This window comes from Natronorubrum halophilum (genome assembly GCF_003670115.1).
In the GTDB taxonomy this organism is placed as follows: domain Archaea; phylum Halobacteriota; class Halobacteria; order Halobacteriales; family Natrialbaceae; genus Natronorubrum; species Natronorubrum halophilum.
In genome coordinates this window covers 734,357-789,059 of record NZ_QQTY01000001.1, presented here as the reverse complement: position 1 = coordinate 789,059, position 54,703 = coordinate 734,357, and the positions used below count along the sequence as shown (strand labels likewise).

The following is a 54,703-nucleotide window of genomic DNA, read 5'->3' as shown; positions in this document are numbered from 1 at the left end:
GCCCCGACACCGCCGCTTCGCCGGTCGCGCCCGAGGGCCGTCCACCGGACGCGGACGACACCGCTGTCCGCCGTCCATCGATCAATCGGCATTCGTTCGGTGTCTTCGGTCCGGCGAACTTAACGCTTGTCGACCTCGTCGAAGGTTTCGGCAAGCTACCTGCCACAGCGAGAGCCGCGCCGTTTACGCCGGGGAGGATGTCATGCGGCTATCCTCGGTAAACATCGGCCGCTTCGCCCGTCCGCGACGGGATCGCAACACCTCGAGAGGATCGCTTCGAACCCCTCGCGTCCCGCCGCCGGCAGGCCGGAGACCTACCCGGACCGACGTTGGACCGCCGGTATGGAAGGCGAGCCCGAGCGCGACCACGACGCCGAGGATCGAGTACGTCGAAGAACGACGAGACCGAGTGAACGCGGGATTCGGCGCTCGTCGAGTGAGGAATACGCGAACGCGGGTCACCGATCGACGCTACCGAGCACGAGATCGAGGCTCCCGAGCGAGGCGATCAGATCGGCGACGTACTCGCCTTCGGCCATCTCCGGGAGCGCGGAGAGGTTGTGGAAACACGGGCTGCGGATCTTGAACCGGGCCGGCGAGTTCGAGCCGTCGGCGCGGATGTAGACGCCGAGTTCTCCCTTCGCGGACTCGACGGTGCGGTAGGTCTCGGTGCCAGCGTCCGGTTTCAGTGTCCGCGGCACGTTGCTCTGGACGGTTCGGTCGTCCTCGGGCCACTCCTCGAGCAAGTCGAGACACTGCTCGACGATCTTGGCCGACTCCTCGACCTCGCGCATCCGGACGAGCACCCGCGCGTGGTTGTCACAGCTCTCTTCGGTGACGACGTCCCACTCGAGGTGCTCGTAGTAGCCGTAGGGGTCGTCGTGTCGGATATCGTACTCGATTCCGGAGCCGCGCGCGACGGGGCCGGTGCAGCCGTACTCCTTGGCGACTTCGGGCTCGAGAACGCCCGTATCCACCGTCCGAATCTGGAAGATTTCGTTGCCGGTGAGCAGCGAGTGGTACTCGTCGACCTTCGCCGGCAGTTCGTCGAGGAAGTCCCGCGTCTTCTCGAAGAACTCCGCGCGCGGTTCGGGCAGATCCCAGGCGACGCCGCCGAGCCGGAAGTAGTAGAACATCATCCGCTGACCGGTGAGGTCCTCGAGAATATCCTGGACGACCTCCCGGTCGCGGAAGGCGTACTGAAAGATGGCGGTGAAGTCGCCGTAGACGTCGAGCGCGAACGTGCCCACCGCGAGGAAGTGGCCGAGCATCCGGCCGAGTTCGGTCGACATCGTGCGCAGGACCTGGGCGTACTCGGGGACCTCGATGTCGGCGAGGTCCTCGATGGCGCGGGCGACCGCCCACTCGTTGGGGAGGTTCGCCGTGTAGTCCCACCGGTTCGAGTAGGGGATGATCTGGTGGCGATACGTGCCGTTCTGGCACATCTGTTCCTCACACCGGTGGAGGTAGCCGACGTCGGGATCGACGTCGACGACCGACTCGCCGTCGAGCGTCGTCTTGAGGTGGAGCACCCCGTGGGTCGCGGGATGGTGCGGACCGATGTTCAACAGCATCGTATCGCTTTCGGAGTCGCGGTGGTCGGGCTGGATCGGGTTGGCGTGTTCGGCGAATTTGACGACCTGCGGTTTGTCCTGGTCGTAGTCCAGCGCGAGCGGGTGACCCTGCCACGTCTCGGGGAGCAAAATTCGTCGCGGGTCGGGGTGGCCCTCGTAATCGATGCCGACGAGATCGAACGCCTCGCGCTCGTGCCACTCCGCCGTCCGAAACACGGGTTCCGCGGTCTGGCAGACGGGGTCGTCCGGTTGAAGCTGGACGACCAGCGTCACTTCGTGGGTCCGCCGATCGTACTTCGTCAGGTGAAGGATCGACTCGTACCGATCCTCGTACTCCTGCGGCGTGAGACACGAGAGGTGGTCGAATCCGGCCTCATCGCGCAGGAGTGCAAGCACCTCCTGAACGTCGTCCGGCCGAATCAGGAACGCCGGCGCGTTCTCGTGGTCGTCCCGGCCCAGCGCGTAGTCGGAGAGCAGCGCCTCGAGTCGCTCCTCGTCGACGCCGTCTGCTCGGAGGTGATCGTACTCGGGATCGATACCCGCCGGCTCGTGGTGTTGGGGCTCGCTCATCGGTGCTCCGTTCGCGCCGCGGCTAAAACGGCGCGTCCGTCGTGAACGTACACCGGAGGCGAAAATGAGGGTTTTCCCGGCTCGCGGAGACTCTCATCGGCGACGGAACGACGCAACGGATTTTCGAGGCTCGGGCGGCGTGCTCGAGCGAGGCGCGATCCCGGCAGCCGCGACGGTTCTCGAGAGAGTCCAGAGCCGTTATCGGGGTTTTGAACGGAGTGCCGGCCGATATGGACGATATCCGGACGATCGCGACGGCTCGAGTCCAGACGTAGCGCATGGCTGTACGGGACGGCCAGAGCCTCCCCGTATTGCGGTTTCCGCGTGTGGTCCGGCAAACCGATCGTACAACCGAACCCCTATCAACTCCGCGGATAATACGTCGAAGTATGACAAAGCGGTTCGTCTCGCTCCCTGATGAGGCAGAGGCGGGAATGCGCGAGTTCATCGACGACGTCGATCAGCGATTGGCGAGCGACGAGGACACCTGTTCAGTCGTCGAGGACGTCCTGATCGACCTTTCGGGCGATCGCGAGGCTTACGAGCGCTGGCGGGCCGGCGAGTCGATGACTCCGGCCGAACGCGTCCGCTTACAGAGTTACGATCCCTGTAACACCACCCTCGAGAGCGAGTACTACGCCGAAAAGGACGAGCAGCTGTTCCGCCGGTCGAAACACCTCCAGTGGCTCTGGCGACAGTTCGATAGCCTGCCGATCGCGGACAACGTCGAGTTCGCCCTGCGATTTCGGCGGATGCTCGCCGATCACCTCTTCGAGGACTGTGGCGACAACTGCCGGTTTTTCAAGGGGATCTCGTTCACCTACGGTCACAATATCACGATCGGCGACAACGCCGTCGTCCACGACGACGTCCATTTAGACGACCGCGGGAAACTGACCATCGGCGACCGCGTCTCCGTCTCGGACGGCGTCCACGTCTACAGCCACGATCACGACGTTGTCGACCAGACCGAGGTTCGTAACTATCACACGATCGTCGAGGACGACGTGCGCCTCACCTACGACGCGATGGTCCGTGCCGGCTGCAAGGTCGGCGAGAACGCCATCGTCGGCGCGCGCGCCATCGTCCAGCACGACGTTCCCGCTCACCACATCGCGATCGGCATGCCGGCCAAGAGCGTCAAAATCAAACCCGGATGGGAGGACGCCGCCACGCCGATCGACGAAGCCGGCGTCAACCGTCAGGAGGAGCGACGCCTCGAGTACGATCTTCCTGACAACTTCGAGGTCTTCGACGAGTTCGGTCGCGACCTCTCGTAGCCATCGAACGCCACGATACGCCGGATCGAACGACGCCCGTTCGGTGGATGTGTGATATGTTTCGACGAGCCGGAGAGCGTACTCCGCATTCAGTTCTGGTTGACTCTCCGCGAGCCATAACTCAGGGAATATCCAAGTGTCTTGAGAACCAATGACACGATATGGAGCTCTGGGGCTGGCTCGTCGGGTACGTGGTGTTGTTCGCCCTGTTACATCTGCTACTGTACTACGTCTACGTCCGGGACAGTGACAGCGATAGCGGAAGCCCGCCGTCGTTCGCCGACCCCAATCGCGCGAGTTCGCACAGTTCGCCGGGTCCCGACCGCTATCCGAGGTCGGCCGACGATTTCGACGACCCCGAGGAACGCGAGGACGACCGCGAACTCGAGTTCGACGGGGAGACGATTCAGTGCCCACACTGCGGGGTGCGAAACGAGGCTGATCAGACGTTTACGTACTGCTGGAACTGTGTCCTGTCGCTTCGTCAGTGACTCCCGGATCGCGGTCGCTACCGCCACTATCAATCTTGTACCGATAATTCACACTTTCCGGACGTTCTTGGAATAGTGTCGGAAACGGGCCCCGACTCGACAGTTTCGCCCAGTAATGAACGATTACGCTTTTATCCTTCAAACACAGAGAGGGGAGAGACGACGAATAGTCATGTACGGACAACGCCCCTATCCTCCCGCTTCGCAGTTTCGCCCCCCGTCGGTGTACCGCGCGACACACGACCCGAACGGTCCGGCGACGCTCAGCACGACCGTGATCCACGCGCTGGCCGACTGTCTGGGTGTCGACGTTACCGACGGTCGTCTCTCGCTGTACGATACCGTCGACCCCGACGCACTCGACACCCTCTTTCGACCGCGCTACGACGGACGGTCCCGAACCGGCGGCTCGCTCTCGTTCGTCGTCCACGACCACCGCGTAACGGTCAGTAGCACCGGTGAAATCCTGATCGAACCGCCCGCTCGGCGGTAACACACTCGTTTCTCGTCGGTTCGTTCCGCTTGCGCTCACGGCGCGATTCCACGCGCGAGCGGTCCCAGCAGTTACGAGGAAAGCGACTCCGCGAGCGTCTCGAGGTGGTCGACGCCGACGACGGCGACCACGTCACCGTCGGTGGTCGACCGAAGCTCCTCGAGCCGGTCGGCCATACAGCGTTCGCGGGTCTCGTCGCGGTAGGCGAGCGCGCTGTCGTCGGTTCGGACGCTGGCGAGCAGCGCCTGGACGCCGGCGACGTGGGAGCGCTCGTGGGCGGCCTGTTCCGCCGGCGGATCGGCGTGATCACACTCGTATTCGATCGGTTCGTCGCAGGTGACGGTCATCGACGTCGCGTGGGTCAGCGTCGCGGCGACGCGACAGGTCAGGGCCTCCCGCGTCGCCCCGCCGAGGCTCGAGATAACGCGCCGAGCCGTCGTCGTCGAGACGCGGTCGGCGATCAGGCGGGTGACGAGTTGGTGGAGAAACGACCAGTTCGGGGCGTCGATGCCGACGACTGAAGCGTCCGGCGCGGCGCGAATCGCCGCACTCATCTCGCCGCCGAACCGCGGTGGGGCGTCGGATTCGCCGTCGCGAGCGTAGGCGCGGTACAGGGGGAGGGCTGCCGTCGGTAACTCCAGGGCGAGCGTTTCGGGTTCGACCGACTCGAGGACGCGTTCGACGCGGGCGACGCTCGCGGGGTGGTCGTGGACCACGCCGAGAAGCAGACAATCGCCTGCCGACCCGGTCACCCGACGACAGAACTGCGCGGTGATCCGCGGGTCGTCGAACGATGCGGCAAAGGACGGGGATTCGGCCATTGATCGAGTGGTAATACGTGACTACCGGCATAACCCTTCTGTTGTGTGTGGCTACCTTCCGGGCGAGCGAGCGGGGTCGCGGAGTAGGGACAGCGTACTCGACGGCCCTCGGTCGCTCGGGGCGTAATGGTCCTGTGATCGACGGAACGGTTTTACCGCTTTATTAGTCGCGTATCCGTGCCACCACTACCTCTGTCCGTTCGCCGTCGTTCCAAGCCGCTCTGGCAGATCAATCGTGGTGACCGACCGATCGGTACGCGGTTCGAACGGATCGTTTCACAACCAATGACTGAGGATGCGATCACCAAAGACGACGAAGGAAAGCGGGTCCTGAACGCCGACGGTACCGCAGTCGGCCGGATCATCGAAGTTCGCGACGGCTACGGCTACGTCGAACTCGATCCGAGTACGACGGAGACAATAAAGGCGAAACTCGGCTGGGCCACGAAGAGCGAAGAGGCACACCCGCTCGATGAAGGCAGTATCGAGGAGATCACCGACGAGGAAGTTCGTCTTCGGGGAACGCTCTAACCGACGGTCAATCGTCAACCGGCGGCGACAGGGGCTGTGCGTCGGCCCGAAACCCGCGGTACACCCCGGTAGCCCACTCGAGTGCGGCGGCCGTCTCGTTCGTGATGACGCCGCGGACCTCCCCCGTCTCGTTCAGAACGAACACGATGACCCGCGACTCGGATCCCGTCTCGATGATCATGAGTTCGTAGGGTGCCGAGTCGGTGACGTATATGTCGAACCCGCCATCGACCATCACGTCACGAACCTGTCCCGGGTGCGTCTCGGACAGGAACGTCGCGAGTTCCTCGGTGAAGACGGCCTCGATGTCGAGAGTACCGTCGACGGTTCGGTTGTAGAGTTGGACACGGGTCATGGGGGTTCGTTCGGCGGTAATAACGGCGCGTATCCGATCCGCCACGGCGATGCTCTCGACGAGCTGCTGGAGCGGTTCGTACGGGGCGTGCGGTGATGGTTCCGAAACGTCTGCCCCCTCGAGTAACGCGGTCGACATCGGCGCGTCGCTCGGAACGTACTCGAGCACCCTGCTGCTCTCGTCGATCGCTGCCACGGTTTCGACGCGTCGACGACAGCTCGAAAGAACCACTCTCCCGAGAAGCGTCAGCTGACACCGCCCGTCCGAACCACCCCTGCGTCGGACGAGTTCCAGTTGCTCGAGTTCGCGCATTCCCCGGTCGATCGTCGATCGTGAGCACTCGAGCGCCTCGACGAGATCCCGCTTGTGTCGCGGGCCGCCGTCGAGACACTCGAGGATCGCCCGCCGCTGGATGCTCGTTCGAAGGACGTCGCGGGATGGACACGACGAACACATCGGTCAGGTCAGCCACCGATACGGTCGCCGCCGGTAAAACGACCTCGGTAGAGAGGATCAACGGAGAAGCGGGTGGGGCAACGAAACATCGGATGCCGCCGGAACGCCGGTGTCGATCTAGACGCCGGTACTGTAGCGCAGGATACCCGCGAAGCCGCCGAAGGCGTTGTAGAGCTGTTCGCCCTTCTCGAAGTCGGTCGAGATGAATTTCGTTTCCGAGCCCCGCTGTTCGGCGATCTCGATGAGGTGGTCGATCGCGTCCTCGCGGTCCTCCTCGGTTGCCTCGACTTCGGAGCCGCAGTCAGTACACGTGTGGACGGGCGTGGCCTTTCGCCGGTCGACGACTTCGCGCTCGGTACTGCCACACTCGCCGCAGTCGTAGGTGATGACGTCCTTGCGAAGGTCTTCGCTGATCAGGAGTCGGTCGACCGCCCCCATCATGAGGTTCCGCCTGGTCTGCTCGAAGCCGTAGGTCGCGAGGTCGCCCGCGTTGAGTTCCTCGAAGAACTCCTCCATCTGCTTTTTGTCCTTCATCACCTCGGCGTCGGCCAGCGCCTCTTCGGCGTTGTCGACGAGGTCCTTCAGGCCGGACTCGTCGGTGTAGGCGACGTCGAACTTTCCGATGACGTTGTCCTGTATCTCGTGGTGGAGGTAGTCGCCGTCGAGGAACTCGTCTTTGGTGGGCGAGGGACCGCCGACGAGGATCCCGTCGAGTTCGTGGCGTTTCGCGACGAACAGGTCGTTGGCCATCCCGGCGACCTCCTGATAGAAGTTGTCGATCGCCTCGAGCCGCAGCCGGGCGAACCGCTGGGCGGACTGGCCACCCTTTCGTTGCTTCCCGGGGACGAGCGACGACGCGGACTTGACCGGCTCGATGCGTTTCCCTTTCAACCAGCCGACGTTCGCTTCGCGCCGATCGAGGACGATCAGGCCGTAGAGGCCCTTGTCCGCGAGCATGTGCTCGAGCGGCTCGGTGAGGAAATCCGAGTCGCAGTGATAGCGGAAGGACTCGACGGGTTGGGGCGGACTCTCGAGCACTCGGGTTACCATCTCGGTCCGCCCGCCGCTGGAGTCGACCGCACCGGAGAACAACACGAGTCCGTTCTCCGGCGGATAAGTGTCGTAGTATCGGAGTCGGTCCTTGATACTCGTCAGTGCGTCCTGAACGGCCGTCCGGGTCTGTTTGGACTTGATGTTGGCCGCTTCACTGTGTTCTTGGGTAACGTGTTGAACGACGTCACTGATCTGACGGTCGTCCGGAACGTAGATCGTTACGAGCTGCGTCCCGGAGCCGTCGAAATCCTTGAGATCCTCGATTACCTTCCGGAACTCGTATTTTTTCCGGTCGGATTGCTCCTGCCCGCCCTCCTGGCTCATTGTCCGTACAAAGCGGTGCTGTGGGTAAGAATCCTTTGACACACTTGCCAACGTGTCAACGACTGTCGGAGACGCAGTATAGGAACGACTGAACCGATTTACACACCCATCGCACAGCTATCGTGCGATCAGGTGTGCAGTGACTGTCAGTGGCTACTCTAGCACGCGATTCCGATCCGTCTCGCAGACGTGTCGGTTTCACATCACGTAGCGTGCACCGAGGTGACGATTTAAGACCCTGCCGTTCCACAGTCCGGACAGTACTCCAGTATGTCTCACGAGACGGTCTATGCTATCGCGAGTGGGAAAGGCGGCGTGGGAAAGACGACGACGACGGTAAACCTCGGCACGGCCCTCGCACAGGCCGGCCAGCGCGTCGCCATCGTCGACGCCGACCTCGGAATGGCGAACCTCGCCGGATTCGTCAGCCTGACTCCCGACTCGACGACGCTGCACGACGTGCTGTCCGGTGACGCATCGGTCAACGATGCTACCTATCGAATCGCAGATAACATCGTCGCGGTCCCGAGTGGCACCAGCCTCGACGAGTACGCGGACACCGCTCCGGAAGGGCTCCGCGAGGTCGTTTCCGACCTCCGGGACCGCTTCGACTACGTCTTTCTCGACGTCGGGGCCGGCGTCAGTCACGAAACCGTACTGCCCCTGGGGCTGGCCGACGCCGTCGTCCTCGTTTCGACGCCCGAACCCGCGGCCGTCCACGACTCGAAGAAGACCCTCGAGTTGACCGAGCGCGCTGGCGGCGAAATCGCGGGACTCCTCGTCACCCGCACGCGGCCGGACAGCGACATCTCCTACGACGAGATCGCGACACGCCTCGAGACGTCCCTGCTGGGAACGATCCCCGAGGACTTTGCGGCTCGAGAAAGCGTCTACGCCGGAACGCCGCTGGTCGTCTACGAACCCGACGGCCCCGCGGCCGCCGCCTACCGGCAACTCGCGGCGGACCTATCCGGGATCGACGTGTCCGACGTGGCGGGCCAAACCGACGCCGACGGTGAGGCGTCCGAACCGCCGGCGGACGATGCCGGCGACTCCCACCGCGACCACGATTCCACCGTCGATCACTCCGACGAGACCGACGACGCCGGTGACGGCGACGAGGAGGCCGACGAACGAGAGGCAGCGCACGACGACGTCTCGAATGCGATCACGGAAGCCGAGTCGGATCTCTGATTCGTCGCTCCGGATGAGTGTCACCGTGGTAATCGGTTCCTGAACCGGCATCGAGCGGGTAACGACCGCCGAAACTCTCGAACTCGATTCCGTGGTGCAGCGGGATGACGCGGATAGTAGCGTCTTTCACAACCGCCGTAATGAACACCATTTCGACCGCGAGATACTCGCTCGAGGCCGAACGGCGCGGGGTAGCGCCGATCGCGGCTGACGGCCGAGTAGCGCCTCACAGTCTCCGGCTGGGGACAGTAACGAACTGATTACTAATCACCTCCGTTATCGATGGCCCGAATATGGAGCGACGAAAAGTACTCCTCGGCAGTGGCGCTGCGCTCGCAACCGCACTGGCTGGTTGTTCCGATAGCGAAACAAGCAACGACGATCCCGACGACGATTCCCCCGGATCGGACGACGGGGGCAACGATAACGGAGATAACGGCGACAACGGCGATAACGGCGAAAAAGATATCGACGATGTCCCCGGGTTCGACGGCACGAAACTCGACCTCGATAGCGACGTGATCTCGGTGAAGAAAATCGAGCACAAAGACGACATGGTCCACGTCGTCGCGACGACCGAGGTCACCGATCTCGATGTGCTGTACGGCGAGCTCGAGACGATCGTCGACAATCACGAGAAGGCCGCGGTCGATTACGAGACGTTCGTTTCCAAGATCAAAACCATCGAGTGGACGATCAAGCACAAAGGCGAGCAGATAGCACTGTTCTCCGTTAACGTGCAGTGGATCGTCGACTACTACAAGAACAACATCTCGCGAGACGAGTTCGTCGACAAGGTCAAGAAAACGGCCGAGTAACGCCAACAGTCGTGCGAACGATCGAGCGGTAGTCGGTCCACCGGCGACTGATTTTTCGAGACAGCAAACTGGGTAGTTATACGTGGGTCGTCGCCGCGTCTCCTGTGAGAACGGGTCCCCGTCTACATCGAACGCGGCGGTTCGACGCCGAGGACCGACAGCGCGTTCGCGACCGTGTGTTTCGATGCGGCCACGAGCGCGAGTCGGGCCTCGCGAACGTCGGGATCGACGCCGTCGGCCAACACCGGACACTCGCGGTAGAAGCCGTTGAACCGGTCGGCGAACTCGCGGGTGTAGGTCGCGATCTGGTGGGGCTCGAGATCGTCCGCGGCCTCGTCGACCACCGCCGGGAACCGGGCGATCGTCTCGAGGAGGTCGCGTTCCGCGTCCGTCTCGAGCAGGTCGGTGCGGAGCGAGTCGAGCTCGACGTCCTGATCCGCGAGGTCGGCGTCGGGATCGAGTCCGGCTTCTTCCAGAATGCCACAACAGCGCGCGTGGACGTACTGGACGTACGGCGCGGACTGGGCCTCGAAGTCCAGCGCCTGATCCCACTCGAAGGTGATCGCCTTCGTCGGCTGCTTGGAGACGATATCGTACCGGACCGCGCCGATCCCGACCTGGTGGGCGATGCGCTCGATATCGCCTTCGTCCAGATCGTCGTCCCGGATGCGGTCGTCGAGTCGGTCCTCGACCTCTTGGCGCGCGCGCGAAATCGCCTCGTCGAGCAGATCGTCCAAGTCGACGCCGGTGCCGCGACGGGTCGACATCTTCCCCTCGGGCAGGTTGACGTAGGAGTACAGCACCTGCTGGAGGACGTCGGTATCGTTACCGAGCAACTCGAGCGTCGTCCGAACCTGCTTGGCCTGGAGTTTGTGATCCTCGCCGAGCACCGTCACCGCGCGGTCGTACTCGTCGAACTTCCACTCGTGGTGGGCCAGATCGCGGGTGGCGTACAGCGAGGTGCCGTCCGAGCGCAGGAAGACGAGGTTCTTGTCGATGCCGTACTCGTCCAGTTCGAGTTGCCAGGCGTCCTCGTCGTAGATCGCCTCGTCGAGTTCCTCGAGCCGAGCCACGAGGTCGTCGGTGTCGCCGTTGCGCATGAACCGCGTCTCCTTGACGAACTCGTCGAACTCCGCGGGGAGTCGCGCGAGGCAGCCTTTCATACCCGAGAGCACCTGATCGACGACCTCGCTGACCCGTTCGTAGGTCCCTTCGTCGCCCGCCTCGAGCCCCTGCATGATCGACTCGATCTCGGCTTCGGCCTCCTCGCGGTCGGCCTCCGAGGCGTTCTCGAGGAAGGCGTTCCCCTTCCGGTAGTAGCGGACGAGGTCGTACTCGATGCGGTCGCGTTCGGGGTCGTCCTCCAGGTCGTCCTCGTCGAAGGTCTCGTAGGCCCACGTGAAGACGGCCATCTGCCGGCCGGCGTCGTTGACGTAGTAGTGGCGGTCGACGTCGTAGCCGGCGAGATCCAGCAGGTTCGCGACGGCGTCGCCGATGATCGGATTCCGCGCCCGGCCGACGTGAACCGGCCCCGTCGGGTTCGCGCTCGTGTGCTCGACGACGACGGACTCCCCGCGGTCCTCGAGCGCGCCGTAGCTGTCGTCGGTCGCGGACGCCAGCGTCTCGGCGAAGTAGGCGTCGCTCGGCAGGAAGTTGAGGTACGGACCCTGCGTACGGATCTCCGAAACGTAGGTCAGTTCGTCGGCGTCGAGTTCGTCGGCGAGTCTGCCGGCGACCTGCGGCGGCGACGCGCCCGCCTCGCCGGCCAGCCGGAAGGCCGCACTCGAGGCGAGGACGCTCGCGACGTCTTCCGGCGGTTCTTCGATCCCCAGATCGTCCGTCGGGAAGTCGAGTTCGGCGAGGGCCCCTTCGAGGGCGGCCTCGACCTCTGCGCGTAGAGAGAGGAACATACCCGCCCGTATTCAGGGCTCGAGTAAAGGAATGTCGGGTTCGTCCACGGCGGGCCGTTCAGTTCGCCGTGGGTTCGTTGAACGACAGTTCGTAGTCGGGGTCGGCGTCTCGGTCGGGTCCCTCGGTCGCGAGTTCGGCCTCGATCTTCTCGGTCAGGAGGTCGACGGCCATTCGGTTCGCACCCTCGGGAATGATCACGTCCGCGTTCTTCTTCGTCGGTTCGACGAACTGCTCGTGCATCGGCTTGACCGTTCCGAGGTACTGGTCGATCACGCCCTCGAGACCGCGACCCCGGTCGATGACGTCGCGTTCGATCCGCCGCAGGATCCGCACGTCCGCGTCGGTCATGACGTAAACCCGCAGATCGAGCATCTCGAGGACCGCCTCGTCGTACAGCGAGAGGATTCCCTCGAGCACGATGACGTCCGTGGGTTCGACCGTCACCCGCTCGTCCGTGCGGTTGTGCACCTCGAAATCGTACTGGGGCATCTCGACCGACTGTCCCATCAACAGCGCGTTCAACTGCTCTCGAAGCAACTCCCACTCGAACGCGTCCGGGTGGTCGTAGTTGACCGCCGCTCGGTCCTCGAACTCGAGGTGCGAGAGGTCTTCGTAGTAGTTGTCGATCGGAATTCGGGTGACGGCTTCGCCGACGGTCTCGGCGACGGTGCGTGCGACCGTCGTCTTGCCGGCACCCGTCCCACCGGCGATCCCAATAACGAACGATGGAATACTCATCGTCCAACCGATGGGGAGGACACTACTGAATCTGTTGATACTCGGTCGCTCGAGGGGGTACTCCGGCACTCACTCGAACCGACCGGCAGCGGCTCGAAACCACGCGTCGTGAATCGGACGAAACGCCTCGTCGGTGGCGTCGAACGCCGCCGGCGTAAAGAACCGGGCCGCGCTCGCGTCGCTGCCGGCTGTCGGCGTACCCGCGGCGTCGCTCCACGCTACGACGTAGTGGACCGTCACCACGTGTTTGCCGTCCCGAGGCGGGACGGTGGCCGCGTCGCAAATCTCGAGGGCGTCGGGATCGACGACGACGCCGGTTTCCTCCTCGAGTTCGCGGACGGCGGCCGCCGCGGGCTCCTCCCCGACCTCCATGTGTCCGCCGGGGATCGTCCACTCGCCGACGCCCGGCGGGACGGCCCGTTCAACGCAGAGTACCGCCGGTTCGGGACCCGACCGATCGACGACCGCGACGCTTGTACAGGGGACCGGATTGTGCCAGACCACGTCCTTGCAGGCCGGACAGCGCTTGCGCTCGCGGTTATCGACGGTACCCGTCTCGAGACGAGCGCCACAGTCGGGACAAAACGTCGGCGGTCGGCTGACCATCTACCGTGGCATCAGGACCGGGGGTTCAAAGCGTTTTCAATCCGCTCCCGGTCAGGGGAACGACGACGGTCGCGTCGTCCGCGAGGATGTCGGCCTCGCGGTAGTCTTCCAGCGCCGCGGGGGCGACCGCACAGGTCGGCTCGACGTAAAACCCGCCGCGGTGGAGTCGGTCGAGCGCGCTCTCGATCGAATCCGAACCGACTGCGATGGCGTCGCCGCCGGTTTCCTCGATCGCGGTAAGGATCTCGCTCTTGCGGGCGGGTTCGGTGATCTTAATTCCGTCGGCCATGTCGGTTCCGTTCCCGTCCTCGTCGGTCGTCGTCCCACCTCGTTCCTCGACGATGGGGGCGTATCCCGCCGCCTGCGCGCCGAGTAATCGGGGCATTCCGTCGACGATGTCGGCTTCGTTGAGCAGCGAGAAGCCGCGGTAGGCACCGAGGAAGAGGGTGCCGTGACCGACCGGGAGCACGACGGCGTCGGGCACGGTCCAGCCCTGTTGGGCGGCGATTTCGAACGCGAACGTCATCGTGCCCGCGTAGAAGGCCGGATTCCAGGCGTGGCTGGCGTACCAGCCCTCGCCCGTCTGTTGCGGGGAACCCACGCTCCGGCGTTCCGAGGTGCGTCGTGCCCCGCCCTCCACGGCGTCGATACAGGCGTCGGTTACGTCCTGTCGGTCGCCCTCGATTCGGACGGGACGGGCGTCCGCCCGCTGGATCGCCATCAGCTTCGACTGTTTGACGTCCGCTGGCACGTAGATGTCCGCCTCGAGGCCCGCCCGCGCCGCGTACGTCGCGATTGCGGCCCCGGCGTTGCCCGAGGAGTCCTCGATGACCTTCTCGACGCCGAGTTCGACGGCTCGAGAGAGCGTCGTCGTCGCACCGCGGTCCTTGAACGAACCCGTCGGGAAGACGTACTCGAGTTTGAACTGGGCGTCCCACTCGGGCGCGTCGACGAGGGGCGTAAACCCCTCGTGGAAGGTCACGTGTTTCTCGATCGGGAGGAACTCGAAGAACGTCCATAGGCCGTCGCTGGTGTCGAGGCTGTGGAGCGGAAGCGGATCGCCCTCGGGATGCGGTCGGTCGGTGAACTCGAGGGCGCGTCCGCACGTACAGCGCCACGGTTCGTTCGGCCCGGCCTCGTAGACCGTTTCGCAGATCGGACAGATGAGATCGGATGGCATGTTAGTACTCGTCGATGTCGGTGGCGACGGAACAGACGTACTCGCCCGTCGCAACCTGGGGCAGGCGGCGGGTCCGCCAGAGGATACCGTCGCTGTCGGCTGCCACTTCGGCTTTCGGCTCGCCGAAGGGTGTCGTTACTTCGAACAGCAGATCGCCGCTGCCGACGCGATCGCCGAGTTCTTTCCGGAAGGTGACGAGGCCACCGCCCGGCGCGCCGTACTGGTCGAAGCCGCGGGCGCGAGTCTGGGGCTCGGACGAGACGCTGCCGTCGAGGAAGCCGTAGTGGGTGAGCACGTTGAACACGCCCTCGACGCCCTTCCGGATGCTCGAGTCGTCCCAGCCGACGCAGCCGCCGAGTTCGGGATCGACGGTCGGCACGCCTTCGTTGGGAGCCGCACGAGCCAACTGGCCGTCGGGCCCCTTCTGGTCCAGGACGTAGCCACAGCCGAAGACCTTCGCGAGTTCGAGACACTCGTCGTGGAGCCGGTGGCGTTTCCCACAGCGAACCCGAACCTCGTCGATCATCCGGCTGGTCGAACCCTGGTGGAGATCGAGGATCAGATCCGCCGAGACCGCGGGCGCGAACGTTGCGGCCGCGATCCGCTCGCTCGAGGTTCCGGACTCGTTTCCGGGGTACGTACGGTTCATCTTCGTGTCGTCGATCGGGTTTCGGTGCTGTGCGAGTTGAAAGGCGTGATAGTTGACGATCCCGACGATCAGGATCGTGCCGTCGATTTCGGCGGGATCGATCCGGGGGACGACGCGCTGGATGACGCCGATTCCGTTGAGTTCGTCACCGTCGCTCGCCGCCTGCATGTAGAGGGTCTTTCCCGCCCGTTCGCCGTTGATCACGGCGACGGGCAGACCGACCGAACTTCCGTCCCGGGTTTCGCCCACCTCGAGACGGCCCGTATCGATCTCTCCGGGCCCCGCGCTCGCCGTTCCGAGCGTCGTCGTCATGTCCCTGACGACGGACCGGTTCGTCTTTATTGGTTCGGTGTCCGCCAGCCGGAGCGGGGTTTCGGTGGTCGACCCGCCGTCGGTCCGCCCGTCGCCGAACGCGAAACGCAAAGTCCCCTGGGCGAGCACTGTAGGCGTATGAGTCTCGAGCAGGGTGACTCGAGGAACGAGGAGGCCGATCCGCTCGACGCCTTTCGGCAGTTCTTCGCGCTCGAGCGCGACGTCATCGTCCTCTCTGCGGCGATGTTCGCGTTCAGTCTGGGGTTCCAGATGACGAACCGGTACATGGCGGAGTACATGTCCGCGCTGGGCGCGACGGCGATCGTCATCGGCTTGTTCGGGACCTTCGGGAACGTTATCAGCGCCCTCTACCCCTACCCCGGCGGGGCGGTTTCGGATCGAATCGGCTCGCGGTACGCCCTGACCGCGTTCGGGCTGTGTTCGACGCTCGGTTTCGGTATCTGGCTCGCCGCACCCCTGTTCGCGGACGTTTCGGCCGGGCCGACGTCGCTCGCCATCGTCGCCGTCTTCGTCGGGTTGATCCTCGCACAGGCCTGGAAGTCGTTCGGACTCGGCGCGACCTATGCCATCGTCAAGCAGGCGGTCCCCCCGTCGCAGTTAGCTGCCGGCTTCGCGAGCACCGAAACGTTTCGTCGCACCGCCTTTCTCGTCGGCCCGCTGATCGCTGCCGTCCTCTTCTTCCCCTTCGGTTCGGGCGATGCCGACGTTCGGATCGCGTTCCAGCTGATCCTGATCGTCGCGCTCGTCTTCGGTGTTCTCGGCACCCTCGTCCAGCATTTCCTCTACGAAGCCGCGGAGGACAGTTTCGGCAAGGAGTTCGAGGGCGTCTCACAGGTCCTCACGGACCTGCGAGCCATGCCCGACGAACTCCGTCCGCTGTTGATCGGCGACACCCTCGTTCGGTTCTCCAACGGCATGGTCTACGTCTTCTTCGTCATCGTCGTCACCCGATTTCTCGGGGTCGGACTCTCCCTTTCCATGCCCGCGGTCGGCACCGTCGATCTCAGCCCCCAGTCGTACTTCGGGATGTTGCTCGTCCTCGAGATGCTCGTCGCCTTACTGGTCATGATTCCGGCCTCGAAAGCCGCCGAACGGGTCGGGCTGAAACCGGTGGTCGCACTCGGCTTCGCCGTCTACGCGATCTTTCCGATCCTACTCATCAACGCACCCGAGAGCGCGGCCGCGCTCGCCGTCCTCTTTGCGTTCTCCGGGTTGCGCTTCGCCGGCCTGCCCGCGCACAAAGCGCTGATCGTCGGCCCGGCGAAGCAGGGCGCTGGCGGTCGCGTCACGGGTACCTACTACCTTCTGCGGAACCTGATCGTCATCCCGAGCGCCGCACTGGGCGGCCTGATCTGGGAGGGGTTTTCGAACCCGCTGACCGGCGAGGCGGTGCTCGCCGGCTCCCCGGCCCTCGCGTTCGCCATCGCGACGGTGATCGGTCTGATCGGAACGGCCTACTTCCTGCTGTTCGGCGAGGAGTTCGAAGCGTACCGGTAACCCCGCCTCCGGCGAATCGCTTCGAGATCGTTCCTCGAGTCTCGTTGTTCGGCGACAGGGACCCGCGTTCACGACGAGGAGGAAGTCAGAGGAAGAGCCGGAAGTAGTAGGGGCTGACGAAGCCCTCGATGAACCCCGCGACGGCGAGGAGGATACCGATACCGATGAGCACCCAGAACGCGCGCTCGAGCGCGTCGGCGAGATCCGCCCGCGTCGCACGGCCCTGGTGCGTCCGCCAGCCGGCGAGACCGAGCTGGATCCCGAGCGCCGTCGCGATGAGGATCGCCGGAATCTCGAAGACGCCGTGGGGGAGCACGAACGCGAGGAGTTCGAGCGGCTCGACTTCGGTCCGAGCGAAGACCCCCATGAAGACGCCGTTGAACAGCAACGAGGCGATCGCCGGGAGGACGAGAACGATCCCGGAGAGGGCCGTCGTGATCGCGACCATCCAGTTGTTTCCGAAGAACTCGAGCGCCGCGGCCGGCGGGATGTGGCCCTCGAGACGAGCCGAAATCGAGGTCTCGAGAGGACCCGCGAACGGTCCGGCGACCGCCCAGCCGACCCAGAAACTGGCGAGGGCGAGGGCGACGACGATCGCGTGCGTGCCGAGCGTGGCCCGAACGAACGACGTCATCTCGGACCAGCCGCGTCGAGCGCCGGTCGTGAACTGGTTACGGAGCGAGCGCTCCGGCATCACCGGCGGCGTCAGTCGGTTTCGGTGCTCGGTGTAAAGAGCCGTCTTCAGGAGATCGAGCGCCGGGAAGACGAGCAGCGCGGTCACGAGCGAGGGAAAGGCCATCACGTTGACGAGGACGAGCGCGCCCGAGATGACCGATATCGCGATCATCGTTCCGACGGCGATGGCGTAGTAGAATACCGCACCGACCGGCCGGGAGCGTATGAACCCGCCGGCGTTCGACAGCGACCCGAAAACGGTCTCGTCGTCGACGACGACCGCAACTGGCGCGAACGCGAACAGCGCCCGAACCGCTGCGAGAACGACGACGACGATCAGTGCAGCCACGACTGCAAAACCGGCGGCGAGCAGCGGCGATCCGGTCATCATCACGGCGATACCGGTGACGAGTGCCGTCCCGATTCCGATCGTCAGAAGCACCGCCATCCACAGCAGAAACTCGAGAACGTACAGGCCGAGAAACCGCAGCCAGTAGCGACGAGCGCCGGCGATACCGGCGGTTAACCCTCGATCGTTTCGCAGCCGGGACGCACAGGCCGTTAGCTGTCCGGCAGCGACGGTGGAAGCGAGGAACACGCTCACGAGAACCGTCACGATGATCGTCACGACGATCAGTGCGCTCATTCCCAGCGTAAACACCTGGTCGAAGACGGGTTCGAACCCGCTCACCCACTCGTCGAACGCTTCGGGACTCGCGTTCGGATCCGGCGGCTCGGTGTCCATTCCGGCCAGTTCCTCCCGTATCACCGCGAGGTGACCGGTTACCTCGAGATAGATGAAGCCGACGACGATGGCGAGAAACGGAACGACGCGAACGATAGCGGGGATGGCGGCTCCGAGCAGGTACCACGGCAGGATATCTGCTGGTCGGCGGCGGAGTACAGCGACGGTAGCAGTAACGGAATCGGAGAGGGACATAGGTGGTAGTTAATCCGCTAGTAGGTAACCTAGTTGAATGTTCGGTCGTCGAACGGGTCGGTCGAGTCGTCGTCGAATCCGCTACCGGCGGGTCGCGGGGTAAATCCGCCGGTGGGGATGACGGAGACGGCGACGAGGGCCGCCGAAAGAAAAATCACCCGTCAGCTTGCTCCGGTCCGCCGTTAGCACTTCGCCATCAGGAGTCGAAGGCCGACGATCGCTCACGCATTCAGGTGATGGGCCGGCCTCGAGGGTGGAGGGACCGATTCCCGCTATATGCAGGGAGTCTGTACGCGATGGCGGCCGATCGATATCCGACACCGCTGGGCAGGCGCGGAACCGCGTTTCGTTTCGGTGGCATGTGCGTGGCGAGACTTACGTCGAATGCCGGTGTAGATCCGCTATGGTCACCACACTCTCCGCTGATCGACTCGCGGACCTTCAGGACGAGGGCACCGAGTTCGCCATCGTCGATACGCGGCCCGAAGAGAGCTACGAGTCGTGGCACATTTCCGGCGCGTTACACTTCCCGTTCGGACCGGAGGAGGATCTCGACGGCCGTCTCGAGGAGTTCCGTGACCTCGTCGGTGACGCCGAGCGGGTGATCACCACGTGCGCGAAGGGGATTTCGTCGGGCAACTTAGCGACGCACCTCGAGTCGGCCACCGACGAGTACGACGTCCAAACCGTCGACGGCGGGATGAAAGGCTGGAGCGGCGTCTACGATCACGTCGAACTCGACGTCGACGACCGGTTGACGATCGTTCAGGTACAGCGTCGCGCGAAGGGCTGTCTGGGCTACGTCGTCGGCTGCGACGCGACGGGCGAGGCCGTCGTCGTCGACCCGACCGGCGACGTCGACGAGTTCGAGATCGCCGCCGAGGAGGCCGGGCTTACGATCGCGGGCGTGATCGATACGCACGTCCACGCCGATCACGTTTCCGGTGGTCGGGAACTCGCCGACCGACTCGAGGTCCCCTACTACCTCGGCGAGCGGGCCGGCGACCGTGGCGTCGACCTTGAGTTCGAGTCGCTCGAGCGTAACGCGGTCCTCGACGTCGGCGAGCGCGAACTCAAGACGCTGGCCGCGCCGGGGCACACGACCGAGATGATCAATCTCCTCGTCGACGACGAGGCGCTGTTGACCGCCGACACGCTGCACACCCAGTCGGTGGGGCGGACGGAACTCGAGTTCAGCGAGGACGAGGGCGAGCGAGGGGCGGAACTGCTCTACCGGACGTTGCATGGCACGATCCTGGCCGAGCCGGAGGGACTCACCGTTCTGCCGGGCCACGTCACGGTCACCGCGGACGGCGAGTTCGAACACGGCGCGCCGGGCGAGGCGATCGCGACGACCGTCAGAAACGCGCGCACTGGAATCGATCTGCTCGAACTCGAGGAGGCCGACTTCGTGGATCGAATGGCGGACAGCGGCGAGGAGCCGGCGAACTACGAGGAGATCATCGATCTGAACCGCGGCGTGACGGAGCGACCACCCGAGGAACGAGCGGAACTCGAGTTGGGGCCGAACAACTGCTCGGCATAAGCGCTGGCGGTTGCCGAGTGTGAACGGAGCGGTGGCACGACCGTTCGGCCAGTAGCGGACTTACTATCGTTTTCCTGAATACGTGTTATATACTAGCATGGCGTCTGGACACACGGGAAAAGAAGATGCAGGTAACCGCGATACAACAGGTGAAATGTCCACAGTGTGCAACGCAGACGAGTATTTCGGTGCCCGACGACGTCGAACTGAAACCCAGTCGCTCCGTCGCAGCGTTCGGTGAGCAGACGAAGGTGACGTGTTCGAACGGGCACACGTACTGGGTACACTTCTGTTAGCTACTATGCCCTCTTTTGTGGCGGGACTCAGTTGCGAAGCACCGACCTACCGCGAGTATAGTAACAATTGAAACGATTTACACACCCATTGCACAGCCGCGGTTCTCGCCCACTCCGTTCGCTCCGAACCGTGCTGCTCTCGTGCGATCAGGTGTGCATTGACTGTCAGTGGCTACTATAGGTCTCGAGTCGCTCGATCCGACCGTCCTCGAGGTCGAAGAAGTCCGCGAAGGCGAACAGTTCCGTCTCGCCGTCGAGCACCCGGCCGCGGGCCGCGACTCGGTCGCCGTCGGCGAGGACTCCCTCGAGTTCGTGGCTCGTGTCCGGGTTCGGCCGGTCGTCGCGCATGAAGCGGACGAACGCCTCGCGACTCTCGAGCGTCCGATCGGGTCGGCGTTGGACGAAGTCGGGGGCGAGCAGACCCTCGAGCGTCTCGTAGTCGTGCTCGTCGAGCGCGTCGTAGTATCGCCGAACGAGGGCGGTCGGATCCATACCTCGACCGTTTCGCCGCGAGCGCCAAAAACGTGCCACTCCGAACGATGGGTCTTCGCCGCGAGACCCGCGGCTATCGGAGCCGTTTCGATCAGTCGAAGCGTCATGTCGATTCAAATACAATAGCTCCGTTCAGCGAACGCTTACACGCGTGTGCGTCGACAGCGTTCGTATGGCGACAGCAGATGAATTTCGGGCGGCCGTTGCGCTGGCAGACCTCGAGGAGACGGGACGCGAACTGGTGAGCATCGACGGAACGCCGCTCGCCGTGTTTTACTCCGATGGCGAGGTTCGGGCCGTGAACAACCGCTGCCCGCACATGGGGTTCCCGCTGGTCGAAGGAACCGTCGACGACGGCATCCTCACCTGTCACTGGCACCACGCGCGATTCGAACTCTCCTGTGGCGACACGTTCGATCCGTGGGCCGACGACGTGCAGACGTATCCGACTCGGATTCGGGACGACACCGTCTACGTGAATCCGAATCCGTCGCGTGAGCTACCGCCCGCAGAGCACTGGGCCGAGCGCCTCGAAACCGGCCTCGAGGAGAATCTCCGACTCGTGGTTGCGAAGTCGACGATTGGACTTATCGACGCTGGGGTCGACTACCGGGAGCCGATGGCGACGACCCTCGAGTTCGGTACCCGGTACCGCGAATCGGGATGGGGTCCGGGGCTGACCATTCTCGGCTGCATGGCGAACGTGATCGACGACCTCGAACCCGAGGATCGAAAGCGAGCGCTGTACACCGGCGTTCGCAGCGTGGCGAACGACTGTGCGGGCGAACCGCCGAACTTCGAGCAGCCGTCGTTTTCGACGGACGAGGTCGCGTTCGACCGGCTGAAGTCGTGGTTCCGAGACTGCGTCGAGGTCCGTGATCGAGACGGTGCGGAGCGCTGTCTTCACACCACGATCGCGTCGGGGAGGTCCGAAGCCGAGGTCGCCGAACTGATCCTCGCCGCCGCGACCGACCATCCGTATCTCTCGACCGGACACGTGCTCGATTTCACCAACACGGCCTTCGAGAGCCTCGAGCACGTGGGTTGGGATCACGCTGATGCGGCGTTGTCGAGCCTGATCGAGCCGCTCGTCACCGCCGCGCGGAGCGACGAGCGATCGTCGTGGCGACAGCCGATCGATCTCGTCGCGTTGCTCGAGGACGTCTACGGCGGCAACGTGACGGAGACGAGCGGGCTCGAGGATCTCGCGAGTGCGGGGGCGGGGAACGCCTGGTCTCCGCCGAGCGACTTTCAGGAGACGCTGCTCGGAGATGATCCCGAAGCCATCGTCGATGCGCTCGCGGACGCCGTTCGCGGGGGTGGGACTACCGAGGAACTCGCCGCCGAAGTGGCCGCCGCCGCCGGCACGCGCGTCGCGCAGTTCGGCACCGCAAACGAGTTCAGCGACTGGAACACCGTCCACCACACGTTCACGTACGCGAACGCCGTCCACCGGAGTACGCGACGGACGGACGCGGTGGAGCTCTACCGGGGCGTCTTCGACGCCGCCATCAACGTCTACCTCGATCGGTTCCTCAACACGCCGCCTGCGCCGATTCCCGCTCCCGGCGACAACGACACCGGGCGCGATCCGGACGTGATCCTTGAGGACCTCCTCGAGACGTTCGATACCGAAGGCGAGGTGAACGAAGCCGGACGGCTGGTCGGCGAGTTCTTCGATTGCGGCGGCGATCCGGCGGCGTTGAAACGCACGCTGGGCCACGGACTGCTTCGCGAGGACGCCGGTTTCCACACGCTCCAGAACCTCGAGGCGGCGTTCCGACAGTTCGAGTTACAGGATCGAGCGGGACCGCAATCGGAGTCCGTCACCGGCCCGGAACCACGGCGTCGCGTTCCGCTCGTCGGGACCGCCCGCTACATGGCCGCACACGGTCCGACTCGCCGGGAGGCGGAGCAGACGTTTTCGATCGCCGCGCGACTCAATCGCGGTGAGACGATTCACGAGGACTGATCAGCGGCGAGGCGGTCTGCGAGGACTGATAACCGCCCGCTGTGGCTCGCTTCCGGGGCGTTCCGCACGCCTTCGTTTCGCACGCCTTTTCTCTCGGCTCCCCCTACGGACGACCGTGGAGTGTCACGTCTACTACGAGGGTGACGACGATCCGAAGAAGTGCACCGCGCGCCGCCTCGAGAAGTTCGACGAGGCGACCCTCTACCGGCGGATGGAGCAGGTCCCCTACGGCGTCGTCCTCAATCCCCACGCCGACCGGGCGCTTTCGCCGGCTGACGCCGAGGACGGCCTCGGGACGCTCGTCGCGCTCGATTGCTCGTGGGAGTCCGCCGAATCGGCGTCGTTCCGAATGAACGGCGTCCATCGGGCGCTCCCCTTCCTCGTCGCCGCCAATCCCGTCAACTACGGTCGTCCGTTTCGACTGACGACCGTCGAGGCGCTCGCGAGCGCGTGTTGCATCTTCGACGAGTACGAGCGCGCTGCGGACCTCCTCGAGCCGTTTCGGTGGGGCGAGACCTTCCTCACGCTCAACGAGGAGCCCCTTCGACGATACAGCGAGTGTACGGACTCGAGCGAGGTCGTCGCCGTACAGGCGGACTATCTGGCCGAGGAAGGGGCCGAAGACGCGACGGACGAGTAGCGACCGGCCGTCGGACCCGCCGGCTGGCAATCACAGCGGTTATATGTCCGACCGGGTAACCTGCGGTATGGCCAGTTTCGACGCCGCGGAAAAACGGACGCTCGAGAAGATGATCTGCATGCGCTGTAACGCCCGCAACTCGAAGGGCGCAAACAGTTGCCGCAAGTGCGGCTACAAGAACCTTCGTCCGAAGGCGAAGGAAGCTCGAGCCGCATAACCGTCGACGAGGTCGGCTCGTCTCTCGTTCTGTTCTCGTCTCTCTCGTCAGTTTCGACGCCGGACCGGCGGTCGCGTGTAGTGGTGCTCAGCGGCTGCTGTCGTTCGTGACGCTCAGCGATTATTACAATCGCAGTTCTCGGCGGTTACTATCGTGACGTTCGACGGTGTCGTTCCGCGGACACGGTCTGTTTGCCGCGACGTTCAGCGGTACCGTTCCGGACGCGATATCGTTTGGGAGCCGCCCGCCGTTACTCGTCGGGATACTTCGGTTCCCGCTTTTCGGCTCGTTCGAGCCCCGTCTCGACCACGTCCCGTACGTCGCCGTGGAAGACGCCGCCGTGACCCGAGTACATGTGTTCGACGCCGGGAGACTCGCTTCGCTCGGAACTCGCGCGACCGCCGTTCGGCATGCGCTCGAGCAGTTCTTCGAGGCTCTCGATGAGTCGCTCGCGGGACTGACCGGCCATATCGGTGCGGCCGAAACTCCCGTACTCGAACGCGCCGTCGTCGTGGACGGCCACGTCTCCGGAGAACAGCGAGCTGTCCGAGACGAACGAGACGTGATCGTCGGCGTGTCCCGGCGTGTAGACCACGTCGAACGACTCGTCGCCGATCGTCACCGTATCGCCGTCCTCGAGTTCGTGGGTGCGAGTCGGATGGTCGTCGTAGGCGTATACGTCGGGGTCGAAGGCGTCCACGACGGCCTCGAGCTGGGCGACGTGATCGCCGTGCTGGTGGGTGATAACGACGGCGTCGATCTCGTCCGTGTGCGTTCGAATTTCATCGACGATACCGTCCCACGCGCCGGCGTCGACCAGCGTCGTTTCCTCGCCGATCGCGAGAAAGGCGTTGCAGGTGAACGTCTCCGCGCCCTCGGTGACGTGATGGACTTCCATACGCGAAGCGTCGAGCGCCGGGCTCAAAATGGTGCCGTCCGTACCCGCCCGTTCGCCGGTCGTGAGCTCGGTTCGCAGATCGTAAACCCGACGTAGGAGGCCCACACCGGTGACGAGGGCCTATCGCGACCGACGAGGGACTGCGCGACCGCGAGATTTTTCACCCGTAAGCACGAAGGGAACACCGTATGGGATTCGGAAGCTACGACGAATCCGAGCAACAGGAAGTCGAGGCTGATTTTGACGACACCAACGGGGTACGATCCGACGAAAACGACCACAACGGAGAGATCGAGTTCGAAAACGGCGCGTCGAGCGACGAGTTGCTCGATCGGCTCAAAGAGATCAAAGACGAGACCTGATCCGATGAAACGCGGGGTGCGAGCGGTGGGTATCGCCGAGTCGTTCCACCCTGACAACGACCGGAGCACGCTCGCCGGCGCTGTCGTTCGTGCCGACGGCGTCCTCGACGGACTCGCCTACCGCTCGTGTACCGTCGGCGGGACCGACGCGACCGACGCCGTTCTGGCGCTCGTCGGCGAACTCTGCCGTCCGGACGTCCGGTACGTGCTGCTCGGCGCGATCGCACCCGCGTGGTACAACCTGCTCGAGTGCTCGCGGATTCACGAGGCCGCCGAGCGACCGGTGATCGCCGTCTCCTTCGAGGCGAGCGACGGTCTCGAGGACGGCATCCACGACGCGTTTTCCGGCACCGAGCGCGCCGAGCGCCTCGAGACGTATCGCTCCCTTCCCGACCGTCGACAGCTGTCGGTCAACGACGAAACGGTCTACGTCAGACACATCGGTTGCGATGCCGACGACGCAGCGGCGGTCGTACGGACGTTCACGCCCGCCGGCGGTCGCCCGGAGCCGCTTCGCGTCGCCCGACAGGCCGCTCGAGCGGGCGATTCGTACGTCAGGTCACGCGAGTAAAATCGCGGATTCACGATCACATCCCGAAGCTAGATACTACGGTCACATCCCGCAGACGATACGCATCTGCGACCCGAAAGACGTAGTAGGCGGCCGTTTGAGCCACTACTATGGGAGAGATGGAGGATCTCTGCGTAACCGAGTGTACGCGCTGTCCGGCGCTCGTGGACTCTCGAAGTCGAATCGTCAACGGAACCGGTCCCGAGGACGCCGACATGGTGTTCGTCGGCGAGGGGCCGGGCGCACAGGAGGACGCCGACGGTGAACCCTTCGTCGGACGTAGCGGGACGGTACTCGACGACGGTCTCCGCACCGTCGGACTCGCGCGCGATGATATCCGCATCACCAACTGCGTACGCTGTCGACCGCCGGAGAACCGCGATCCCCACAAAGCGGAACTCGAGAACTGTCGCGGCTACCTCGAGCGGGAACTCGACCGGTTGGATCCGGACGTGATCGTCACCCTTGGGAAGGTCCCCAGCGAGCACCTGCTGGGTCGCTCCGTGGCGGTCACGAAGGAAGCGGGATCGGTCGAGGACGTTCGCATCGAGGGCACGCCGCGGCGGGTACTGATCTGCATCCACCCGGCGGCGACGCTCTACGACCGGAGCCAGGAGGAGACGTTCGAGAACGCGCTGCAACGGGCGGCCGAGCTCGCCGACGTGGAGGGTTCCGAGGGTGGACAGACGCGACTTGATGGGTTTTGAGTCGCGTCACTGCGGGTTGTGGGAGTCCGCTACGGGTTGTGGGGTTCTGCTTCGATTGTAGGGTTCTGCTGCGGGTTGTAGGAGTCCGCCGCGGGTTGTGGGAGTCGATCCCGAGACGATTACACGAAGAGCAATGCACTTGAACGCGGCCCACCGAGTACCGGTATGAGCACTGTTACGTCTTCCAGTGAGCAGTCTCTCGCCTCGGTTGTCATCGTCGATTACGGGCTGGGGAACCTGCGAAGCGTCACTCGCGGCTTAGAGCGCGCGGGTGCCGACGTCGAGATTACCGACGATCCGGAGGCATTCGCCGCGGCCGACGGCGTCGTTCTGCCCGGCGTCGGCGCGTTCCGCGAGGGCGTCGAGAACGCCGACCCGCTCCGCGAGGACCTCCTCGAGGTCGCCGAATCCGGAACCCCACTGTTCGGGATCTGTCTCGGCATGCAGATGCTCCTGACGAGCAGTGAGGAGGGCGAAAACGACGGCGAGTCCGCGGTCCGGGGGCTCGATTTGGTTCCGGGCACTAACGTCCGGTTTACCGAGGGACAGAAGGTTCCGCACATGGGTTGGAACGAGTTGGACGTAGAGCGTGACCATCCGCTCGTGGCCGGTGTCGATGGACAGTACGCCTACTTCGTCCACTCCTACTACGCGGTTCCCGACGACGAGGGTGCGACGGTCGCGACGACCGATTACGAACTCGAGTTCCCGTCGATCGTCGCCAACGAGGAGGGCAACGTCTTTGGAACCCAGTTTCACCCGGAAAAGAGCGGCGAGACCGGGCTCCGGATTCTGCGGAACTTCGTCGAGATCTGCGCTGCGGAGTAACCGCAGTGGAGAGACACCCCTCGGTGCCGCTGTATGGGGCTGAAAGAGCGTCCGTTGCCCGAGAATTCGACCGAACCCGTTTCAAATGAGGATCCAACCTGTTTCAAACGAGGAGTGACGAAAGCGATCGGGACGGGGCAAATCTACACGCTTAAATATCACTTCTGTGTAATCGTCCATTGAGCGTATCGAACGCGATCTCGTTCGGTCGGTATCGAACGTGCCGCCGCTTCTCGAGTCGGCTTCGACCATCGTTCCTGTCCGTTTCCGGCCAATTCGTTCTTCGATCTACTTGTCCCGTCTGTTCGTTCGCTCCTGTGGTTCTGGTTCCTCGTCCGCTCTTGCGCTGTCGCTCACCAGGTTCCATAGCTCGTCCTCGCGAAGCGTTTCCGTACTGTTTGCCGTCGGTCATTTGCCGCCGACCACCGTTTCGGGTGCCCACGCACCCACACATCGTTACAGCGGCAACACGGGGTCTGTGTCCCCACATACAGCGGCACCGAGGGGTGTAAAACGGTCGACTTACCCCCTATAGAAACCCTTTTGAATCCATACAGCGGAACTACGGTATTATCGAGGCGGGAGCACGTCCGGTTCCCTCCCAGGGAACGGGACTATACAGCGGCACTCGGGGGTACTTCGCTCGAGGCGCAACGGAATTCCGCGTCGTTCACCTCGATCGTATTGCCGGGCGAAACCCCGGAGGGGGACTCTTCGGTTCGACCGAAACTGAAAGCCGGTTACGTCCGACCGCAAATCATCGCGTTCGACGGCAAACCGTGCGCCCGTCAGTCCGCAGGCGGTCCGAACGCGACTCTCGCTATACAGCGGCATTCGGGGGTCCGATCCGTCTATACAGCGGAACTCCGGGGTTAAATCGAGACTATACAGCGGCACCGAGGGGTGTAGCTCCCAGTCCTCAGCCACTCTATCTCAAAATTTGTGCATATACAGCGGCAACCAGGCTCCGAACGTTTAAGAACGGGGCGGGTGATATCTCCGATAACTGAATGTCGGATTCCACGGACTACTTCGGGAGCGAAAACGAGATCTTCCAGAACAAAGAGCTCCTGCAAGTCTCACACCTTCCCGACGGCGACCGAATCATCGGTCGCGAAGACGAACTGATGAACCTCGCGAACGCGATCAAACCGGCGACTCGAGGCAATACGCCGAACAACGTGCTCGTCTACGGAAAGACGGGAACGGGCAAGTCGCTCTGTTCGAAGTTCATCACGAATCAGGCCGTCGAGCGGGCCAAGGGAAACGATATTTCGATCGGCGTCGCCTACGTCGACTGCCTGCAGGAATCGACGGAAACGCAGGCCGTTCAGTCGACCGGCCACCAGCTCAACGAGCAGGACGAAACGGAGATTTCGATCCCCCACTCGGGGTTGAGCACGTCCGAGTACTACCGTCGACTGTGGCGCATCGTCGACACTCGCTACGACGTCGCGTTGATCATCCTCGACGAAGTGGACAAGATCGAAGACGACGATATCCTGATGCAGCTCTCGAGGGCGGTCGAGTCCGGCAAACTCACCGAGAGCACGGTCGGCGTCATCGGCATCTCGAACAAGGTTCGGTACAAGGACTCGCTGGACGAGCGCATCAAATCGAGCCTCTGCGAACGCGAGTACGTCTTCTCGCCGTACGACGCGAACCAGATCCGAGAGATCCTGCGCTCGCGCTCGGACGCGTTCCACGAGGGCGTCCTCGAGGACAGCGTCGTGCCGCGCGTGGCCGCCCTCGCGGCCCGCGAACACGGCGACGCGCGGAAGGCGATCGACATTCTCCGCTTTGCCGGCGAGATCGCCGAGGAGAACGATCACGGCTCAGTCACGGAGTCCTGTGTCGATCAAGCCCACGAACGCGAGGAAACCAGCCGCCTCGCCGAACTCATCTCCAAGAGCCCCAGCCACGCGAAACTGGTCCTCGAGGCGATGGCACTGCTCACCCAGCAAAAGGAAGGCGACGACGCCCCCGTACGGACGAACGAGGTGTACGAACTCTACAAACGCCTCTGTGATCGCGACCAGTCCGAACACCTGAAGCTCCGCCGCGTCCGGGACATTCTCTCGGAACTCGAGTTCCTCTCGATCATCGAACAGGAGCGCAAGTGGGCCGGTAAGGGGAAGGGCAACTACATGGAAAACCGGTTGATCGACGACTCGGAGGTCATTATCGCGGCCTGTAACGAGTCCGATTAACGAACACCGGCCGTTTATTTTCGATTCGGTTCGAGGTGACAGTGCGGCGATCTCAGAGCAGTTCCCGGACCTCCGAGTACCACATATCGTGGTAGTCGACGTGTCCCACTCGGCGGGCTATCTCGACGGCGAGGACGTGCCAACAGCGATCGGTCGGATCGTCAGCATCGAGGTTGTACTCGCTGTCCTTGCACGTACAGCCGCCGTCCTCGACGATGTACTCGTCGTCGTAGCCGACGACGATCGTAAAGTCGCGGTAGGTTTTCACCCGGTTCTCGCCGACGGCTTCGATCGCACGGACCCCGCGGTCGCCGTGGACGCGGGAGATCTGCCCGACGAGTTCGGGCGTGAGTTCGCCCGCTTCCTCGAGTTGGGCCTGCCATCGCTCGACGGGGGTCCGTTCGCTCACGTCGGTCACTCCGTACTGGACTGTGAAATCGGTTTGGTTTGCTCGAATACTCGGGTTCGTGACTGATCGGCCGCGCTGAACGGCTACCGACTTCGCGTACCCGACGTCGCTGTATGGTCGCAGGACGGACGACCGTATCGCACGCTGGATTGGGGCGCGACGATTCAGGACGACGTACTCGAGTCGACCGGCGATTCGAGGCGCTCCGTCGCGACGGCGTCGGCACCAGCGCTGACGTCGGGGCCGACGGCGGCACCGGCAGCGTCCGTGGCCTCGAGACGAACGTTTCGTTTCTCCTGGACGAACTCGGTGAAGTTGTCGAACAACCGTTTGGCCTCACAGGCGGCCTCGTAGCTCTCGGCGTCGATTCCCTCGAGGACGGCCCGAATCCGCGCCGCCTCGAGTTCGCCGTCTTTCCCGGCCGTGACTCGCTCCGCCGTCGTCGCGTCGTACTCGGGGTGAAATTGGACGGCGAAGACGCGCTCCCGCTGGAAGCCGTGGATTCCGTACTCGTTTCTGGCGAACACCGTCGCTCCCGGCGGCGCTTCGGCCACGCGGTCCGAGTGCGTCGTGAAGGCGGTGAACCGATCGTCGACGCCCGTCAACAGCCGGTTCGCGCCGTCGTGTTCGACGGTCCGGTAGCCGATCTCGTACTCGCCCATGTCCTCGACGCGACCGCCGAGTACGTCCGCGAGGAGCTGGTGACCGTAACAGACGCCTAGAAACGGCAACCCGGCCTCCACGGCCTCGCCGACCCACGCTTTCAGCGCGCCGATCCACGCTTCGTCCCAGTAGACGGAGGCGCTCGAGCCGGTGACGACGCAGGCGTCGAACTCGAACGTCTCGGGGAGTTCGTTCGACGGGCAGTGAAATTCGACGAATTCGGCCTCGAGCTCTCGTTCGAAGTTTTCCCGGGTGGTGTCGCGTTCGTGCGCCGCGTTCAACAGCGCGATCCGCAACTGATCGGATCCCTCGTCGCTCCCGTCGCGGTCGGTAGTTGACGGTTCGGTCACGGGGCAATCCGCCCCGTCAAATCCGGTGCGTTCCAGCGGCCGAGCGTTCGGAAATCGTCGCGTGTCAAGGGTTCCCAATCCATCGATAGCTACTATACGGGACGGCGACTACATAAGAGTTCCTCACGAACGGGTCGATATAGGCGTGATTTCACATCATTCATCATCGTTCTTCCCAGTACTGCTGGACGAACGTCTCACAAATTCTCGAAATAGGGGGATCATCGCAGAAACAGTGCGGGATCGCGGGAGGAAACGGCTCCTCGAGCCGAGCGGCCGGTGACCGCTACCGCGTTCACCGACTGCTGTTCGACGGCGAGGACACCGCCGCCGTCGTCGGAGACCACGCCGTTTTTCGCGGTCGCCCGCCGACAGCAGGTATGCGCGTCACCGAGGGCGGGGTCGAACTCGAGGTCCCCGGCGAGCAGACGGAAGGTATCGAGGAATCCGTTTTCTACAATCCGCGACAGGAGTTGAATCGGGATCTGACGATCGCAACGCTGCGTGCGTTCCGAAAGTGCGAGGGCCGCGCCGGATCGTACCTCGACGCGATGGCGGCCAGCGGTATCCGCGGCGTCCGCGCGGCCGCCGACGACTGGCGGGTGACCTGCTGTGACGTCAACGAGGAAGCGGTCGACCTCGCGCGCCGGAACCTCGAGCGAAACGGCATCGAGAACGCGTCGGTCGAACACCGGAACGTCAACGCGCTCATGCACGAGAACATGTTCGACGTGATCGACCTCGACCCCTACGGAACGCCGATGCCCTTCGCCGACGCGGCGTTCTCGCGCTGTCGCGACCTGGTCTGCGTGACGGCGACCGACACCGCGCCGCTCTGTGGTGCACACTTCAACAGCGGCGTCCGCTCCTACGGGGCGCATCCCCAGAACACCGAGTATCACACGGAGATGGGCGTGCGAATCCTGCTCTCCGCACTCGCCCGCAGCGCCGCTCGCTTCGACGTCGGCATCGAACCGATCCTCACCCACGCGACGAGTCACTACGTTCGGACCTACCTCGAACTCGACCGCAAAGCCACGGCAGCCGACGCCTCGCTCGAGCAACTCGGCCACCTCTCTCACTGCGAGGACTGTCTCCACCGCGAGACCGAGTTCGGTCTCGTCGCGGATCCCCTCGACGTCTGCCCGAACTGCGGGAGCGAGCGACTCCTCGTCGCCGGGCCGGTGTGGCTCGGCCCGTACCGCGACCGCGAGTTCGTCGCCGCGGTCCGCGAGGAGATTCCGTATACGTTCGGAACGGCCCCGAAGGCGCGAGAACTCCTCGAGACGATCGCGGCCGAACTCGACGAACCGATGTACTACGACCAGCACAAACTGTGTAAGAACTGGGGGCTGCCCGCGAACGCGATGGACGAGTTCCTCGCCGACCTTCGGGCGGCGGGGTACGACGCGTCGGAATCCCACTACGGAGGCACGACGTTCAAATCGGACGCCAGCGTCGGCGAGATTCGCGCGGCGACCGAAGATAACCTCGTCTGATCCCTCTCCAGATCGTCTACTCACCCTCGATATCGTTCGATCGACGTCGATATCATCCGATCGCTCTCGACGCGGGCGGTATCGGTGACTCGGGCGGTTGGTCACTCCTCGTCGCTTGCGTACAACCTCACGAGTCGACACTCGGGACAACAGACGCCCTGCAGGGTGGCCCTGTTTTTCAGGCCGAGTTTCCCGAGGAGTCCGTCACGGCTCCCGGTCGCGATAGAGAGGCGCATGCTCTCGCCGTCACGGACGGGAACCGGTTCCATCGTCACGCCGCAGTCGGGACACCGTCGTTGTTCCATGTAGAGAGGACGGCGTGACAGAAAAAACCGACTTCGGTTTGCGAGCACTCTTCGCGCGCGATACCAGTAAGACAGCAGTCAACGACCACGGCGTTCGACGGCGGAAACGACAAGCTACAGCCAAACGAGGGCGTTCGCACGTGCGACTATCCGTCGAATACTGATAGGGGTACTCGGCTTCCTGTTATGCATGCACCCGTTCCGTTCGCGGTACGCACGGTTCGATCAGCTCCCGTCGCCCGTATCGCCGGCCCCCGAACTGCAGGCCTGTGCCACACGATCACATATTGTGCTGGCCCCCGACACGGACGACACGTGATCGACCAGAGACGGGGCCTCGAGCTCGCGGTCAAGGCCGTCGGACTCGCCCGCAGTGAACAGTTGACGCTCCTGGCGGCCGGGGTCGCCTTCTACGGCTTCATCTCGCTCGTCCCGCTGATGTTGCTCGCGCTGGGAATCACAGCCTCTCTCGGCGGGGAGGCGCTCGCGGATCAGCTGACGGCCGCGGCCAGCGACGTGCTCACGCCGTCGGCCCAGGACGTCCTCGCGGAAACGGTCCTCGACGACACCGGGCGACAGAGCGCGACCGTCGTCGGCGCGCTCGGTCTGCTGTGGGGCTCGAGTCGAGTCCTTCGCGGTCTCGACCGAGCGTTTTCCCAGGTGTACGGCACCGCAGCGTCGAAGTCGCTGCTCGATACGTTCTGGGACGCGATGGTCGTCTCCATCGCGATCTCGATCGGCCTCACGCTCGTCGCCATCCTCGAGTTCCTGATCCAGACCGCGCCGTTCGTCGGCGCGTCCGTCTTCGGCCCGCCGCTGATCGTGTTGGGGTTGATCGCCACGTTCCTGCCGCTATACGTCGTCTTCCCGAACGCGAACGTCGGCTTACAGGAGGCCGTTCCAGGGACGGTCGTGGCCGCCGTCGGCTGGTTCGCGCTGAGTCGAGCGTTCTCGCTGTACACCAGATTTGCGGGAGATTACACCCTCTACGGCGCTCTCGGGGCCGTCTTCCTCGTACTCATCTGGCTGTACATCGGCGCGATCATCCTCGTCTTCGGCGCGGTCCTCAACGCCGTCCTCGCCGACCGTGAAGCGGATCGGCAGCTACAAAGTCCCGGCGCTCGACAGTTTTCGCTAGAAGCGATGACCGACGACGCCACGGGTGCCGACGAGGGGGCGACGGAGGACCAAACAGGGACGGGTACGCAAACGGCGGATACGGGAACGAGCGCCCGCCGGAGCGCCCGGACTCGAGACCGATCCGATGACCCCGAAGCCCTCCGGGAGGAGATCGAACGCCTGCGCGACCGCGTGGAGTCGTTCGAGGACGACGTCGAGAGTCGGACCGTCAGAAAGGAGTCCCTCGAGAGCGAACTCAAACGCTACGTCCGCCGCCGATTTCGGCGCGGCCACGCCCGCGACTGGGGACCGTACCTCGTCTTGCTGTACGGGACGGCGATGTCCGTCGCGGCGTTTTACTTCCTCTCGGGCGGCTGGGCCATCCTGGCGATGTTCGTCGTCTGGACCTCGACGCTCGGCGTCTACGCGCTGATGGTGCTGTTCGGCTTCGGCGTCTCGATACTCGGGATTCCCGGCCGCGTCCGCGATACGATCGGCGAGCGGCGCTCCTGAACCGTCGGTTCGCTCGCGTCCTCGGACCCGTTCCGTCTCCGCCTCCCGGCACCCCTTGCGCGAGGCGAGTTCGCTACTGATTGTGAGCGTCGTCTCTCGAATCGCGCCTCGAGGGCCGCCCCTCGTTCGCGGTCCCCGCTTCCTCCAGATCCGCTCGCGTCACGATAATTCCCTCGCCTCACTGCGGAGCGACGACCCGCTGGTGCATGAAGTTCCGAACGCGGGACGTGTACGCCTCCGGTCGGTGGAGGTTGCAGATGTGGCCGACGTCCGCCAGCACCTCGATACGGCCGTCCTGCGCCGCCGCCGCGTGATCCCGCTCGCCGCGGCGCATGATCCTGTCGCGTTCGCCGTTGAGTACGAGCGTCGGTCCGGGATAGCTCGAGAGTTTCGCCCGGAAATCCTCGCCCGCGATGTCGGGTCCCGCGTCCCCGAACTGTTTCGGATAGATTCCCCCATCGAGAATCGCTCGTTGGACGTCTTCGGGAAGCTCCCGGTTGCGAACCCATCGCTCGCCGAGCCGTTCGACGGCGCGCTCGCCGATATCGGGGTTCGTCGCGGCCCGGGATATCCCGCCGGTGACTCGAGTGAGCGTCTCCATCCCGCCGATCGGGTTCGCACTGCACCCCGACAGTACCAAGCCGTCGATGTCGTCGGGGTGGCGATAGGCGTACTCCGTCGCAACGTAGCCGCCCAGCGAGAGCCCGACCAACACTGCGCTTCCGCCCGTGTAGCGCTCGATCACCGCCTCGAGCAGATCGATCGCGGGATCCATTCGGAACGTCTCGTCCGCCCGAACGCCGTGTCCCGGCAGGTCCGGTGCCACGACCCGGTACTCGTCGGACAGTCCGTGCATCTGCGGGAGCCACATCGCCCGCGTGAACATCGCGCCGTGGAGAAACACGATCGACTGGCCGTCCTCCGGACCAGCGACGTCGATACCTTCGAGTTCGCCGTCACCGCGTCGTCGAGCCATAGCCGTCGTATCACGAGGTGCGACTTAGTTTTCGGGCCGGAACACACAGCGGCGGCGCAACCGCACTTCGAGCGACCGCGTCTCACTGGTCGCCGGCGTCCGACTCCTCGTCTCGAGCGATCCGCCGCGCTTCGGGTCCGTCCTCGAAATTCGATCGCTCCGCACCTTCGGTCGTCGGCCCACCGCCGCTCGGATCCGCGTCGCGAACCGCATCCGGATCCATCTCGGCGTCCGTCCGCCGGGGCTGTTCGCCGGGGTCGACCGTGGCGTCCGTCCGCCGCGGTTCATCGTCGAGGTCGACAGCGGCGTCGGTCGAGCGGTGTTCGTCGTCCGGTTCAACGGCGGTGCCGGTCCGGGAACTGGTGTCGCCGGGATCGAACTCGGCCTCCGGTTCCTGTCGCGTCAGCTCGGTCGGATCGGCCTCGAGACCACGGTCGACCCCGCTTTCGCGGATCGAGTCCGTTTCCTCGAGCGTCTCCTCGCCGGCCGTCGGCAGGTCCCCCTCGAGTCGGACCGCATCGTCGGTGATTTCGCGAACGGAATCGCCGCTTATCGGGCGGGTTTCTTCGGCCACGCTGTCCCACCCGATCGAGGATTTGATCGAGTCGACGGCACCCGATTTCGGCCTGACGTGGGCGAGATCGCCGTCGACCGACGCGACCACGCCGATCTCCTCGTCAGCGTCGTTCACGACGGCTTTGTCGACCTCGTCGTCCGTAAACGTTGCACACATGGTCGATCCTATCCGAGTTCGAGATAAGCCGGTGGTGCCTGCAATCGTCTGGCGGGGCTCGAGAAACGGTACTGATTCCGCGGCGTCGGTGTTCGGGACCGATGCGGCCCGCTCGTACTCGCGGGTCGCAGAAGATCGTATTCGAAAAACGTGATCGATCTCGCGTTCGAGTCGCGTTCTCAGTCGTCGAAACCGGGTTTCATGTAGGTCGCGGCGACGAGCAAAATGACGCCGAGGAACGCGAACATCATGAGTCCGGCTGCCCCGGAGACGATGCTCAGTTCCGGACCGACGGTGAACAGTGCCGATCCCTGATACCCCGTCCATCCGAACATCACTGCGACGAGAAAACTGAGCGCCGAGACGACCGCGGCACCGATCTGAAATCGGGTGTTGAACGGGCCGATGCCGCCCGCGTTCGACGTCGAGTTCGGTGTCGAACCCACCGAGTCGTTCGTCGAACCCGCCGAGCCGTCCGCGGAGCCCGTTTCGGCGTCCGTTCGGTCCGTCGACTCGCCCGCCGGCGTCGGCGCGTTCGCCCTCGAGAACCCTTCAGCGAGGTGGACGCGCGTCTCGGAGATTTCACGGATGTCGTTTTCGTGGAGAATGAACGGACCGCCGATCTCGTCCCACCCGAAGCGGGCTTTGATTGCATCGACGACGTCGGGTGCCGGTTCGACGCGAGCCGTCCCCGTTTCGAGCGAGGCTACGGTTCCGATCACCTTTCCGTCGGTTCGTTCGACCGGCTTACCGACGTCATCGTCGGTGAAAGTCGCACACATAAGTAGTTCAACCAGCCGGAAAGCCCGTAAACCCTCTGATTCGTTCGTCCAAGATCGATTCTGTCGCCGCCGGTGAACGTCGAATCGTGACGGTGATCCTCGCGCAGTTCTCGAGCGAGTTCGGATTGCTCGCAGAGCGCGGACGAGGGCCGTGACGAACGTCGGACGAGCGCACCCTTCCGGCGCTCACTCGATCGGGAACCCTCAAGCGATTCGATCGGATGCACGACGTCGGATCGATCGCGCGCTATCCGTCGAGGACCGTCGTCGCGAGTGTCCCGTCTAAACTCACGCTCCCGGCGCACCTCGCGTTCCGGTCTCCGTCACTGACGACCGGGATTCGGCCGGCGAATAACGAGGGATGGAAGACGACTTCGTTACTCGAGATAGCCAGTGGAACCCGCGATCAGTAGCGACTGAGTAGTTTAATTACCGCTACAAACCGATCGAACCACGTACGGGTGGCGCGCGCTGAACGGCGACGAACGACCAGTGAGTCGCCGTTCGACAATGTGCGAGGGATGAGTGAGCGAGAGCGCGGCGCGTAGCGCCGCGGACGCGAACGGCATAGCCGTGAGCACGAGCGAGCGTTAGCGCGGGACCGACGGTCCCGCGAACCATCCGAACGGACGCTTCGCGTCCGTGAGGAGAAATCGGCTGGGAGGTCGTGGATAACACCGTGTCCAGCAACTGCAGGACCCATCCAGTCACCGGATTCGTTTCGGAAACGGAGTCGCGATAGACAGAAACCGCGCGTTCGACGGCGATCGGTTACCGATCCCGCTCCTCGAGGTTCACCGAGACGTTCTTGGTCTGGTGGTACGAATCGAGCGCCTCGAGGCCCTTCTCGCGGCCGATACCGCTCTTTTCCATCCGCCGAACGCGGTTTCGATCGAGTACCGAACCACTCGTTGACGGAGACGCTCTCCGCGTCGATGCGACGAGATGCGCCGGGCGTCGATTAGTCGGATCGGTAGCCGCGCGGTTCTTCCGTGGCGGCCGTCCGTTCGTCCGAGACGACCGTTTCAACCACCCGCTCGGGCAGCAACGATCGAACGTCCACCGACTCGCTGCCGATGACGGCGAAGCCGGCGAAGATCGTCAGGAAACCGACGAGCGCCAGCGGCGCGATCCGTTCGTCGAGGAGCGCCCACCCGCCGAGCGTCGAGACGACCGGAACGACGTAGAAGATCAGGTTCGCCTTGATCGCACCCGTCGACTCGAGCAGGCCGAAGTAGGCGATGTAAGCGAGGACGCCGGCCACGACGCTGACGTAGCCGAGCGCGACGAACGCACTCGAAGACCACGTGATCGCGCCCATCGACTCGCCGGCCGACCACGCGAACGTGTGACAGAGTATCGCCGCGATGGGCAGCCCCCACGCGATTCGAACCGTACTCGAGAGGGTGGCGTTCGATCCGGACCGGCGGATGAGCACGGCCCCGAGCGCGGCGCTGACCGCGCCGGCGAAGAGGATCGCTCGGCCGAGCGCGTCGCCGCCGAGCAGGTTCGCGGGGTCGGGGCTGACTACGAGGGCAACGCCGAGCAGACCGAGAACCATCCCGACCGTTCCGCGAGGCGAGAGGCGCTCGTCCGAGAGGAGCACGGCCGCGAAGACGGGGGTCAGGATGGGGTTGAGGCTGAAGACGATCGCGCCGACGGCGCTGGTCGCGTACTGCTGGCCGACGAACAGGAGCGCGTTCGACAGCCCGATCACGAGGCCGCCGGTTGCGAGGATTCCGACGACGTCGCCCCGGGTTTCGGGCCGGAACTCCTCGCGCGAGGCGGTGAGGGCGACGTAGGACAGCATGACGAGCGCTGCAACGTCGAATCGGAGCGCGACGAACAGGAGCGGCGGGAAGTACTCGAGGCCGGCCTTCGCGGCGACGAACGTGCCGCCGAAGAAGAGGCTCGCGAGGGCGAAAAAGACGAGCGAGCGACGATCCATCATGTTAGGCCGTCACCCCGGTTCTGCGGTCGGACGGGCGGATCGGGGAGGCGGGCCCGGTCCGCGTAGAGGAAAATTGCGTCATCTTGTATCCGAGTAGGAGTGCGAAGGGTATAGGTTAATTCAGAAATCATTTCACGTCGAGAAAACACCCCCTCTCCGGGAAAGGGGCGACTACGGGGGAAAACGGCGCGTAGTCGCCCGCCGGTATCGCGGTGTGAAATTTTTTCACAGTGCGAAAACACTATGGCGTACCGGATCCCAGAACACGTATGGAATCGGCACTCGAGGAGATCGAGTTTCTCGCGCTTTCGGCGAACCGCGTCGACGTACTCAGGCTGCTGTCCGAGGGCGGCCATACGCGGAACGAACTGGCCGCGGAGACGGGCGCTTCGCAGGCGACGCTGGGTCGAATCCTCGGCGATTTTCAGGACCGATCGTGGATCGGGCGCGACGGGAGCGAGTACGCGGCGACCGCGACGGGCCGCCTCGTCGCCTCCGGGTTTACCGATCTCCGGGAGATCATCGAAACCGAACGACGGCTCCGCGGCATCGTCGACTACCTGCCCGCCGATGCGATGACGTTCGATCTGCGACGACTCGCCACCGCGACGATCACGACTCCGAGCCAGACCCGACCGAACGCGCCGCTGTCGCGCCTGCTCGAGTTGCTCGAGGATGCCGACGACGTGCGGACGGTCTCGCACGCGTTCAACGAACAGACCCTCACGGTCGTTCGAGAGCGGACGGCAGACGGCGAGCAGACGTTCGACGGGGTCTTTTCGCGGAGCGCGATCGAAGCGCTCGCCGAGGATACCGGACTTCGAAACTCGCTCGAGGCGCTTCTCGAAACCGACGGTGCGTCGGTTCGGGTTCGCGACGGGGGCGTCCCGCTCGCAGTCATGATCCTCGATGACGTCGTCTATCTGCTCTTGCGCGACGAGCAGGGCGTTCTGCGAGCGTCGATCGATACGGACGACGACGCGGTTCGCTCGTGGGCCCAAGATACGATCGAGGAGTACTGGGAGGCGGCGCAGTCGCTCGAGGACGCTGGGTTCTCACTCGAGTAAGGGCTGGACGCTACACGTCGTCTCTCGTCGAGTCGGTCGAGAACGGAGGTGGCCGACCCCGCTACTGCGGCGTGTGCTCCTCGTATGGCTGGACGACCACGAACCCCTCCGAGCCCGTAAACTCGAGCTGGTAGGTCTCTTCGGAGGACTGTCCGATCATGTTCGAGAGCGCGCTGTCCACGTGACTGTCGGGAGTCGTTTCGCTCCACGCCACGGTCGCGTTAGGATCGGTTCTGACGGGCGGTTGCAGGACCAGCGGGTCGCCGTGGGTCGTGATCGCGACGCTGCCCGGACCCACCAGCGAGACGTTGGTCAGCCCGCCAGCGGAGAAGCCGGCGATGCTCTTGATCGTCCTGATCTCGTAGCTCACCCGGGACTCGAACGCGAGCACGTCGTTTCCGTTGACCGAGATCTCCTCGTCCGCGTCGAGTTCGAGGATCTGGATCTTCTTTTCCTGATCCGCGAGATAGAGGTGTCCGGTACCGGTCGCCTCCATCACCGGCGTTCCCTCGCTCGTCGCTTTCTCCTTGAGAAAGCCCGTAATCCCGCCTTCGGCGGAGGACTTCCCCTTAAACGAGAGGTTACCGTCGTAGGCGATCATCGACCCGGCTTTCGCGATGACGGACCCGTCGAGATCGATATCGAGCAGTTTGCTGTTCTCGAGTTGGAAGGTCTCGCCGCCGGCTTTGGGTTCGTTCTCACTAACGAATTCGTGGATCTTCATGGTAGCTCGAGCCGCTGTCGGCTCTACCGACCTCGTTGGGTGGAGAGAACGAAGTAGTTACTCCTCGAGCAGTTTCGGGTCGGGCGAACGGGTGCCTGCCGATCACTCCTCGTCGGAAGGAAGTCGGCGGCTTCTCGGCGATCATCGTCGTCGGTGCGTCCGCGTTCTCGTTCGTGATCGACGACGTGGTCGAAGCGTCACCGACGCATAGCCTCTCGTCCGCAGTCCCGGAGTCGGTCGTCACGACGACGGTCATCCCGTCGAGGTCGAATACGTGATCGAGGGAGTTACCGGACGTCCGAACTCGAGGCTCTCGAGAGGAGGTATACAGCACCGGACCCGAAGACGAGTCCGAGCCCGATCAGCACGGCGACCGCGGGAACGATCGTGTTGAGCGCTCCGTCGAACGCCGTCACCTCCAGTACGGTCATCACGTCCTCGTCGATCATGATCGCCCGCGCCGCGTCGACGCCGTACGTGACCGGGTTGATGCGGGCGAAAGACTGGATCCAGTTCGGCAACACCTCGAGCGGGAGGAACGCGCTCGAGAGGAAGAGGAGCGGGAACTGCAACAGGTTCGCGCCGATGATCGTCGACTCCTGATCTCGAGTGAGGACTGCGAGCATGTTCGAGAACGCGATGAACCAGAGCGAAAAGAGGATCCCGACGGCGATGATCCCGACGGCACCGACGACGCCAGTGGAAATCTCCGCGCCGAGGAGCACGCCCAGCCCGAGGATGATCGCGATCTGGAGGGCGATCCGGAACACTTCGGCGGCGGTCTTCCCGACGAAGACGGCGGTCCGGTTCATCGGCGAGACGAGCACTTTCTCGAACATGCCATTCTCGATGTCGTTGACCAGTCCGATCCCGGAGGTGACCGCCGACGCGAGCGCGACCTGAATCGCGATGGCCGGGACGAGAAACGTGGTGTAGCCGACGCCCGGACCCAGCCCCTGACTGACGGCCCCGCCGGCGACGTTGCCGAACACCTCCGTGAACAACACGAGGAAGATGAACGGCTGTGCGAGCGAGACGACGAGCACGAACGGATTCCGGACGGCCTTGAGGTTCCACCGTTTGAAGTTGACCCAGACGTCCCCGGCGAACGTGTTCGCGGACCGCGCCACCTCGCGGTCGGCCGTCCGGCTCTCGGTCGGAGTGCTCACGCCGACCCCTCCGTTTCGGCGGCGTCAACGCTGCGTTCGCTCTCGAGGCGCTCGGCATCGACGCGTTCGCCGGTGATCGCCAGGAACACGTCGTCCAGCGTCGGCGCGCGAACGTTGAACCCGGTGACGGTCAACTCCGCGTCCCGGAGTGCGACGAGCAGATCCGTTCCGGACTTTCGGGCCGTCTGGGCGGTGACGCTTATTCCCGTCTCGGTCTCCTCGACGGTCGCATCGCGGAACGCGTCGAACTCCCGAGCGATCCCCGCGGCTCGCGTCCGCGCGTCGGCCCCGTCGCCCAGTTCGATATCGAGGACGTCGCCGCCGACCTGTCGCTTCAGGTCGGCCGGCGACCCGTCGGCGACGATCTCCCCCTCGAGGATCACCGCCAGCCGCTCACAGAGCGTGTCGGCCTCCTCCAAGTACTGCGTCGTCAGGAAGATCGTCGTTCCGCGCTCGTTGATCCGCCTGAAGTACTCCCAGAGTCGGTTGCGCGCCTTCGGGTCGAGGCCGGTCGTCGGTTCGTCGAGAAACACCAGCGGCGGTTGGTGGACCAGCGCCGTTGCGGTGTCGAGGCGTTTTTTCATCCCGCCGGAGAACTCCTCCGAGCGCTTGTCGGCGACTCCCTCGAGATCGACGAGATCGAGTAACTCGGCCGTTCGCGCGTCGCGTTCGCCTCGCGGGACGCCGTAGGCCTCGCACGCGAACCGAATGTTCTCCTCGGCGGTGAGCTCCGGATCGATACTCGTCTCCTGGGCCATGTATCCAATCGATTCACGGATCTTCCGCGGCTCCGTCCGGACGTCGAACCCGTTCACTCGGACCTCGCCGGCGGTCGGTGACAGTAGCGTCGCGAGGACTTTGATCGTCGTCGTCTTGCCCGCGCCGTTCGGGCCGAGAAAGCCGAAGAACTCGCCGTCGGCGACCGTCAGATCGACGCCGCTGACGGCGGTCGTCCCGTCGCCGTATGTGAGCTCGAGACCGTCGATATCGACCGATGCGGTCTCCGACGGCGCAGTTCGATCGATCCGATCCCCGGAGTTCGCCACCGATTGTTCGTTCGGCATACTGTTCGTAAGGCGGCGAGGCACAAATACGGATCACCCGACTCCGCTGAGAGCCGTTTGTTCCCCCTCCAAACCACGTTCACGACGGATGCGAAGCGAACGATTACGTTCGCTCGAGCGTCCGCGAACGAAGTGAACGATTTTCCGCCGGAGCGGGGTGAACCCTCGAGACGGCGGCCGATGCCCTCGATAACAACGGATGCTGTACTAACCGGTGAGAGTGGCTCCCCGATTCACTCACCGGTAACCGACTCCGGCGTCGGTCTCAGTCCTGCCGATCGGGAAGCGTGAAGTAGAACGTCGACCCGTCGCCGGACTCGGATTCGACCCAGATCTCGCCGCCGTGACGTTCGACGATCCGTTCACAGAGTGCGAGCCCGATTCCCGTCCCGTCGTACACCTCGTGGCTGTGTAAGCGCTGGAACACCTCGAAGATCCGGTCTCGATCGGCCGGATCGATACCGATCCCCTCGTCGCGGACCGAAATTACCCATTCCCGGCCGTCCTTCTCGGCGGCGACGCGTATCCGTGGTCGCTCATCGCCGCAGTACGTCACCGCGTTGCTCAGGAGGTTCTGGAACACCTGTCGAAGCTGTCCCGCGTCGCCGTGGACGCGCGGTAACGACGTTGCCGTGATCTCGGCGGCGGATTCGTCGATCGTCATCGCGAGATCCGCACGCGCGTTTTCGAACACCGAATCCAGCGCGATCGGCTCGAACGAATCGCCCTGCGTCTCGACGCGCGAGTACTGGAGCAACCCCTCGATCATCTCCTGCATTCGATCCGCTCCGTCGACGGCGAATTCGATGAACTCCCGCCCGTCCTCGTCGAGTTCGTCGCTGTAGCGACGGTCGACGAGTTGCAGGTAACTCGAGATCATCCGGAGCGGTTCTTGGAGATCGTGAGAGGCGGCGTACGCGAACTGCTCCAAGCGCTCGTTGGAGGCCTCGATCTGACGCTGGTAGGCTTTGCGCTCGGTGATATCCTGTACCAGCAAGACGCCCGCGAATATCTCGCCAGCGCCGTTCCGAACGGGGAGCGTGTGCGCCCACAGATCGCGACCGAGATACCGTTCCTCGAACGTGTTGGATTCGCCCTCGAACACGGCCCGGAAGTACGGCTCGATCCGCTCGATGAGATCGTCCGGATAGCGCTCGTAGATGGTCGCGCCGACGACGTCGTCCTGTGACACGTCGAGCGACTCGAACAGTTCGCCCCCGGCTACCGTGTACCGAAAGTTCTCGTCGTACAGGCCGACGGCACCCGGGAAGTGATCGACCAGCGCCCGGTACCGTTGTTCGCTCTCCTCGATGGCTCGTTCCCGGGCTTTCCGTTCGGTAACGTCTCTGACCACGCCGACGCGTTCACGCGCATCCCCGTCGCTGGGTAACACCGCAAACGTCGCTTCGGAAGGGATGCGGTCTCCCGAAGCGGTTTTGATCGCCGCTTCCATGGACGGGTTGTCAACGCTATCCCTGACGATCGCTTCTTCCATCTCCGCTGCGCGCCGGTGGATCTGCTCGTCGACGACCAGCGATACGTGTGACCCGACCAGTTCGTCGGCCGCGTAGCCCAGCATGTCCGCGAAACTTCGATTGACCATCGAAAACCGGCCGTCCTCATCGACGACGTAGATTCCGTCTTCGACGGTTTCGACGATCGTTTCGTACTTTCGTAGCTCTCGCTCGCGGGCTTTACGATCGGAGATGTCGCGCACGACGCCGATCGTCCCTTCGTACGCCCCGTCGTCCGACAGTCGCGCCGTGAATTTACTCTCGGCCGGCAGCCGCGTTCCATCGCGTCGCAGCAGTTCGGCTTCGATGGTCACCGCTTCCTCGCCGGTCTCTGCGAGATCCATCGACCGTGCGGCCGCTTCGGCGGAGACCTCGTCGTCGACGACGAGCGAGCAGTGAGCGCCGAGGAGTTCCTCGCGCGAGTAGCCGGTCATCTCGACGTAGGTCTGGTTCACCGCGGTAAACCGATACGCCTCGTCGAGGACGTAGATCCCGTCGTCGACCGCCTCGAGGATCGTCTCGTACTCCGACAGCGTTTGCATCCACGTCGCCTCTTTGGCGGCCGTACTGATATCGCGGAGCACGCCGACGGTACCCTGAAACTCGCCGTCTTCGACGAGCGGATTGAAGCGCAACTCGCATGGAATGTTCCCGCCAGTGGCCGACTCGACCGTGATCTCGAGCGTCGGACGCGTCTCTCCGGTCGTCGCGAGGGACGTCCGAATCTCGTCTTCGATACGAGCGATGTCGTTGTCGGCAAGAACCAGTGAAACGTGTGCACCCAGCAGTTCGTCGCGGGAGTACCCCGTTGCACCGACGATTGCGTCGTTGACTGCGACGATGTTCCCAGTCGAATCGAGCTGGTAGATCCCGTCGTCGATGGTGTTGACGAGCGTCTGGAAGCGCTGGAATGCGACGCCGTCCGCTGCATCCGCCCAGTAGTTTGCCTTCGTCGCTCCCTGCCGTTCACCCATTGGACCGTAGTAGCGTGTGAGCCAAATAAACCCTTGCTACTCGCTATCACTCTCCCGTCACGTTCGCCCACGCCCGTCGCGTTTCAGCGAGTACACACTGGTCCCGCGAGGGCCACCTGTACGGTTCGATACCGCTCGAGTGAAGATACTTCTCTGCGAGATGTCACAATCGAACGGGTTCGACACGGCGGAGGGTCGCACCGAGAGATCGTACCCACTGCAACGAGTTACACACCCGTCGCAAGCCATCGTGCGCTCAGGTGCGTAGCGGCTACGATACCGGATACCACCCGGCAGGAATTTCACCGTTCTCGTTGTAGCCACGGACACGATGTTCGAGACGATCTTGCTCCCGACCGATGGCAGCGACCACGCCGCGGCCGCCGCCGAAACCGGCCTCGAGCTCGCAGCCGTCCACGGTGGGGCGGTTCACGTCGTCTGTGTCGCCGACACCGGTCCACTGAGCGACCTCAGGCTCCCCGGCGACGCTGCAAGCGCCGAAGACGCGATGCGCGAGCGAGCCCGGGAGTTCGTCGACGCCATCGTCGAACGGGCCGCCGCCGCCGGAGTCGAGGCCACGGGAACGGTTCTCGAGGGGCCGCCGGAACACGAGTTGCTCGAGTACGCCGACGCCGTCGACGCCGATCTCGTCGTGATGGCCACCCGCGGTCGGGGCGGCGTCCACCGGATGGCGCTGGGGAGCGTCACGGACCACGTCGTTCGGTTCGGCGACGTCCCCGTTTTGGTCGCGAACTCGGGCGCACGATCGGAGTGAACTACCCCACCACCGATCGAGCGCTTTAGGATGTCGCCACCACCTGATCGAACGCCGAAGCGAGCGGCTCGTCGGCTCCACATCCAGCGGCGAGCGCTGTACCACCCCTCACCGAACGATCTCGTTGATCGCCTCGGTCCGACGGCCGATCGACCAGCCCAGCAACGCGAGGCCGACGTAGACCCCGAGCGCGGGCAGCACGTACGCCTCGAGGAGCAACTCGGGAGTGAATCCGAACGCGTTGAGCGCCGCCGCGAGCAGTACCGAGAGCAAAAAGAGCGCGAGACCGATATCCCCAACGCGCATGCTGGGGAGTTCCCGCGGCTGGGGTCCGATCCGACCCACCGCGTAGAAGGCGAGCGCGTACGTCAGCCAGCCCCCGACGAGCGCCAACCCGGTCGAGAACACGTCGTCCGGATACCGTCGCGGAACGAGCGAGAGGTGAATCCCCAGCGTCACGAGCACCGCGCCGGCGAGGAGGACGAACAGCAGCGGTCGCCGATCCGCGTTCGACGCGCTCATTCGAGGACGGCCCCGTGCTCGTCGATCTCCCCTTCGACCATCCGCGTCGACGAGATGCGCTCGCCGTCCGCGGCGAGGACGTAGGGGGCGACGATTCCGGAGATCGGCTCGAGGCCGCGATCCCGGCGCCGGTCGTTGATGGTCTCGAGTTCGGGCGCGGTCTCCGGTGAGACCACGAGGGCGTCGATCCTCGGGTCGTCGTCGGCGATGCCGTACTCGCTCGTGAGTTCCCGAACCTCGACGTCGCGGTCCCACCGATCGATTTCGGCGATGGCGTCGGTCACCGCCCGGACGCGCTCGTCGAACGCGGGGATCTCGCGGGACTCGAGACGGGTTTCGACGGCGAGTTCGTCGCTCGTCAGCGCGACGACGACGCCGTCGTCACCGAACTGGAGCGCGTGCTCGAAGAGGGTTCGATGACCGTCGTGTACGGGGCCGAACGTCCCGGCGACTGCGACGTACATACGACTCCCCGCAACGGCGAGCGCCATAGGTGTGTCACGTTCTCTCGACTGCTGAACTCGCGTGGCGATCCGCCGATCCGAGACGGACCGGCCGCCGCTCCGTCCCCGTCACTCGAGCAACGCGTCGGTCGTCACCACCGTCGCGAACTCCCCCTCGAGGTGGGCCAGTGCGGTGCGGTGGACCGTCTCCGCGTCGAACGCCTCGCCGTCGAAGCGCCGCTCGAACGTCGCGGTCGCGTCGGCGACGACGATCGGATCGAACCCGAGGTTCTCGGCCATGCGAGTCGTCGTCGAGACGCAGTGGTCAGTCGTCAGTCCCGCGACGACGAGCGTCTCGTATCCGTGCTCGCGAAGCCACGCCTCGAGTTCCGTCCCGATGAACGCGCTGTTGACGGACTTCGCCATCGTCGCTTCGCCCTCGAGCGGTGCCGGCTCCGGTTTGAACGCGAAGCCGTCCGCGTCGCCCCGCAAGGGCGAGTCGGGTTCCGTAGAATCGTGGCGGACGTGGACGATCGGTCGATCCGTCTCCCGCCAGCGCTCGAGCAGGCGCGCGGCCTGCGTTTCGGCGTCGGGATTGTTTCGGACGCCCCACGAGGGATCGTCGAACCCTCGCTGAAAGTCGACCAACAGGAGCACGGCGTCCCCGAGCCGATTTCGGTTCCGGTCCGCGAAACCGCTATCGGCGTCCGTCATGGCAGCCGAGCCGCGGGTTTGGGGTGGGTTCGGGTGATCGTGATCGGGCACGTCGACGGCGCTTGCGCCTCGTCCTCCGAAAACAGGTACTGGGGCCACTCGCGGTCGGTTTCGACGCCCCAGTCCCCGAGATCGGCGTGGGGGCAGACGCCGTCGTACTCCTCGAGTCGGTCCTGGATGACCTCGCGAGCGTGTTGGCCGGCGTCCGTCTCCGCCGTGACGCCGAGTCCCTCGAACAGCGCCCGCGGCTGGAAGGTGATCTCGAGGCCGACCGGACAGTACCGACTCTTGCGCTGCTCGTAGAACGGCGCTCGACAGGTCGGGAACATCGGCTCGCCGCCGAGACAGAACTCCCAGTGAGGTTCGTCCGGATCGGTGGGGATATCTTCGGGCCACGGCTCGGGGTCGTGGAGGTGCAGCGTCTGCAGAACGTGCCAGAGCGTTTCGTGATACGTTCGCTCGGAGAGTGGCGTCTCGGGCGGCTTGAAGAAGGTGACGAGCGACGCCCGTTTCGAGTGCGTCCGGTACACCTCGAGATACTCGAGAATCCGATCACGAAGGGTCAACAGCGCGTCCGCGTCGCTCATCGACGGCACTGCGGTGTACAACGGATCGCCCTGCTGGAGCGACTCCGCACCGAAGAAACACGGGAACGGCGTCCCGTTCCGCTCGCCGAGCAGCCCGTCCCGGAAGGACTCCCAGTGATCGACGACCCACTCGGGAGTCTCGCCGTCGCGGACCCGTCGATCGAGCGTCTCCTGATCCATCAGCGACTGGATACCCGGCTCGTTCATACGTTCCCTCTCGTCCTTCGCAAAGAAGTATGTTTATATTCTCGAGGAGGTGGAAAAGATGAACAATCGGGTGTTTATTCCTCAAACTCCCTCAAACACGCTCTATTCTATCGTCCGTCGCGAGGATACCTCCCTCGAGAATCCGCGCTCGAAGTCCGCCGCGGTGAACCAGCGCCTCGCGACCCCCTCGCTTCTCGAGGTTGGCCTCGAGGTACGAACACGGCTCGCAGAGTTCCACGCCCTCGCAGACGACGTCCCCGATCCGGAACTGCTCTCCGGCGAGGTGATTCAGCGCGACGCCGTCGGTCGTCACGTTTCGTCGGTGGACTCCCGACTCGAGCGCGACGTCGTAGTCGCGTTCGACCGCGGCGAGCGCCTCCGCGGCGATGAGCGTGAGATCGCTGCCGCTCCGCTCGGCGAACGTGCCTTCGGTGTCGTAGTATCGGTCGCCCTCGAGACCCCGGCCGGCGACTGCGGGTACCCGCTCGACGCGTTCCATCGGTGCACCCTGTTCCGGCGCGATGTGGATCGCCCGAACGTGACCCGTCATGCGGGCTCCAACGAAGCGACTCGAGTTATACGGTTCGCTGTCCGCCGGTGACCCGGACCGATCACACCGACTCGGGCAGCCAGCCGCCGTCGACCTCGAGATTCTCCCCGCTAACGTACCCCGACTCCGGATCGAGGAAGAAGTACAGCGGCTGGATCAGGTCCTCGAAACTCGCGGGCCGATCGCGGGGTAGCTTCTCGGGGAACTCGTCGGAGTTCTCGACGACGTACGGCGAAATCGCGTTGACGGTGATCTCGTCGTCCTGCGTGTCGTTGGCGAGCATCCGCGTGAACATCAGGACGCCGGCCTTGGCGACGAAGTAGGGGAAGTTCGTCGGGCTCACGAGTCCCTTCTCGCTCGAGGCGTAGCCGACGTTCACGATCCGGCCGTACTCCGCCTCGCGCATGGCCGGCAGCGCCCGTTTCGAACAGAGGTAGGTCGCGTTGAGGTTCGTCTCGAGCACGCGGTTCCAGGTCTCGAACTCGAGGTCGGTCCAGTGGTCGGGGGCGAAGTCGCCGACGTTGTTTACGAGCACGTCGACGGCCCCGAGTTCCGACTCGATGGCCCCGAAGAGGCCGTCGACGCTTTCGGGATCGGTGACGTCGCCCTGAATCGTCATCGCCTCGCTCGCGCCGCGCGCCGTCGCTTCGTCGGCCACCTCGCGCGCCGCGTCGGCGCTCGTGTGGTAGTGGACGGCCGTCTTCGCCCCGCAGTCGGCCGTCGCGAGCAGGAGTTCGCGACCGACGCCCTTCGCGCTTCCCGTGACGAGTACCGTCCGGTCCGAGAGGTCTGGTCCGTCCATGCGTTGTCTTCCCCGTCGACGACTGCGTGGAAAAAACACCCGGAACGACGACCGATCGCGGTCCCGAAAACGTAGATTTACAGTACTGCAGCGGATTAGTCGCTGATATGAACTTGGAAACCGTGTTGCTGGCCGTTGGTCCGGGCGACGCCGACCGAAGCGACGAACTGGCCAAAACGGTCGCCGAAGTAGCGCACCCAATCGAGACGACGGTCGTGCTCGCCCACGTCTTCACCAGCAGCGAGTACGAGGACGTACTCACCGAACTCGAGTTCGACCGCACCGAAGAAGAGATCAAACCCGACGAAGTCGCCCGGCGACACTCGACGATCATCGACCTCAAGCAGGCGCTCGAGGAGTACGACATCGACTACGAGATCAGGGGTGCGATCGGCGAGCACGGACCGGCCATCGTCGACCTCGCAACCAGCACCGACGCCGATCGGGTCGTCGTCGGCGGGCGGCGACGATCGCCGACCGGTAAGGCGGTCTTCGGGTCGACGGCACAGGAGGTCTTGCTCTCGTCCCCGTGTCCCGTGACGTTCGTTCGGAGTGACGATTACGACGACTGACCGGTCTCGCGTTCCGAGCGCCGATTTCAAAACCGGGGCCGTGGCGGACGCCGACCGGTAGTCTCGTCGGCCCTCGCAATACTGCGACGACGAGAATACTTAAGCGGATGGCACTACCACAGTGCTGGCATGACGATCGATACGATCCTGCTCGCCGTCGGGCCGATGGATACCGTCCGGGCCGAGGAACTCGCGGATACCGCCCTCGAGATCGCGGAGCCACTCGGTGCGACGGTCGTGATCGGGCACGCCTTCACGGAAGACGAGTACGAGGATATCCACGACGACCTCGGACTCGAGGCCCGCGCTGCGGACGTCGACCCCGACGCGGTCGCCGCCCGACGCGCGCCGGTCGGCGATCTCGTGGAGATATTCACGGATGCCGGCGTCGACTACGAGGTTCGCGGTGCGCTCGGCGAGGTTAGCAGCGAGGTCGTCGACATGGCCATCGACGTCGATGCGGATCGGATGATCGTCGGCGGTCGACGGCGCTCGCCGGCGGAGAAGGCCGTTCTCGGCTCCGTTTCGCAGGAAATCATCCTGCAAGCGCCCTGTCCGGTCACCTACTTCCGCGATCTGGACGTTATGGAGTAGCCACCGTCGTTCGTCGCCTCGCTCACTCCCGCGTACTGAACGGTTCCACCTATCGTACCCACTGACAGTCACTGTACACCTGATCGCACGACGGCTGTGCGATCAAGTGTAATCGTTTCAGTTGTTACTATACGTGCGGCGCTCCGTTCGCTCTCGGCCGTTCTTTGCGAATGATTTCTGCCGAATACTACTCGTGATCGAGTACGATCTGTGTAGTTAAGTATCGGGACGGCCGTCCCTAGGACAGGATGGACTACTATGCGGGCGTCGATCTCGGCGCGACGAACGTTCGTGCCGTCGTCGCGACGGACGACGGGACGACGATCGGCGTCGACCGTCGGCCCACACCGCGCGGACCAACAGGAATCGACGTCACGGAGGGCGTTCTTCGGACACTTCGGAATGCCTGTGGCGACGCTGGTATCGCTCCCGAAGCGGTCGTTGCGGCGGGAATCGGCTCCATCGGACCGTTCGACCTCGCGGAAGGGGCGGTGATCGATCCCGCGAACTTGCCCGATTCGATCGACCGAATTCCCCTCACCGGGCCCATCAGAAAGCTGATCGACAGCGACGATGTTCACCTCCACAACGACACCAACGCCGGCGTTATCGGCGAGCGGTTTCACGCCGCCAGCAACCCCGACGATATGGCTTACATTACGATCTCCTCGGGAGTCGGTGCCGGCGTCTGCTGTGACGGCAAGGTGATGGACGGCTGGGACGGCAACGCCGGCGAGGTCGGCCACTACGTCGTCGATCCGCGCGGTCGCCTGACCTGCGGTTGTGGCCGCGAGGGCCACTGGGAAGCCTACTGCTCGGGTAACGCAATCCCCGACTACGCCCAGTTGCTCGCCGAGGACGACCCGACGATTACGACCGCCCTCCCCCTCGAGGGGCCGGATTTCACGGCGAAGGACGTCTTCGATCTGGCCGGCGAGGACGAACTGGCCGATTACGTCATCGAGCAACTCGCCCACTGGAACGCCATCGGCGTGACGAACGTCGTCCACGCGTTTGCGCCCATCGTCGTCTCCTTCGGCGGTGCCGTCGCCCTTCACAACGAGGAGCTGGTCGTCGACCCCATTCGGGAACGCGTCTCGGAGATGGTGATGACCAACGTTCCCGAAATTCGTGTCACCGATCTCGGCGACGACGTCGTCGTCGAGGGAGCGCTCGCCAGCGCCCTGACGGGAGGAACGGGCGACCGTCGGCGACTGTAACGCGCTCGAGTCCCCCTCGTTCACTTCGCTCGAGTGTCACGCGCTGTTGAACAGCGTGCCTTACTTGGCCCCCCGGACGCTGGTGAGCGTATGCAACGGAGATCGTTCCTCCGGGCGGTCGGGTCCACCGGAGTCGCCCTGTCCCTCCCGAAATCCGTCGCGGCATCGTCCACAGCCGCGTCGCTCGACACCGGCGCTAATCCGGAGACGTACGAACCGCTCGGTCGGGTCGCCGTCGATGGCGCTGCCGAGGCCGTCGTCGGCGACGGCGGCGAGACGGCGTATCTCGCCACGACGACCGGGTTCGCGACCGTCGATATCAGCGACCCGGCCGAGCCCGCCGTTCTCGCTGACCGCCCCGCTCTCGAGGTCGACGGCGCTCTGTTCGACGAAATCCTCGACGTAAAAGTCGACGGCGATCGACTGGTCGTCGCCGGACCGGCGAACGTACCGCCTGACGACGCGGCTGACGACGTGTTTCACGGGTTCGTACTGTACGACGTCAGCGACCCCGCCGATCCGGTCGCCGTCGGTGAGCCCTACGAAACCGGCTTCCACATCCACAACTGCTTTCTCGCGGACGAGTTGCTCTACGTAGTCGCCAACGACGAGGACGAAAACCCGCTCGTCATCTACGACGTGAGCGACGACGCGATAGAAGAGATCGGTCGCTGGTCGCTCCTCGAGCACGAACCGGAGTGGGAGGAACTCTTCTGGCTCGCTCGCTACCTCCACGACGTGTACGTTCACGAGGAGATCGCCTATCTCGCTCACTGGGACGCCGGCACCTATCTGATCGACGTCAGCGATCCGACGGAGCCGGCGTACATCTCGCGGGTGATGAACACCGACCTCGAGGAGCAACGCGGTCTCGAGGGCGAAGAGGCCCAGATGGGGTTGCCGGGCAACGATCACTACTCGGCGGTCGACGATACCGGTGACCTCCTCGCGGTCGGCCGGGAGGCCTGGGCGACGGGCGGCGACGAACCCGACGGACCGGGCGGGATCGACCTCTACGACGTGAGCGATCCCGCCGAACCCGAGTTTCAGGCGACGATCGACGCGCCCGAGGCCGACGACGCGTCCTACTACGGCGAAGAGTGGACGACCTCACACAACTTCGAGTTGCGCGACGACCGCCTCTACTCGTCGTGGTATCAGGGGGGCGTCAAAATCCACGACGTGAGCGATCCGACCGCGCCCGAGGAACGCGCCCACTGGTACGATTCAGACGTCGCGGGATTCTGGACAGCGCGCGTCGCCGAACCCGGCGAGACGTTCGTCGCGAGCAGCACGCCGCTGATCCCCGGTTCGGGGACCGAGGGCGCGCTGTACACGTTTCCGGTGGATCCCGACGGCGAGACCGAGACGGACGAGGGGCTCCTCGATCCGATCCCCGGCTTCACCGGTGTCACGGGCGCTGCCGGCCTCGCCGGGGGGGCCGTCGCACTCGAGTGGCTGCGCCGCCGCGACGGCGACTCGCGTAACCGTCAGGATCGATCCTGATGGATGGTAGCAGCTGTCAAAACCTTATTCACCGCTCGAATCCCTAGCTCGAGTAATGAGAGATTCCGATGCGATATCCGACCCCGAGTCCGAATCGCCGCTCCGCGAGCGCGTCGAGACGTGGCTCAGCCGAGAGATGCCGATCATCCAGATGCACGGCGGGACCAGCGCCGTTCGGGAGGCGGATCCGGAGACCGGCGAGGTCATCATCGAACTCGGCGGCGGCTGCAAGGGCTGTTCGGTCAGCGACGTCACGACGGGCAACATCCAGGCCGAACTCCTCAAATGGCCCGAGGTCGACGACGTCACCGTTCGCGTTCCCGACGCCCGCGAGAGCCTCGGCGGCCCGGAGCAGGCCGAATCGATCATGGGCGTCGACCGAACCGAAGGCGGTCGGGGCGACTGGGGTTCCTCGAATCCGGGGAAAGACCACCTCTGAATACGGACTCCCGACGGGTCCACTTCCGTCCGCTTCTTCCGTTCGCTCCAGTCAACGGACCCGTCGAACATCGCAACCCCTTCGGATTTGCTCAATCCTGGCGAGCCGACCGACTCACTGTGCGTAACGATAACAGGGCCGGAGAGTTTTGGGAAGTCCTATATCCTTTTACGCACCCGTTACGGAGTCGTACACCATGACGATGCGTGGACGCCAGCGACCAGGAGGTGACGGCAATGAGTGACGAATCCGCCGAGACGGGCGACGCTGAGACAGACGGTGGTGTTCGTGCCTTTACCGTTCGTCTCGAACTCGTCGACGAGCCGGGCGAGTTACTTCGCGCGCTCGCACCCATCTCCGACAGCGGCGGGAACCTCCTGAGCATTCACCACGAACGCGGCAACATGACCCCTCGCGGGCACATCCCCGTCGAGGTCGACCTCGAGTGTCCCCCGGACCGATTCGACGGCATCGTCGACGCGCTCCGCGACGCCGGCGTCAACGTTATTCAGGCCGGTGCCGAGCACTACGGCGAGGAGATCAGCGTCGTGTTGGTCGGCAACCTCGTCGAAACCGATCTCTCGAATACCTTGTCGCGGATCGAAGACGAAGCCAGCGCGGTCGTCCGCGATCTCTCGCTGGCCGCACCCAACGGCACCGAGGCCGTCTCGAGCGTCCGAATCCGACTCGCGATCGACTCGGGTCAGACGGACGCGGCGCTCGCCGCGGTTC

Annotated in this window: 59 protein-coding genes and 2 pseudogenes (2 of these 61 cut by a window edge); 28 read left to right on the top strand and 33 right to left on the bottom strand. The window is 64.4% G+C overall.

What is annotated here, in order from left to right:
- On the bottom strand, positions 1–92 hold the 5' portion of the coding sequence (locus DWB23_RS22835; protein ID WP_162989735.1) for a hypothetical protein. The gene continues 49 nt to the left of window position 1, outside the view; 92 of the gene's 141 nt are visible here — the first part of the coding sequence; the start codon lies at positions 90–92; its stop codon lies beyond the left edge, outside the window.
- A gap of 366 nt (positions 93–458) precedes the next feature.
- The gene (locus DWB23_RS03835) at positions 459–2,144 is read right to left on the bottom strand and encodes an NADH-quinone oxidoreductase subunit D (protein ID WP_121741464.1); all 1,686 of its coding nucleotides are present in this window, start codon (positions 2,142–2,144) and stop codon (positions 459–461) included.
- 389 nt (positions 2,145–2,533) lie between these two features.
- Between DWB23_RS03835 and DWB23_RS03825 the strand changes: the two genes are divergently transcribed.
- From DWB23_RS03825 to DWB23_RS03815, 3 genes are all read left to right on the top strand, one after another.
- Positions 2,534–3,424 carry an acyltransferase gene (locus DWB23_RS03825; RefSeq protein WP_121741462.1) on the top strand — a complete coding sequence of 297 codons (891 nt, stop codon included), beginning with the start codon at positions 2,534–2,536 and terminating at the stop codon, positions 3,422–3,424.
- A gap of 161 nt (positions 3,425–3,585) precedes the next feature.
- Positions 3,586–3,915: a DUF7577 domain-containing protein gene (locus DWB23_RS03820; protein WP_121741461.1), complete on the top strand. Its 330-nt coding sequence runs from the start codon at positions 3,586–3,588 to the stop codon at positions 3,913–3,915.
- Positions 3,916–4,087: 172 nt separating this feature from the next.
- The gene (locus tag DWB23_RS03815; protein ID WP_121741460.1) at positions 4,088–4,408 is read left to right on the top strand and encodes a HalOD1 output domain-containing protein; all 321 of its coding nucleotides are present in this window, start codon (positions 4,088–4,090) and stop codon (positions 4,406–4,408) included.
- A 71-nt stretch (positions 4,409–4,479) separates the two neighbouring features.
- On the opposite strand, the gene DWB23_RS03810 is transcribed toward DWB23_RS03815, so the two are convergent.
- Complete coding sequence (locus tag DWB23_RS03810; protein WP_121741459.1) at positions 4,480–5,229, bottom strand: TraB/GumN family protein; 750 nt, start codon at positions 5,227–5,229, stop codon at positions 4,480–4,482.
- A 285-nt stretch (positions 5,230–5,514) separates the two neighbouring features.
- Here DWB23_RS03810 and DWB23_RS03805 point away from each other — a divergent pair, with 285 nt between their 5' ends.
- On the top strand, positions 5,515–5,760 hold the full coding sequence (locus DWB23_RS03805; protein WP_121741458.1) for a PRC-barrel domain containing protein: 246 nt from the start codon (positions 5,515–5,517) through the stop codon (positions 5,758–5,760).
- 7 nt (positions 5,761–5,767) lie between these two features.
- Here the strand turns inward: DWB23_RS03805 and DWB23_RS03800 are convergent, their stop codons facing one another.
- Together DWB23_RS03800 and prf1 are read right to left on the bottom strand one after the other, a co-directional pair.
- Positions 5,768–6,571, bottom strand: coding sequence for a helix-turn-helix transcriptional regulator (locus DWB23_RS03800; RefSeq protein ID WP_121741457.1), 804 nt, complete (start codon positions 6,569–6,571; stop codon positions 5,768–5,770).
- A 117-nt stretch (positions 6,572–6,688) separates the two neighbouring features.
- Complete coding sequence (gene prf1, locus DWB23_RS03795; protein ID WP_121741456.1) at positions 6,689–7,948, bottom strand: peptide chain release factor aRF-1; 1,260 nt, start codon at positions 7,946–7,948, stop codon at positions 6,689–6,691.
- Positions 7,949–8,218: 270 nt separating this feature from the next.
- Between prf1 and minD the strand changes: the two genes are divergently transcribed.
- Together minD and DWB23_RS03785 are read left to right on the top strand one after the other, a co-directional pair.
- The gene (gene minD / locus DWB23_RS03790) at positions 8,219–9,142 is read left to right on the top strand and encodes a cell division ATPase MinD (RefSeq protein WP_121741455.1); all 924 of its coding nucleotides are present in this window, start codon (positions 8,219–8,221) and stop codon (positions 9,140–9,142) included.
- Positions 9,143–9,435: 293 nt separating this feature from the next.
- A complete protein-coding gene (locus DWB23_RS03785; protein ID WP_121741454.1) occupies positions 9,436–9,960 on the top strand; it encodes a hypothetical protein in 525 nt (174 codons plus the stop codon).
- 122 nt (positions 9,961–10,082) lie between these two features.
- Here DWB23_RS03785 and argS read toward each other — a convergent pair whose 3' ends face one another.
- The 5 genes from argS to DWB23_RS03760 form a co-directional block, all read right to left on the bottom strand.
- Positions 10,083–11,870 (bottom strand): arginine--tRNA ligase, encoded by a 1,788-nt coding sequence (gene argS, locus DWB23_RS03780; RefSeq protein ID WP_121741453.1) that lies wholly within the window; start codon positions 11,868–11,870, stop codon positions 10,083–10,085.
- Between the two features lie 58 nt (positions 11,871–11,928).
- On the bottom strand, positions 11,929–12,609 hold the full coding sequence (gene udk / locus DWB23_RS03775) for a uridine kinase (RefSeq protein WP_121741917.1): 681 nt from the start codon (positions 12,607–12,609) through the stop codon (positions 11,929–11,931).
- A gap of 69 nt (positions 12,610–12,678) precedes the next feature.
- A complete protein-coding gene (locus tag DWB23_RS03770) occupies positions 12,679–13,215 on the bottom strand; it encodes an NUDIX hydrolase (RefSeq protein WP_121741452.1) in 537 nt (178 codons plus the stop codon).
- Between the two features lie 25 nt (positions 13,216–13,240).
- Positions 13,241–14,395: a pyridoxal-phosphate dependent enzyme gene (locus DWB23_RS03765; protein WP_121741451.1), complete on the bottom strand. Its 1,155-nt coding sequence runs from the start codon at positions 14,393–14,395 to the stop codon at positions 13,241–13,243.
- A 1-nt stretch (position 14,396) separates the two neighbouring features.
- A complete protein-coding gene (locus DWB23_RS03760) occupies positions 14,397–15,356 on the bottom strand; it encodes a succinylglutamate desuccinylase/aspartoacylase family protein (protein WP_121741916.1) in 960 nt (319 codons plus the stop codon).
- Positions 15,357–15,494: 138 nt separating this feature from the next.
- Here DWB23_RS03760 and DWB23_RS03755 point away from each other — a divergent pair, with 138 nt between their 5' ends.
- Entirely contained in the window at positions 15,495–16,874 is a 1,380-nt protein-coding gene (locus DWB23_RS03755) for an MFS transporter (RefSeq protein ID WP_121741450.1), read from the top strand.
- An 85-nt stretch (positions 16,875–16,959) separates the two neighbouring features.
- Here the strand turns inward: DWB23_RS03755 and DWB23_RS03750 are convergent, their stop codons facing one another.
- Positions 16,960–18,489 (bottom strand): stage II sporulation protein M, encoded by a 1,530-nt coding sequence (locus tag DWB23_RS03750; protein WP_121741449.1) that lies wholly within the window; start codon positions 18,487–18,489, stop codon positions 16,960–16,962.
- 403 nt (positions 18,490–18,892) lie between these two features.
- On the opposite strand from DWB23_RS03750, the gene DWB23_RS03745 reads away from it, so the two are divergent.
- Positions 18,893–20,035, top strand: a complete 1,143-nt coding sequence (locus DWB23_RS03745; RefSeq protein WP_121741448.1) for an MBL fold metallo-hydrolase — start codon at positions 18,893–18,895, stop codon at positions 20,033–20,035.
- A 125-nt stretch (positions 20,036–20,160) separates the two neighbouring features.
- Positions 20,161–20,331: a hypothetical protein gene (locus DWB23_RS24090; RefSeq protein WP_449289615.1), complete on the top strand. Its 171-nt coding sequence runs from the start codon at positions 20,161–20,163 to the stop codon at positions 20,329–20,331.
- Positions 20,332–20,496: 165 nt separating this feature from the next.
- On the opposite strand, the gene DWB23_RS03740 is transcribed toward DWB23_RS24090, so the two are convergent.
- Positions 20,497–20,823, bottom strand: a complete 327-nt coding sequence (locus tag DWB23_RS03740) for a nuclear transport factor 2 family protein (RefSeq protein ID WP_121741447.1) — start codon at positions 20,821–20,823, stop codon at positions 20,497–20,499.
- Between the two features lie 172 nt (positions 20,824–20,995).
- On the opposite strand from DWB23_RS03740, the gene DWB23_RS03735 reads away from it, so the two are divergent.
- The 3 genes from DWB23_RS03735 (at position 20,996) to DWB23_RS03725 (ending at position 23,652) form a co-directional block, all read left to right on the top strand.
- Positions 20,996–22,795: a Rieske (2Fe-2S) protein gene (locus DWB23_RS03735; protein ID WP_121741446.1), complete on the top strand. Its 1,800-nt coding sequence runs from the start codon at positions 20,996–20,998 to the stop codon at positions 22,793–22,795.
- Between the two features lie 115 nt (positions 22,796–22,910).
- Positions 22,911–23,435, top strand: a complete 525-nt coding sequence (locus DWB23_RS03730) for a DUF367 family protein (RefSeq protein WP_121741445.1) — start codon at positions 22,911–22,913, stop codon at positions 23,433–23,435.
- A 67-nt stretch (positions 23,436–23,502) separates the two neighbouring features.
- Positions 23,503–23,652 carry a 50S ribosomal protein L40e gene (locus tag DWB23_RS03725; RefSeq protein WP_121741444.1) on the top strand — a complete coding sequence of 50 codons (150 nt, stop codon included), beginning with the start codon at positions 23,503–23,505 and terminating at the stop codon, positions 23,650–23,652.
- A gap of 250 nt (positions 23,653–23,902) precedes the next feature.
- Here the strand turns inward: DWB23_RS03725 and DWB23_RS03720 are convergent, their stop codons facing one another.
- A complete protein-coding gene (locus DWB23_RS03720; RefSeq protein WP_121741915.1) occupies positions 23,903–24,550 on the bottom strand; it encodes an MBL fold metallo-hydrolase in 648 nt (215 codons plus the stop codon).
- 188 nt (positions 24,551–24,738) lie between these two features.
- On the opposite strand from DWB23_RS03720, the gene DWB23_RS03715 reads away from it, so the two are divergent.
- From DWB23_RS03715 to DWB23_RS03695, 5 genes are all read left to right on the top strand, one after another.
- Positions 24,739–24,912, top strand: a complete 174-nt coding sequence (locus tag DWB23_RS03715; RefSeq protein WP_121741443.1) for a DUF5786 family protein — start codon at positions 24,739–24,741, stop codon at positions 24,910–24,912.
- 4 nt (positions 24,913–24,916) lie between these two features.
- Entirely contained in the window at positions 24,917–25,483 is a 567-nt protein-coding gene (locus DWB23_RS03710; RefSeq protein WP_121741442.1) for an endonuclease dU, read from the top strand.
- Positions 25,484–25,593: 110 nt separating this feature from the next.
- Entirely contained in the window at positions 25,594–26,190 is a 597-nt protein-coding gene (locus DWB23_RS03705; RefSeq protein ID WP_121741441.1) for a uracil-DNA glycosylase, read from the top strand.
- A 165-nt stretch (positions 26,191–26,355) separates the two neighbouring features.
- Complete coding sequence (gene hisH / locus DWB23_RS03700) at positions 26,356–27,018, top strand: imidazole glycerol phosphate synthase subunit HisH (RefSeq protein ID WP_121741440.1); 663 nt, start codon at positions 26,356–26,358, stop codon at positions 27,016–27,018.
- A 1,010-nt stretch (positions 27,019–28,028) separates the two neighbouring features.
- Positions 28,029–29,228 carry a Cdc6/Cdc18 family protein gene (locus DWB23_RS03695; protein ID WP_121741439.1) on the top strand — a complete coding sequence of 400 codons (1,200 nt, stop codon included), beginning with the start codon at positions 28,029–28,031 and terminating at the stop codon, positions 29,226–29,228.
- Between the two features lie 52 nt (positions 29,229–29,280).
- On the opposite strand, the gene DWB23_RS03690 is transcribed toward DWB23_RS03695, so the two are convergent.
- From DWB23_RS03690 to DWB23_RS23680, 3 genes are all read right to left on the bottom strand, one after another.
- Entirely contained in the window at positions 29,281–29,637 is a 357-nt protein-coding gene (locus DWB23_RS03690) for a hypothetical protein (RefSeq protein ID WP_121741914.1), read from the bottom strand.
- 164 nt (positions 29,638–29,801) lie between these two features.
- Entirely contained in the window at positions 29,802–30,650 is an 849-nt protein-coding gene (locus DWB23_RS03685) for a type 1 glutamine amidotransferase (RefSeq protein ID WP_121741438.1), read from the bottom strand.
- A 221-nt stretch (positions 30,651–30,871) separates the two neighbouring features.
- Positions 30,872–30,997: a hypothetical protein gene (locus DWB23_RS23680; RefSeq protein ID WP_275086282.1), complete on the bottom strand. Its 126-nt coding sequence runs from the start codon at positions 30,995–30,997 to the stop codon at positions 30,872–30,874.
- A 33-nt stretch (positions 30,998–31,030) separates the two neighbouring features.
- Between DWB23_RS23680 and DWB23_RS03680 the strand changes: the two genes are divergently transcribed.
- Positions 31,031–32,149: a tRNA (guanine(26)-N(2))-dimethyltransferase gene (locus DWB23_RS03680; RefSeq protein WP_121741437.1), complete on the top strand. Its 1,119-nt coding sequence runs from the start codon at positions 31,031–31,033 to the stop codon at positions 32,147–32,149.
- A gap of 101 nt (positions 32,150–32,250) precedes the next feature.
- On the opposite strand, the gene DWB23_RS03675 is transcribed toward DWB23_RS03680, so the two are convergent.
- Positions 32,251–32,454: a hypothetical protein gene (locus DWB23_RS03675; protein WP_121741436.1), complete on the bottom strand. Its 204-nt coding sequence runs from the start codon at positions 32,452–32,454 to the stop codon at positions 32,251–32,253.
- Positions 32,455–32,769: 315 nt separating this feature from the next.
- Here DWB23_RS03675 and DWB23_RS03670 point away from each other — a divergent pair, with 315 nt between their 5' ends.
- A complete protein-coding gene (locus DWB23_RS03670; protein WP_121741435.1) occupies positions 32,770–34,086 on the top strand; it encodes a YihY/virulence factor BrkB family protein in 1,317 nt (438 codons plus the stop codon).
- Between the two features lie 178 nt (positions 34,087–34,264).
- Here the strand turns inward: DWB23_RS03670 and DWB23_RS03665 are convergent, their stop codons facing one another.
- The 5 genes and pseudogenes from DWB23_RS03665 to DWB23_RS03640 all read right to left on the bottom strand — a co-directional run bounded on the left by DWB23_RS03665 (position 34,265) and on the right by DWB23_RS03640 (position 38,528).
- Positions 34,265–35,062: an alpha/beta fold hydrolase gene (locus DWB23_RS03665; RefSeq protein WP_121741434.1), complete on the bottom strand. Its 798-nt coding sequence runs from the start codon at positions 35,060–35,062 to the stop codon at positions 34,265–34,267.
- Positions 35,063–35,144: 82 nt separating this feature from the next.
- Positions 35,145–35,795, bottom strand: coding sequence for a hypothetical protein (locus tag DWB23_RS03660; protein ID WP_121741433.1), 651 nt, complete (start codon positions 35,793–35,795; stop codon positions 35,145–35,147).
- 179 nt (positions 35,796–35,974) lie between these two features.
- Positions 35,975–36,577 carry a hypothetical protein gene (locus tag DWB23_RS03655; RefSeq protein WP_121741432.1) on the bottom strand — a complete coding sequence of 201 codons (603 nt, stop codon included), beginning with the start codon at positions 36,575–36,577 and terminating at the stop codon, positions 35,975–35,977.
- A gap of 771 nt (positions 36,578–37,348) precedes the next feature.
- Positions 37,349–37,523, bottom strand: a pseudogene (locus DWB23_RS23940) (aldehyde dehydrogenase family protein); the annotation flags it as partial.
- Between the two features lie 15 nt (positions 37,524–37,538).
- Positions 37,539–38,528, bottom strand: coding sequence for a DMT family transporter (locus DWB23_RS03640; RefSeq protein WP_121741430.1), 990 nt, complete (start codon positions 38,526–38,528; stop codon positions 37,539–37,541).
- 269 nt (positions 38,529–38,797) lie between these two features.
- On the opposite strand from DWB23_RS03640, the gene DWB23_RS03635 reads away from it, so the two are divergent.
- Positions 38,798–39,595, top strand: coding sequence for a helix-turn-helix transcriptional regulator (locus tag DWB23_RS03635; RefSeq protein ID WP_121741429.1), 798 nt, complete (start codon positions 38,798–38,800; stop codon positions 39,593–39,595).
- Positions 39,596–39,656: 61 nt separating this feature from the next.
- Here the strand turns inward: DWB23_RS03635 and DWB23_RS03630 are convergent, their stop codons facing one another.
- On the bottom strand, positions 39,657–40,319 hold the full coding sequence (locus DWB23_RS03630; protein WP_121741428.1) for an AIM24 family protein: 663 nt from the start codon (positions 40,317–40,319) through the stop codon (positions 39,657–39,659).
- A gap of 35 nt (positions 40,320–40,354) precedes the next feature.
- Between DWB23_RS03630 and DWB23_RS03625 the strand changes: the two genes are divergently transcribed.
- A complete protein-coding gene (locus tag DWB23_RS03625) occupies positions 40,355–40,597 on the top strand; it encodes a hypothetical protein (RefSeq protein WP_121741427.1) in 243 nt (80 codons plus the stop codon).
- A 9-nt stretch (positions 40,598–40,606) separates the two neighbouring features.
- On the opposite strand, the gene DWB23_RS03620 is transcribed toward DWB23_RS03625, so the two are convergent.
- From DWB23_RS03620 to DWB23_RS24085, 4 genes and pseudogenes are all read right to left on the bottom strand, one after another.
- Positions 40,607–41,488 carry an ABC transporter permease gene (locus DWB23_RS03620; RefSeq protein ID WP_121741426.1) on the bottom strand — a complete coding sequence of 294 codons (882 nt, stop codon included), beginning with the start codon at positions 41,486–41,488 and terminating at the stop codon, positions 40,607–40,609.
- Positions 41,485–42,552 carry an ABC transporter ATP-binding protein gene (locus DWB23_RS03615; RefSeq protein ID WP_121741425.1) on the bottom strand — a complete coding sequence of 356 codons (1,068 nt, stop codon included), beginning with the start codon at positions 42,550–42,552 and terminating at the stop codon, positions 41,485–41,487. The genes DWB23_RS03620 and DWB23_RS03615 overlap by 4 nt, the downstream gene beginning before the upstream one ends.
- Positions 42,553–42,817: 265 nt before the next feature.
- Positions 42,818–44,608 (bottom strand): PAS domain S-box protein, encoded by a 1,791-nt coding sequence (locus DWB23_RS03610; protein ID WP_455429437.1) that lies wholly within the window; start codon positions 44,606–44,608, stop codon positions 42,818–42,820.
- 30 nt (positions 44,609–44,638) lie between these two features.
- Positions 44,639–45,040, bottom strand: a pseudogene (locus DWB23_RS24085) (PAS domain S-box protein); the annotation flags it as partial.
- Between the two features lie 331 nt (positions 45,041–45,371).
- Here DWB23_RS24085 and DWB23_RS03605 point away from each other — a divergent pair.
- Entirely contained in the window at positions 45,372–45,815 is a 444-nt protein-coding gene (locus DWB23_RS03605) for a universal stress protein (RefSeq protein ID WP_121741423.1), read from the top strand.
- Positions 45,816–45,923: 108 nt separating this feature from the next.
- Here the strand turns inward: DWB23_RS03605 and DWB23_RS03600 are convergent, their stop codons facing one another.
- The 6 genes from DWB23_RS03600 to DWB23_RS03575 form a co-directional block, all read right to left on the bottom strand.
- On the bottom strand, positions 45,924–46,337 hold the full coding sequence (locus DWB23_RS03600) for a hypothetical protein (RefSeq protein WP_121741422.1): 414 nt from the start codon (positions 46,335–46,337) through the stop codon (positions 45,924–45,926).
- Positions 46,334–46,801, bottom strand: a complete 468-nt coding sequence (locus tag DWB23_RS03595; RefSeq protein ID WP_162989734.1) for a phosphopantetheine adenylyltransferase — start codon at positions 46,799–46,801, stop codon at positions 46,334–46,336. Before DWB23_RS03595 ends, DWB23_RS03600 begins: the two co-directional genes overlap by 4 nt.
- A 108-nt stretch (positions 46,802–46,909) precedes the next feature.
- Complete coding sequence (locus DWB23_RS03590) at positions 46,910–47,494, bottom strand: cysteine hydrolase family protein (RefSeq protein ID WP_121741420.1); 585 nt, start codon at positions 47,492–47,494, stop codon at positions 46,910–46,912.
- Positions 47,491–48,288 (bottom strand): YqcI/YcgG family protein, encoded by a 798-nt coding sequence (locus tag DWB23_RS03585; protein WP_121741419.1) that lies wholly within the window; start codon positions 48,286–48,288, stop codon positions 47,491–47,493. The genes DWB23_RS03590 and DWB23_RS03585 overlap by 4 nt, the downstream gene beginning before the upstream one ends.
- Positions 48,289–48,379: 91 nt before the next feature.
- On the bottom strand, positions 48,380–48,838 hold the full coding sequence (locus tag DWB23_RS03580) for an MOSC domain-containing protein (protein WP_121741418.1): 459 nt from the start codon (positions 48,836–48,838) through the stop codon (positions 48,380–48,382).
- Between the two features lie 61 nt (positions 48,839–48,899).
- Positions 48,900–49,640: an SDR family NAD(P)-dependent oxidoreductase gene (locus DWB23_RS03575; protein ID WP_121741417.1), complete on the bottom strand. Its 741-nt coding sequence runs from the start codon at positions 49,638–49,640 to the stop codon at positions 48,900–48,902.
- A gap of 107 nt (positions 49,641–49,747) precedes the next feature.
- On the opposite strand from DWB23_RS03575, the gene DWB23_RS03570 reads away from it, so the two are divergent.
- From DWB23_RS03570 to DWB23_RS03545, 6 genes are all read left to right on the top strand, one after another.
- Complete coding sequence (locus DWB23_RS03570) at positions 49,748–50,212, top strand: universal stress protein (protein WP_121741416.1); 465 nt, start codon at positions 49,748–49,750, stop codon at positions 50,210–50,212.
- A gap of 129 nt (positions 50,213–50,341) precedes the next feature.
- Positions 50,342–50,806 carry a universal stress protein gene (locus DWB23_RS03565; RefSeq protein WP_121741415.1) on the top strand — a complete coding sequence of 155 codons (465 nt, stop codon included), beginning with the start codon at positions 50,342–50,344 and terminating at the stop codon, positions 50,804–50,806.
- Positions 50,807–51,054: 248 nt separating this feature from the next.
- Positions 51,055–52,026: an ROK family protein gene (locus DWB23_RS03560; protein WP_121741414.1), complete on the top strand. Its 972-nt coding sequence runs from the start codon at positions 51,055–51,057 to the stop codon at positions 52,024–52,026.
- Positions 52,027–52,116: 90 nt separating this feature from the next.
- Positions 52,117–53,532: an LVIVD repeat-containing protein gene (locus DWB23_RS03555; protein WP_121741413.1), complete on the top strand. Its 1,416-nt coding sequence runs from the start codon at positions 52,117–52,119 to the stop codon at positions 53,530–53,532.
- A gap of 55 nt (positions 53,533–53,587) precedes the next feature.
- Positions 53,588–53,971: a NifU family protein gene (locus DWB23_RS03550; protein ID WP_121741412.1), complete on the top strand. Its 384-nt coding sequence runs from the start codon at positions 53,588–53,590 to the stop codon at positions 53,969–53,971.
- A 236-nt stretch (positions 53,972–54,207) separates the two neighbouring features.
- Positions 54,208–54,703, top strand: partial view of an amino acid-binding protein gene (locus DWB23_RS03545; protein WP_121741913.1) — the 5' portion only. It continues 65 nt past the right edge of the window; 496 of the gene's 561 nt are visible here — the first part of the coding sequence; the start codon lies at positions 54,208–54,210; the stop codon falls past the right edge of the window.

Excerpts from the sequence above, each read along its gene's own strand:
- DWB23_RS03835 (WP_121741464.1), bottom strand. The coding sequence starts at position 2,144 with ATGAGCGAGCCCCAACACCACGAGCCGGCGGGTATCGATCCCGAGTAC.
- DWB23_RS03825 (WP_121741462.1), top strand. The coding sequence starts at position 2,534 with ATGACAAAGCGGTTCGTCTCGCTCCCTGATGAGGCAGAGGCGGGAATG.
- DWB23_RS03820 (WP_121741461.1), top strand. The coding sequence starts at position 3,586 with ATGGAGCTCTGGGGCTGGCTCGTCGGGTACGTGGTGTTGTTCGCCCTG.
- DWB23_RS03815 (WP_121741460.1), top strand. The coding sequence starts at position 4,088 with ATGTACGGACAACGCCCCTATCCTCCCGCTTCGCAGTTTCGCCCCCCG.
- DWB23_RS03810 (WP_121741459.1), bottom strand. The coding sequence starts at position 5,229 with ATGGCCGAATCCCCGTCCTTTGCCGCATCGTTCGACGACCCGCGGATC.
- DWB23_RS03805 (WP_121741458.1), top strand. The coding sequence starts at position 5,515 with ATGACTGAGGATGCGATCACCAAAGACGACGAAGGAAAGCGGGTCCTG.
- DWB23_RS03800 (WP_121741457.1), bottom strand. The coding sequence starts at position 6,571 with ATGTGTTCGTCGTGTCCATCCCGCGACGTCCTTCGAACGAGCATCCAG.
- prf1 (WP_121741456.1), bottom strand. The coding sequence starts at position 7,948 with ATGAGCCAGGAGGGCGGGCAGGAGCAATCCGACCGGAAAAAATACGAG.
- minD (WP_121741455.1), top strand. The coding sequence starts at position 8,219 with ATGTCTCACGAGACGGTCTATGCTATCGCGAGTGGGAAAGGCGGCGTG.
- DWB23_RS03785 (WP_121741454.1), top strand. The coding sequence starts at position 9,436 with ATGGAGCGACGAAAAGTACTCCTCGGCAGTGGCGCTGCGCTCGCAACC.
- argS (WP_121741453.1), bottom strand. The coding sequence starts at position 11,870 with ATGTTCCTCTCTCTACGCGCAGAGGTCGAGGCCGCCCTCGAAGGGGCC.
- udk (WP_121741917.1), bottom strand. The coding sequence starts at position 12,609 with ATGAGTATTCCATCGTTCGTTATTGGGATCGCCGGTGGGACGGGTGCC.
- DWB23_RS03770 (WP_121741452.1), bottom strand. The coding sequence starts at position 13,215 with ATGGTCAGCCGACCGCCGACGTTTTGTCCCGACTGTGGCGCTCGTCTC.
- DWB23_RS03765 (WP_121741451.1), bottom strand. The coding sequence starts at position 14,395 with ATGCCATCCGATCTCATCTGTCCGATCTGCGAAACGGTCTACGAGGCC.
- DWB23_RS03760 (WP_121741916.1), bottom strand. The coding sequence starts at position 15,356 with ATGACGACGACGCTCGGAACGGCGAGCGCGGGGCCCGGAGAGATCGAT.
- DWB23_RS03755 (WP_121741450.1), top strand. The coding sequence starts at position 15,495 with ATGAGTCTCGAGCAGGGTGACTCGAGGAACGAGGAGGCCGATCCGCTC.
- DWB23_RS03750 (WP_121741449.1), bottom strand. The coding sequence starts at position 18,489 with ATGTCCCTCTCCGATTCCGTTACTGCTACCGTCGCTGTACTCCGCCGC.
- DWB23_RS03745 (WP_121741448.1), top strand. The coding sequence starts at position 18,893 with ATGGTCACCACACTCTCCGCTGATCGACTCGCGGACCTTCAGGACGAG.
- DWB23_RS24090 (WP_449289615.1), top strand. The coding sequence starts at position 20,161 with ATGCAGGTAACCGCGATACAACAGGTGAAATGTCCACAGTGTGCAACG.
- DWB23_RS03740 (WP_121741447.1), bottom strand. The coding sequence starts at position 20,823 with ATGGATCCGACCGCCCTCGTTCGGCGATACTACGACGCGCTCGACGAG.
- DWB23_RS03735 (WP_121741446.1), top strand. The coding sequence starts at position 20,996 with ATGGCGACAGCAGATGAATTTCGGGCGGCCGTTGCGCTGGCAGACCTC.
- DWB23_RS03725 (WP_121741444.1), top strand. The coding sequence starts at position 23,503 with ATGGCCAGTTTCGACGCCGCGGAAAAACGGACGCTCGAGAAGATGATC.
- DWB23_RS03720 (WP_121741915.1), bottom strand. The coding sequence starts at position 24,550 with ATGGAAGTCCATCACGTCACCGAGGGCGCGGAGACGTTCACCTGCAAC.
- DWB23_RS03715 (WP_121741443.1), top strand. The coding sequence starts at position 24,739 with ATGGGATTCGGAAGCTACGACGAATCCGAGCAACAGGAAGTCGAGGCT.
- DWB23_RS03710 (WP_121741442.1), top strand. The coding sequence starts at position 24,917 with ATGAAACGCGGGGTGCGAGCGGTGGGTATCGCCGAGTCGTTCCACCCT.
- DWB23_RS03705 (WP_121741441.1), top strand. The coding sequence starts at position 25,594 with ATGGGAGAGATGGAGGATCTCTGCGTAACCGAGTGTACGCGCTGTCCG.
- hisH (WP_121741440.1), top strand. The coding sequence starts at position 26,356 with ATGAGCACTGTTACGTCTTCCAGTGAGCAGTCTCTCGCCTCGGTTGTC.
- DWB23_RS03695 (WP_121741439.1), top strand. The coding sequence starts at position 28,029 with ATGTCGGATTCCACGGACTACTTCGGGAGCGAAAACGAGATCTTCCAG.
- DWB23_RS03680 (WP_121741437.1), top strand. The coding sequence starts at position 31,031 with ATGCGCGTCACCGAGGGCGGGGTCGAACTCGAGGTCCCCGGCGAGCAG.
- DWB23_RS03675 (WP_121741436.1), bottom strand. The coding sequence starts at position 32,454 with ATGGAACAACGACGGTGTCCCGACTGCGGCGTGACGATGGAACCGGTT.
- DWB23_RS03665 (WP_121741434.1), bottom strand. The coding sequence starts at position 35,062 with ATGGCTCGACGACGCGGTGACGGCGAACTCGAAGGTATCGACGTCGCT.
- DWB23_RS03660 (WP_121741433.1), bottom strand. The coding sequence starts at position 35,795 with ATGTGTGCAACGTTTACGGACGACGAGGTCGACAAAGCCGTCGTGAAC.
- DWB23_RS03655 (WP_121741432.1), bottom strand. The coding sequence starts at position 36,577 with ATGTGTGCGACTTTCACCGACGATGACGTCGGTAAGCCGGTCGAACGA.
- DWB23_RS03640 (WP_121741430.1), bottom strand. The coding sequence starts at position 38,528 with ATGATGGATCGTCGCTCGCTCGTCTTTTTCGCCCTCGCGAGCCTCTTC.
- DWB23_RS03635 (WP_121741429.1), top strand. The coding sequence starts at position 38,798 with ATGGAATCGGCACTCGAGGAGATCGAGTTTCTCGCGCTTTCGGCGAAC.
- DWB23_RS03630 (WP_121741428.1), bottom strand. The coding sequence starts at position 40,319 with ATGAAGATCCACGAATTCGTTAGTGAGAACGAACCCAAAGCCGGCGGC.
- DWB23_RS03615 (WP_121741425.1), bottom strand. The coding sequence starts at position 42,552 with ATGCCGAACGAACAATCGGTGGCGAACTCCGGGGATCGGATCGATCGA.
- DWB23_RS03610 (WP_455429437.1), bottom strand. The coding sequence starts at position 44,608 with ATGCAAACGCTGTCGGAGTACGAGACGATCCTCGAGGCGGTCGACGAC.
- DWB23_RS03605 (WP_121741423.1), top strand. The coding sequence starts at position 45,372 with ATGTTCGAGACGATCTTGCTCCCGACCGATGGCAGCGACCACGCCGCG.
- DWB23_RS03600 (WP_121741422.1), bottom strand. The coding sequence starts at position 46,337 with ATGAGCGCGTCGAACGCGGATCGGCGACCGCTGCTGTTCGTCCTCCTC.
- DWB23_RS03595 (WP_162989734.1), bottom strand. The coding sequence starts at position 46,801 with ATGTACGTCGCAGTCGCCGGGACGTTCGGCCCCGTACACGACGGTCAT.
- DWB23_RS03590 (WP_121741420.1), bottom strand. The coding sequence starts at position 47,494 with ATGACGGACGCCGATAGCGGTTTCGCGGACCGGAACCGAAATCGGCTC.
- DWB23_RS03585 (WP_121741419.1), bottom strand. The coding sequence starts at position 48,288 with ATGAACGAGCCGGGTATCCAGTCGCTGATGGATCAGGAGACGCTCGAT.
- DWB23_RS03580 (WP_121741418.1), bottom strand. The coding sequence starts at position 48,838 with ATGACGGGTCACGTTCGGGCGATCCACATCGCGCCGGAACAGGGTGCA.
- DWB23_RS03575 (WP_121741417.1), bottom strand. The coding sequence starts at position 49,640 with ATGGACGGACCAGACCTCTCGGACCGGACGGTACTCGTCACGGGAAGC.
- DWB23_RS03570 (WP_121741416.1), top strand. The coding sequence starts at position 49,748 with ATGAACTTGGAAACCGTGTTGCTGGCCGTTGGTCCGGGCGACGCCGAC.
- DWB23_RS03565 (WP_121741415.1), top strand. The coding sequence starts at position 50,342 with ATGACGATCGATACGATCCTGCTCGCCGTCGGGCCGATGGATACCGTC.
- DWB23_RS03560 (WP_121741414.1), top strand. The coding sequence starts at position 51,055 with ATGGACTACTATGCGGGCGTCGATCTCGGCGCGACGAACGTTCGTGCC.
- DWB23_RS03555 (WP_121741413.1), top strand. The coding sequence starts at position 52,117 with ATGCAACGGAGATCGTTCCTCCGGGCGGTCGGGTCCACCGGAGTCGCC.
- DWB23_RS03550 (WP_121741412.1), top strand. The coding sequence starts at position 53,588 with ATGAGAGATTCCGATGCGATATCCGACCCCGAGTCCGAATCGCCGCTC.